We start from the raw sequence: 57174 nt of genomic DNA on the forward strand, positions 1-57174 counted from the left end.
CCTCGACGTGCAGCAGCAGCCGCGACCACTCCAGGCCGTGGCCGGGCGTGGAGCCGAACGGTTTGAACTGGTCGGCGGGCCGGTCGCGGTTGAGGTCGAGGTCGGGCTCCCAGTCGGGTCCGAAGTGCTCGGGCAGTCGGCCGTCGTGTTCGGCCGCGAGCGCGACGACGGTCCGGCACACGCGAGCGGCGCGTTGCCGCCACGCCTCGGCTTCGGGGGCCGCGACCGCGTCGGCGACCGCCAGCATCGCCTCGACCGAGTGCATGGTGGCGTTGAGGCTCCGGTAGTCGCGGGCCTCGGTGAAATCGGCGTCCCATTCGTCGACGGGCATTCCGGCCTCGTCGTCCCAGAACCGCTCGAGGTAGACCGCCTCGGCGTCGGCGAGCAGTTCTGCGGCGCCCGGCCGTCCGGCGATCGAGGCGGAGGACGCGGCCAGCAGCACGAACGCATGGTCGTAGCAGGACTTGCCGGCCCCGCGCACCGGTACGCCCTCGGCGTCGAGGGCGTGGAACCAGCCGCCGCGTTCGGTATCGCGCAGCCTGCCGGCGAGCCCTGCCAGGGCCGCATCGGCGATCGGTGCGCTGCCGGGCGTGCCGAGCAGTGCGCCGAGGGAGTACACGTGGGCCATGCGGGCGGTGATCCAGGTGTGCACCCCCTGCGCCGCATCGGGTCCGCCGTCGGCGTCGAGGTAGGCGGCGCCGCCGGCCGGCAGGCCGGTCCGCGCGCCGAACGCGAGCAGCCGCGCGCATTCGCGGGCGAGCCAGTCCTGATGGGACTTCATTCTGGGCCAAGGGGTCACGGTCGCTCCTTCGGCGCGTCGGGGCGCGAGTCCCGCGGAGTCGGAGGACTCTATTATTGACGCACTAAATTTAATCTATCAAGGATGGGTTCTCCGGGTGTCGGACCGGTCGACCGACGCTGGACACTGTACTGGGAGCACGTGGCCGCCGGACCGGGTAGGAACGCTTCGCCGCCCAGGCGCCCGACCTCGCCGCCGACCCGACCCGTGAAGGAGCATCGTGAACACCGACACCTGGACGCACCTGCGCCGCGACGGGGTCTCCCTGATCCTGGCATCGCCCCGGAGCGGCCTTCCGGCAGTGATCCATTGGGGACGTGACCTCGGTCCGCTCAGCGAGGGCGACCTCGCCGCGCTCGACCGGGCGACCAGCCGCCAGACCCGCCCCGGGACACTGGACGCCGCCTGGCGGCTCCCGGTCGTGCCGCAGGAGTCCGACGGCTGGTCCGGCAGGCCCGGCCTGCTCGCCACGCGCGGCGAACGGCCGATCCACCCCCGTTGGACCTCGACGGTCGAGCACGTCGACGAGGCCACGGTCCGCTTCGCGGCCGTCGACGGCGACGCGGGCCTGAGCCTGCGCACCCGCATCGCGATCGGCGCGGGCGGTCTCGTCCTGGTCGACCACGAGGTGACCAACACCGGCGACGAACCGGTCGACCTCGCATGGCTGGAAGCGACCCTCCCCGTCCCCAAGTCCGCCGATCGTCTCACCGGGTTCGGCGGCCGCTGGAGCCGCGAGAAGTCGCCGGTCACGGGCCCGATGCCGCCGGGGTCGACCACCCGCGAGTCGCGCCGGGGCCGCGGCGGCCACGACTCGCCGTGGGTCACCATCGCCTCGGCCGGTGTCCCCAGCGGCCGCGTCGGCGAGGCCTGGGCCGTCCACCTCGGCTGGAGCGCCGACGTGCGCCACCGCACCGACCGGGTCACCGAGCACGTCACCGTGCTCGGCGCCGGCGAACTGCTGCGGCCCGGGGAGATCCGGCTCGCCCGCGGCGAGTCCTACCGCGCCCCGGTGGCGTACTTCTCCTGGTCGGCGGCCGGACTCGACGGCGTCGCCGACCGGTTCCACACCTGGATGCGGGCCCGCCCGCAGCACCCGAGTTCGCCGCGGCCGCTCGTGCTCAACACCTGGGAGGCGGTCTACTTCGACCACGACCCGTCCCGCCTCGAACGCCTCGCCCGCCGCGCGGCGGAGGTCGGCGTCGAGCGGTTCGTGCTCGACGACGGATGGTTCCTCGGCCGGCGCGACGACACGGCGGGCCTCGGCGACTGGGAGGTCGACCCCGCGGTCTGGCCCGACGGCCTCGAACCGCTAGCCGACCTCGTCCACGCCCTCGGCATGCAGTTCGGGCTCTGGTTCGAGCCGGAGATGGTCAACCTCGACTCCGAGCTCGCCCGTTCCCACCCGGACTGGCTGCTCGCGAACCCCGCTTCGGTGCCCTCGCCCGAAGGCCTCTCCTTCCGCTCCCAGTACGTGCTGGACCTCGTCGATCCCGAGGCGTTCGACCACCTCCGCGAGCGGATGTCGGCCCTGATCGGACGGCTCGGCATCGACTTCATCAAGTGGGACCACAACCGCGACCTCGTCGAGCCGGTCCACGACGGCGCACCGGGCACGCACGAGCAGACCCTCGCGGCCTACCGGCTCATCGAGCGGCTCAAGTCCGACCACCCCGGCCTGGAGATCGAGTCGTGCTCCTCGGGCGGCGCGCGCACCGACCTCGGCATCCTCGAGCGCACCGACCGCGTGTGGGCCTCGGACTCCAACGATCCGGTCGAACGGCAGGACATCCAGCGCTGGACCGAGCTGCTGCTCCCGCCCGAGCTCATCGGCGCGCACGTCGGCCCCTCCCCCGCCCACTCGTCCGGGCGCGCCACCGCGCTCTCCTACCGGATCGCGACCTCGCTGCAGGGATCGTCCGGGTTCGAATGGGACCTCCTCGACTGCACCGACGAGGAGCTCCAGCAGGTCAAGGCGTTCGCCTCGCTGTACAAGGAGCTGCGCGGACTGCTGCACACCGGCACGGTCGTCCATCCCGACGTCGCCGACCCGGCGCTGCGCGTCCGCGGCGTCGTGGCGCCCGACCGGTCCGAGGCGGTGTTCACCGCAGCCACGGTCGCCTCGCTCGAAGACGCGCTCACCGAGCGGATCCGACTCGAGGGCCTAGATCCCGAGCGGCGCTACACCGTGCGGGTGCGCGACGAGATCGGCAAGGCGCAGTGGGGATGGGTCACCCCGGCGTGGCTCGCCGAGGATCCGGTGTCGGTTCCCGGACGCGTGCTGTCGGAGGTCGGCCTCCAGCTGCCGACGCTGTCGCCGGTCCAAGCGCTGGTCCTGCACCTGGCCACCGAGTAGATTCAGCGCCTGAAGTATGGTGGGCCGCGTCCGGCGAGGAGGCTGCATTGCGATCGTTCGGTTCCGGCACCCGCGTTCCGACGCTTGCCGCGGTGCTCGACGTCATTCGGGAGCGGACGACGGTCAGCCGCGTGGAGCTGGCCGAGGCGACCGGCCTCACGCAGGCCACCATGACCCACGCCGTCCGCAAGCTGATGGCGCTCGGCTTCGTGCACGAGGTCGGCACGGTGCGCTCGGGCCGGGGCACGCCGCGCCGCCTCCTGGAGCTCCAGCCCGAGGCCAGTTACCAGGTCGGCATCCACTTCGACCGGTTCTCGGCGATGGGCGTGGTCCTCGACCTGGCCGGTGAGGTGGTGGTGCGGCGCCGGATGCCGGGAGCCGGGGACCGGTCGCCGAGCGAAGTGGTCGCCGAGTTCGCCGCGTCGGTGGAGGCGATGCTGGAGTCGGCGTCGATTCCGCGCTCCAATGTGCTCGGTGTCGGCCTGGCCACGTACGGGCCGCAGGATCGCCGCGAAGGCGTGCTGCTGACGCCGCAGCCGACCTCCGCATGGCGCGAATACCCGCTCGCCGCGACGCTGGCGGAGGCGACGGGGCTGCCGGTGACCCTGGAGAACGACGCCACCGCCGCCGGCCTGGGCGTGCGGACGCCGCGGGAGGCGTCGTCGAGCTTCGCGGTCGTGTTCATGTCCGGCGGCATCGGCGCCGGGGTCATCATCGACGGCCACCCCTACCGCGGGTCGACCTCGAACGGCCTGGAGCTCGGGCACATCTCCGTCGACGCGCTCGGGCCGAGGTGCGGCTGCGGCAACCGTGGCTGTCTCGACGCCGTCGCCGGGCCGATCGCGCTCAGCGAGCGGGCGCGAAAGGACCCGGAGCTGGCCTCGCGGCTCGGCCTCGGCCGGGGCCCGCTCACCGACTTCATCCGCATCGGCCGCGCCGCGGTCGGCGGCGACGCCGATGCGGCCGCGCTCATCGAGGTCTCGACGCACCGGCTGTCGATCGCGACCACGACTCTGGTGAACCTGTTCGACCTCGGCCGGGTGGTCTTGGCCGGGAACGCCTTCGACGACTTCGGCACCGTCTACCGGACCGCCCTGCAGGAGGCGCTGGACGAGTCGGTGTTCATGCGCCACGTACACAGTGTGCAGGTGGAGCTGGCCGAGAACGCGGCCCAGGCCGCGGCGGTCGGCGGCGCCCTGGTGGTGCTGCGGAACCTGCTCGAGTCGCCGGGCCTCGGCGAACGCTCGCCCTCCTGATCGGACCTCGTCACTCGCCCGGGTGCCGCGATCCTCGTCTTGCAAGATCGACATATCGATGTTTAACTATTTCTTGGTTGGGTTAAGCAAACAAACTCCGATCGCCTCCGACGCACGGCCCGGTCAGGGCCTCCGGCGGCGATCGACACGAGAAAGGCAACGACATGACAGTGACACCCGCGCCATCGAGGCGGCGTACGCTTCGGCGCGCGCTCCTCACGGTGCTCACCACGGCCGTGGCGGCCGCCGCGGCCGCTTTCTTCCTGCCCTCGGCGCAGGCCCAGACCAACGGCTTCCACGTGGTCGGATCGGACCTGGTCGACGCCAACGGCAACACCTTCATCATGCGCGGCTCGACCCATCCCCACGAGTGGTTCCAGCACCGGACCGAGGCCATCTCGGACATGAGCGAGCTGGGCGCCAACACCATCCGCGTCGTCCTCGGATCCGGGCAGCAGTGGGGGCCGACCCCCGCCGCCGACGTCGCCGCGATCATCGACGACTGCAAGGCCAACCGGGTCATCTGCATGCTCGAGGTCCACGACACCACCGGGTACGCCGACGGCTCCGCACCGGACGCCGCCAGCCTCGACCAGGCCGTCGACTACTGGGAGTCCATCAAAGACGTCCTGGTCGGCGAGGAGGAGTACATCCTCATCAACATCGGCAACGAGGCCTGGGGCAACGACAACGTCGAAGGCTGGGAGCCGGCGTGGACCGACGCCATCCAGCGGATGAGGGACATCGGTTTCGAGCACACGCTCGTGGTCGACGCCCCGAACTGGGGCCAAGACTGGACCAACACCATGCGCGACAGCGATGCCGCCGAGCGCATCTTCGACGCCGACGCGCTGTCCAACACCATCTTCTCGGTCCACATGTATTCGGTCTACGAGAACCCGCAGACCGTCGTCGACTACTTCGACGCCTGGGAGCAGAAGAACCTGCCGCTCATCGTCGGCGAGTTCGGCGAGGACACCCCGGACGCGATCGAGGCCGAGGCCCAGGCCCGCGGCATCGGCTGGATCTCGTGGTCCTGGTCGGGCAACAACGGCGCCACCCACGACCAGACCGTCGACTTCGACCCGAACCAGCTCACCGCGTGGGGCGAGCGGGTCTTCCACGGCACCTACGGCATCGGGGCGACCGCCGAGCGCGCCAGCGTCTTCGGCGACGAGCCCGACGACCCGACCACGCCGGACGACCCCACCACCCCCGACGACCCAACGAGCCCTGACGACCCGACCACGCCTCCCGACGCGGACTGCACGGCCCAGATCGAGGTCGTCAACGACTGGGGCTCGGGATGGCAGGGCAACGTCCACATCACCGCCGGGGCCTCCGACGTCGACGGCTGGACGCTGACGTGGACCTGGCCGGGAGGTCAGTCGATCACCTCGCACTGGAACGCCGACCTGTCGCAGTCGGGCTCCACGGTGACCGCCTCGGACGTCGGCTGGAACGCCACCGTCGCCAGCGGACAGACCCGGAACGTCTTCGGATTCATCGGCTCCGGTCCCGGCACCGAAGCCGAAGTGATCTGCGAGGCCGCCTGACCCGATCAAGTGGCGCCCGGGCCGTCGGCCCGGGCGCACCCCCGGTGGGAAGCCGAGATGCGGTCGAGGAGCGGCGGCCGGGCGAGGGAGTCCGGCGAATCGGGCATCGAGCTCCCCAAGCGGGTCGGAATCCGACATCAGGCAGCGGTGCGGCGGCCGGTATGGAATCCAATGCGGACGGGTACGCCCCCGGATACGAACCATTCGGAAGGGAGCCTGGAATGTCTGAGACCAACCGTCCCGTTCAGGCGGAGCGGACGCCCGTCCAAACCGTCACCATGGTCGTTTCGGCGATATTCCTACTGGTGGGCATACTCGGGTTCATCCCGGGCATCACCACCGACTACGGCGAGATGACCTTCGCGGGCCACGAGTCCTCGGCCATGCTGCTGGGCGTCTTCGCGGTCTCCGTGCTGCACAATATCGTCCACCTGCTGTTCGGAGTCGTCGGTTTCGTTCTTGCCCGCACCGCGTCCGGATCGATCGCCTATCTTCTCGTGGGCGGCGCCGTCTACCTGGTGCTGTGGATCTACGGGATCGTGATCGACCTCGATTCGCCCGCGAACTTCGTGCCCGTCAACACCGCCGACAACTGGCTGCACCTGGGCCTGGCGGTCGGGATGATCGGCCTCGGAGCGGCGTTCAGCCTGCGCCCGAGGAGGTGACCGACGTTCCGGGCCGGGCGCGTTCGCGCCCGGCCCGGAACGCGAAGCGCGGAGGCGCCCCGCTCTCAGGCGCCGGCTTTGTAGGCGGTTCGGCCGCCGATCTCGGTGAACCACTGCGTGGCGGCCAGCTGCACCCCGTACGACCACGTCGGGTACGCGGTGGTGGCCTGCGCGAGCCGCCCGGCGAACAGGTTGCCGACCATCGCCAGCGCCGGCAGGTGGATCATCTCTCCGGCGCGCGTGGCGACGATGGTGGCCCCCAGGACCCTGCCGCCCCCGCGGTGCCCGATCACCTTCCGCGGCCCGGCGATGAGCTTGACGAATCCCTCGGTCTCTCCGGCGGTGAGGGCGCGGTCCATCTCGTCCATCGGCAGGTAGGCCACACGCCCGTCGAGCTCGGCCGCGGCCTCTTCGCTGATGCCGACGCTGGCGACCTCCGGGTCGGTGAACGTCACCCGCGGCGTGGCCTCGCGGTGGTACGGGCGCCGCCTGCCCAGGGCGTTGTCCGCGGCGATGCGGCCCTGCTCGAACGCGGCATGGGTGAACGGCATGAGCCCGGTGACGTCCCCGGCCGCCCATATGCCCTTGGCGGTGGTCGCGAGGTAGTCGTCGACGACGATCGAGCCGTCCTTGTCGGTTTCGACGTCGACGCGGTCCAGGTCGAGCGCTTCGGTGACCGGGTGGCGCTCGAGGGCCACCAGGACGCATTCGGCCTCGACGGCGGTCTCGTCGGACAGGTGGAGGCGGGATCCGGCGCCGCCGGGCTCGACTTCGTCGACGCCGAGGCCGGTGCGCAGGTCGATGCCTTCGCGTTCGAAGACCGTCTCGATCACGGCCGAGGCCTCGGGTTCTTCGTCGGGAAGCAGCCGGTCGGCCGCTTCGATGAGGGTGAGGTCGACGTCGAGTCGGGCGAAGGCCTGCGCGAGTTCGCAGCCGACCGCGCGGCCGCCGATCACGGCCAGGGAGCGGGGCCGGCTTGTGAGGTCGAAGACGGTCTCGTTGGTGAGGACGCGGGCGTCGTCGAGCCCGGGGATCGTCGGCATCACCGGTGCCGAGCCGGTGGCGACCACGACGGCGCCGGCGGTGACCGTCTCGCCGTCGACGGCGATGCGGCCGGGCTCCTTGAAGACGGCCCGGCCCTGCCTGGTCTCGATGCCCTCGGCGTCCAGGGCGTCGGCGTCCTCGGTCGCGGCGATGGCCTCGACCGAGTCCTTGACGTGGCCCATCGACTCGGCGAAGTCGTAGCCGTCGGCCGCGGACTGGATGAGGGTCTTGGACGGTACGCACCCGGTCCAGGTGCGGTCGCCGCCGAGCGGGCCGTCGGCGACCATGAGCACGCTCGCGCCGCGCCTGCGGGCCGCGCGGGCGGCTCCGAGCCCGGCCGCGCCGCCGCCGATGACGATCAGGTCGAAGTCCATGGGAGCCTCACTCTCGGGTTCGATGCGTTCGGCCACGATGAGCCCGTAGCCGAGTATCCCGCTGTCGGGGCCGCCGCGTGCGCGCTTGCGCACCTCCGGTGCCGCATCGGAGTCGAGCGGGGCGCGCGGTGTCAGTGTTTCGGCGGCGCCGACGCGCGGGCCGCCATGCGGGCGGCGCCGAGTTCTCCCGGTCCGCCGAGGCGCACTTCGACGCCGGGCAGCGCGTCGCCGAGGCGGATCAGGACTCCTTCTCTGACCGGGCGGCACTCGCGCAGGATGCTGCCGGAGAGGACGATCGGTTCGGTCGGATCGTCGCCGGTCCGGACCGACAGCGCGGTGCTGGCGAGGTGCTCGGCGGCGCGGTCGAGGATCGAGAGCGCCGTCGGGTCGCCGGATTCGGCCGCCCGGTCGACCAGGGGCGCCAGTTCGGCGAGGCCGCGGGGCGGGCGGCGGTGGACGGCCGCGGCGAACTCGTCGGCGGTCGCGGTGGCGCCGACGTCGACCGCGTCGACGACCGCGTTCACGAGGGCGCCGGGCTCGGTGCCGGCTTGGAGTGCTCGGGCGCAGGCCGCCGCGGCGGTGCGGCCGATCCAGAAGCCGGATCCGCGGTCGCCGAGGAGCCAGCCGAGCCCGTCGCCGACCCTGGTGATCCGGTCGGCTTCGATGCGGGCGGCCACCGCGCCGGTCCCGGCGACGAGAACGGTCCCGCGCGGCCGGTCGGTGCCGGCCGCGAAGGCGACGACGACGTCGCCGACCGGCCGCACGGCGCAGCGAAGGCCGATCGCGTCCCACATGCGCTGGAAGGCCGCGCCGGTCTCGGCGCGGTCGAAGTCACTTGTCCCGGCGATGCCCATGACGGCGGCGCGGATTCGCGCCGGGTCCAGGCTCGCGAGGGCCTCGCGGGCCGCGGCCGCCGCTTGCGAGGCGGCCTCGACCGGCCCGGCGGTGATCGGGTTGCCGCCTCCGGCCCTGCCGCGGCCCCGCACGTCGCCGTCGAGGGTGGTGACGACCGCTCGGGAGGCGGTCCCTCCGACGTCGAGGCCCAGCACCAGCGGTTCCATGGTTTCCTTTCGGGACCGCGGGTGCGCCCGGGTCGGCGCACCCGCGGGTCACTGCGGGTCGGTCAGCAGGGGCCGAGGTCGGTCCACTGCGGGGTCCAGCCGGGCTCGGAGCCTTGGGTCCACCATCCGGCCCGCCACAGGTGCGGTCCGTCGCCGGACTTGGGGCCGAACGGGTCGCCGTAGGCGCTGCGCTCGTGCACCACGACGTCGCCTCCGGTGTACACCGTGTCGAAGTCCCAGTCGGCGGCGGTGTCGCATTCCTCGCCGCCGGTGGGCGGGTCGGTCGGTTCGTCGGTCGTCGGCGGGTCGGTCGGGGTCGGGCAGTCGCCGCCTCCGGCGCCGACGGTGTCGGTGTGCGTGACGCCGTCGACCCGGTAGCCGGCGACGAGGCTGCTCACTTCAGCGGGGGTGAGCACTTCGTCGGCGCTGTGGAACAGGTAGTCGACCTGCTGGTGGTAGACGCTCATGCCGGTCGTGTGCCCGGCGGTGTCGATGAACCACAGGTTGAAGTTGATCGACATGGGCGTCTCGGGGTAGTACTTGCCGCTGTGGTCGGCGACCAGTTGCCCGTCGATGTAGTACTTGACGTGCCCGTCGGCGACGGTGAACATCAGGTCGTGCCAGCCGGCGAAGCTCTCGCGCTGGGAGGTGTGAACGTTGTCGGCGACCCAGGGGTTCTCCTGGTAGGTCTCCCAGGTCGTCTGGTAGAAGATCGGACCCTGTTCGCCCCAACCGCCGTTGGGCAGGTACTCGAAGTCGATCTCCCCGTAGTCGGGGTCCATCGGCGCGTCGAGCGGTGTGATCGTGAAGAACGTCTCGACGATGTGGTCGCCGTCGGTGCCGCTGTCGGGTGCGTCGGGGAACTTGACGCGGGCGACGTAGGTGCCTTCGTAGAACTTGCGTTCGTGGAAGAACTCGGCGTGACTGGTGCCGCCGGCGGTGCCGTCGGTGGCGGCGCGCAGCTGGAGGGTGCTGGCGCCGTCGACGGTGGGGAAGGCGATGTTGGAGGCGGGCCAGGCCGCTCCGGGCACGCCGGGGCCGCCGGTGTTGGTGCGGACGGTCCAGCCGCGCGTGTCGATGTCCGGGTCGCTGGGCGAGGTGTAGGTGAAGTCGTCGAAGAGGGTCTGGTCGCAGACGGGGTCGGCGGCGGCCCCGGTCAGGTTGGTCATGCCGATGGCGGTGACGGCGGTGGCCGCCGCCGCGGCGGCCGTGACGGTGGCGATGCGGCGTCTGGTTGTCGGATTCGTGGACATGTCGAGCTCCCTTTCCGCTAGAACTCGTTACCGGACCGCTCCGGCGGTGAGGCCGGAGCGGATCTGTCGTTGGAACAGGACGTAGGCGATGGCCACCGGGAGGATCGCGATGATCAGCCCGGCGAACAGGCCTGAGAAGTCGCTGCGGTAGCCCTGGCTGACCGCGAGCGCGGCCAGCCCCTGTGCCAGGACGTATTTGTCGGGGTCGGGGTTGAGCACGAGTGGCAGCAGGTACTGGTTCCACAGGCCGAGGAAGTTGAAGATGCCGACGCTGACCATGCCGGGGCGGGCCATCGGCAGCATCACCTTGAAGAACGCGCCGGTGTGGGAGCAGCCGTCGAGGAAGGCCGCTTCGGTGACGGCGGTGGGCAGTCCTCGGAAGAATGCGTGGAGGAAGAAGACGGTGAACGGCAGCGCGTAGGCGGTGTACACGAGGACGAGTCCGTGGTAGGTGCCGAGGAGTCCTAGCTGGTCGACGACGAAGAACAGCGGGACGAGGGCCAGGAACACCGGGAAGAGCATGCCGGCGACGAGCGCGTAGTAGATGACGCGGTTGCCGGGGAAGTCGTAGCGGGCGAGGCAGTAGGCGGTGAGGGCTCCCAGGAGCATGACGAGCAACAGGGCGCCGCCGACGACGATGAGGGTGTTGAGCAGGTAGCGGCCGATGGAGGCCTCCTGCCAGGCGCGGGCCCAGTTCTCCCATTGCGGCCGGGCGGGCACCGACCAGGGGCTGGCGAAGATCTCGGCGTCGGTCTTGAGCGAGGACAGCAGCGCCCAGACCAGCGGCAGGGTGACCAGCGCGGCCCAGGCGAGGAGCGCCAGGTGCAGGAGCGGTTCGGTCAGTCGGGTCCTCATACGGCCTCGACCCGCTCTCTGCGGGTGGCGCGCAGCGCGACCGCGGTCAGGGTGAGGGTGAGGAAGAACAGGGTGACGCCCATGGCCGAGGCGTAGCCGAACTTCCCGTAGGAGAACGCGGCCCGGTAGAGGGTGAGGCCGATGACTTCGGTGGCGTTGTCGGGGCCGCCGGGGCCGACGGTCATGATCTGGACGAGCGCTAATCCGTCGAGGGCGAGGATGCCGAGGTAGACGTAGGCGACTTGGACGGTGTCCCATACGTACGGGACGGTGATGCGCCTGAAGGTGGTGAGGCGTCCGGCGCCGTCGAGGCGGGCCGCTTCGAGCACGTCGCGCGGGATGGATTCCATGGCGGCGGCGAACAGCACCACGTAGAACCCGACGGCGGCCCAGATCATGACGGCCATGACCGCGGGGAGCGCCCAGGCGGGTTCGGCGAGCCAGGAGCGGCTGAGCGCTCCGAGCCCGACCGCTTCGAGCAGGCCGTTGAGCAGGCCGTTGTTGGGGGTGTAGACGAACTGGAAGAGGATGGCGAGGATCGCGACCGACAGCAGTTGCGGGAAGAAGTAGACGATGCGGTACACGCCGGAGCCTTGGACGCCGGCGACGCCGCCGTGCCGGTCGGAGCGTCCCATGGTGAGCATGGCGGCGAAGAACAGGGCCAGCGCGATGACGGCCGGCGGCACGATCAGGAGCATCAGGCCGTTGTTGCGCAGGGCCGCGAGGAACAGCGGGTCGCTCCACAGCGCGGTGAAGTTCGACGCTCCGACCCAGACCGCTTGGCCGGACAGGCCGTTCCAGTCGGTGAAGGCGAGGTAGAACGCCTGGGCGTAGGGCGATACGACGAACACCGCGTAGAGCAGCAGCGGCGCGGTCAGCGCGCCGACCAGGAAGCGGTTCTTGCCGTGCCGCATGGTTCTCCTTCCTCTCGCCCGGGCCGGTCAGCGCTCGTATTTGGTGACCGAGTCGTCGTCGGCGACTTGGTCGGCGGCCTCCTGGATGCGGTCGGCCCACTGCTCGGGTTCGATTCGCCCGGTCAGCAGCTCGCCGGTGGCGTCGTCGACGGCTTTGGCCAGGGGCGCGTACCAGATGCGGTATTTGAACCCGAAGACGTGGTCGCCTGCGGCTTCGACGGCGGCGGCGACCGAGGCGAGGCCGGAGGTCATGTCGACGCCGTCGGTCGCCCCGCGCACGACCGGGAGCGCTTTGGCGGTCTCGGCGAAGCCGCGGGCGACTTCGGTCGAGAACAGGCAGCGCAGGTAGTCGAGTCCACCGCGGGGGTTGGCGGCCTGCGCGGGGACGAGGAAGGATTCGCTGCTGGAGCCTTGGAGCGCACCGAAGGGCATGGCGTCGGCGGCGGTGAGGGCGGGGACGGGCGCCATGGCCATGTCGAAGCCGTCGGGGGTGATCTCCTGCTGTTCGCCTTCGAGCCAGGATCCGCACGGGATGAAGGCGGCTTCGCCGCGGTTCCAGGCGTTCTGGGCTTCGGTGTGGGAGAGCGCCTCGGAGCCGGCCATGATGTGGCCGCCGGTGACGAGGCCGTGGATCGCGTCGGCGGCGGCGAGCATGGCGTCCTGCCGCCAGGCGTCGGGTTCGAGGTTGTCGACCGCTTCGATCAGTTCGATGCCGCCGGCCTTGGCGGCGAGGGACTGGAGCGGGTCCATCATGTACTCGGGGTATTTGCCCTGCCAGGTCCAGGGGGCGACGCCCGAGCCCTTGATCTCTTCGCAGAGGGCGATCATGTCGTCCCAGGTCTCGGGGTAGGTCCAGCCGTGGGATTCGAACCGGGAGGTGGAGTACCAGATGCCCCAGAGCACTGAGGAGTAGTTGAGGAACCGGACCGTGCCGTCGAGGGTGCCGTCGTCGATGACGCCGGGCATGAGGGTGTCGCGGACGGGGACGGCGGGGTCGTCGAGGCTGGGGGCGTCGAGCAGTTCGGCGAGGTCGTGGAGTTGGCCGGAGGCGGCCAGTTGCGCGATGTCGAGTCGGCCGGCGCCGGTGTTGTCGACGACGTCGGGGGGGTCGCCGGCGACGAATCGCGGCTGGAGGGTCTCGCCGACCCGCTGGATGCCCTGGTGGTCGACGGTGGCGCCGGGGTGGCGTTCTTCGTAGAGGTCGGCGGCGTGGAGCGTGTAGGCCTCGCCGTAGCCGCCGTTGAACATGACGACTTCGAGGTCGGTGTCTTCGGGGACGCCGAGGGGGTTGTCGTCGGTGACGGCTCCTGCCGCCGTTTCGGGATCGTCGCCGTCTCCGGCGGTGACGCAGCCGGAGAGGAGTCCGGCCGCTCCCGCGGCGGTGGCGCCGCGCAGGACGGTGCGGCGGGTGGGGTTGGAGTGGTCGCTTCGCGTTCTCATGAGGGGGCCTCTTCTTCCGGGGTCTCAGGCGGTGCGCCGGATGCGTCCGGCGTATCTCGCTTCCAGGGCCTGGTTGTGTTCGTCGCCGCCGGCGATGTTGGCCGACAGGTAGACCGGCGGGGTCTGTCCTTTGTCGATGAGCTGCTGCACGACCTCGGCGACGACCATCTGGGCGAGGACGGCGGCGGTGACCGACGAGACCGCGCCGACCGCGCCGCCGCCGGGCAGCGGCAGAGCGGCGTCGCCGTAGGGCCCGCCGTTGTCGAGGACGACGTCGGCGAGATCGGAGAGCCGGCTTCCGGACGGGTGCCGGGGTTCGGAGCGCGCGCTGTGTTCGGCGGAGGTGAAGGCGATGAGCCGGTGGCCGCGTTCCTTCACCTGCCGGGCGAGTTCGACGACGACGCCGTTGATGCCGGAGTTCGAGGCGATGACGAAGACGTCGGCCGGATGCGGCGGTGTGGCCTCCAGGAGCCGGTGGGCGATCTCGGGCCTGCGCTCGAGGAACGGATCGTCGAGGACGGGGCGGGGCTGGTCGCCGTGGATGACGATGTCGCGCAGGGCGATCCGGTTGGAGGGCACCAGTCCCCCGGCGCGCCCGGCGAGTTCCATGGCCAGCGCTTCGGAGTGGCCGGGTCCGAAGGCCTGAAGGATGCCGCCTTCGTCCAGGCTCGCGGTGATGAGCTCGGCGGCCCGCTTGACGGCGGGAAGCTGGTCGCCGCCGACCCGCCGCACGGCGTCGGTGATGTGTTCCAGATACGCCTCGGCGGTGATGCGCGGCGTTGCGTCGGTCATTCTTTCTCCTCGGTTCGGTGGCGTCGTGGGCGTTCGAGCTCGTCGGCGAGCCGGTGCGCGTGCACGGCCCTGGCGGTGACCTCGAACGCCTCGGTGGTGCGCTCGAAGGTGCGCTGGGCGACGGCGACGTAGACCAGGTCGAGCACGAGCAGTTGGGAGTGGAGCGCCGAGAGGGCCGCGAGCCGGAAGGTGGTCTCGTGCACCGCGGTCGTGAGGACCACGTCGGCGGCCTCGGCCATGGGTGAGCGCGCGAACGAGGTGACCGCGACGGTCAGGGCGCCTTGGTCGCCGGCTTCGGCGAGGACTTCGACGCCTTCGCGGGTGCGGCCCGAGTGCGACAGTCCGATCGCGACGTCGCCTTCGCGGAGCAGGGCGGCGTTGGTGAGCGCGGAGTGGGCGTCGGAGCGGAACCAGCAGGGGACGCGGATGCGCTCGAGGCGGAATGCCATTTCACGGGCGGCGGTGCCGCTGCTGCCGAGGCCGAACAGCTCGACGCGGTCGGCCCCGGCGACGGCGTCGGCGACTCGGGCGACCTGCGCCAGGTCGATCTGGGACGCGGTCTCCTGGATGGCGCGGGAGTCGGCCCCGGCCACGACGCTGAGGACCTGGTCGAGCGAATCGCCCGGTTCGATCTCCTTGTCGATGTCGGTCTCCCACCGGGCCTGGGCGGCGCGTCCGCTCTCGGCGGCCAGGGCGACGCGGAGCGCGGCGTAGCCGGGGAAGCCGAGCGTCCGGCAGAAGCGGGTGACGGTGGCGGTGGAGGTCCGGGAGCGTTCGGCGAGGTCGACGATGGACGCCTGGGCGGCGGCGTCGGGGTCCTCGAGGATCTTGGCGGCGACGCGTTGCAGAGCATCGGGAAGCGTGGGCTGCTCCATCCTGAGCCGGCCGATCACGCCTTGATTCCGCGTCGTGGTGTCCACCGAAATTCCTTTCATTTAAGAATCTATATGAAGAACATTACGATCACCGACGGCCCTAGTCAACACAGGCCGAAAATAATTTTCGAAGCAGCGGCGGGCCCGCTACCGACCTCTCTTGACGTATCTATCGATTATCGATATATTCTTATCGCATATCGATTGAAGGAGTCTTCATGGGAAAGCTGACCGTCCTGGCGCTGCGCATCGTGCTCGCGATGGTGCTCGCCGGCTCGCTGTGGGTCCAGACCGTACTGGTGCCGCTGCTGGCCATCGACATGAAAGAGGCCGGCGCCGACTTCGCCACCGTGCGCCTGCCCATAGTCGTCATCATCGTCCTGGGGGTAGTGACCGTCCAGGTCACGGTGGTGTGCGTGTGGCGCCTGCTGACGATGGTGCGCCGCGGCACGGTGTTCACCCACGCCGCCTTCCGGTACGTGGACGTCGTGATCGGCGCCCTCGGGGCCGCCTCGCTGCTCACGCTCGCCTTCGCCGTCGTCCTCGCGCCGACGCAGGTCCCGCCGGGACTGGTGCTGCTGGTCTGCGTGGTGGCCGTGATGGTCGCCGGGACGGCGCTGATCGTCCTGGTGCTGCGGATGCTGCTGGCCCAGGCGGTCGCCCGCGACGCCGAGGCGAACCACCTGCGGTCCGAACTGGACGAGGTGATCTGATGCCGATCATCGTCGACATCGACGTCATGCTCGCCAAGCGCAAGATGTCCGTGGGCACGCTCGCCGAGCGAGTCGGGATCACCCCGGCCAACCTGGCCGTCCTCAAGAACGGCCGGGCCAAGGCGGTCCGCTTCACCACGCTCGAGGCCCTGTGCGAGGTCCTCGAATGCCAGCCGGGCGACCTGCTGCGCTGGGAGCCGGAAGGGTTCTCGGACGACGAGCCCGAGGGAGACCTCCGGTGAGCGCCCGATGCGTGCCGTTTCAGACGTCCGAGGGCTCAGAAGGCGAGGATGAGGACGGCCGCGGCGTAGATCGCGGCGATCACCACGCCGTCGAATCCGAGCCGCAGCCAGCCGCGGCGCTGGCGGACCAGGAGCCCGCCGAGGAGGATCGCGGTCATCAGCAGCGAAGCGGTGGTCAGGAACAGCTGGTCGGTGTCGGCGCGGTGGTAGAGCGAACCGCCGCGGAATACGAGGTCGCCGACGACGAGGTTGAGCGCGTCGAGGGCGTTGCCGCCGATGACGGCCGCGATCGCCAGCGTCAGCGCGCCCCTGCGGACCGCGGCGATCGCCGCCACCGCTTCTGGCAGGGCGTTGACCACGCCCATGAGCACGCCGCCGACGAACCCGGCCTGGAGTCCGGCGACCACGACCAGGCTCTCGGCGGCGCGGGCGACCGCCCAGCCGCTGACCACCACACCGGAGGCGATCAGCGCGAACCGGGTCCACAGCCACGCCGACGACCGCTGCGGGTACGCGTCCTCCTCAGCCGGTCGGTCGAGGCGGGTCTCGCCGGTCGCGACCGCTGTCCACATCGGCTGGTGGTGGCTGCGGATGAGCTGGAGCCCGCCCGCGTACAGCGCCACCATGACGACCGAGGCCGGGTGGACGCCGGCGACCGTTGCCTCGGGGCTGAACGAGCCGAGCAGCGCGGTGGACAGCAGCACGATCAGCAGGCAGCCGAAGAGCATGTTCTGCTCGGAAGCGGCCGCGTGTTCGAGGTTGACGTTCCGGTAGGCCGCGTCGGCGATGACGATGGCCAGGGTCTGGGCGGCGATGCCGCCGACGGCGTTGCTGTAGGCCAGCTCGGGTTGATCGACCGCGGCGGACACGGCCGTCATCACGATGCCCGACAGCGAGGTGATCAGGCCGAAGAACACCGCGCCGAAGAACGCCTCGCCCCATCCGGTGCGGTCGGCGAGCGTGTCGCCGAGGCCGACCAGGCGGACTCCGCCCAGAGCCGTGGCCACTCCGGCGATCGCGAATACCGCCGCCGCGACTCCCGGCTCCCAGACCCCGAACAGCACTTCGCCCACTCGGCCAGCCTGGACCACATCGGCTGGTAGCGCAGCGATTCGTGCAAGAGGGAGCAGCGGACGGAACGGGCCGACTCCTCCGGCCCCGGTTCCCGGGCGGAGCTCCGCCCGGGAACCGGGGCCGCGCGCTGTCAGCTCGCCGTGCAGGTCACCTGCGGGGCGGCGGCGGGCCCGGCGGCGATGAAGCCGAAGACCTCGCGGGTCCGGCCGGCGGCGACCGAACCGTTCCATCCCACGTCCGAGGCGGTCACGGTCGAACCGGACTGCGACCAGTCGGCGTTCCAGGCCGAGCCGATCGACTGGGTCCCGGCCAGTTCCACGTCAGGTCCCAACCGTCGAGCCCGCTCGCGCCCGCGCTGACCGAGACGTTGCCCTGCCAGCCCGAGCCCCAGTCGTCGGCGGTCGGGCGGTCCTGCCGCAGCCGGCGGTTTCGGAGCGCGTCGTCGATGCCCCCGGCGATCTTGCCGCCGACCCATTTGGAGATGAGCGACTGTGCGACCGCAGACTCGATGGTGACGATCGGCTCGACCAAGCGGCACACCTCCGTCACGGTCCGGGATGCCTTGCACTCTACCGAACCTCGACGGACGCGTCGTGCTCCATCATGGGCGTATCCGGGTGTGAACGGATCCGCCGCAGGAGCGCGGGATCACTCGGTGGGCAGGTCCGTCAGCTCCGACCGGAGGTCCTCGATGCATTCTCCGATGTCGCCGGAGTAGCCCTCTTCGGCGCATTTGTCGCCGACGGCGTCGAAGACCAGCACGTACATGACGATGCCGATGATGAGCGCGATGATGCCGAGGATCAGGCCGGTGATCGACATGCCTTTGCCGGAGAGCCGCTTGCGGGCGGCGATGATGCCGACGATCCCGAAGATGATCGCCAGCGGGGCGAGCACGAAGGAGACGAGGTTGATGACGGGGATGAACGCCAGGACCAGGGCGATGATGCCGAGGACCAGGGCGGTGACAGCGAGGCCGTTGCCGCGCTTCGGTGCCGGCTCGGCGGCCGGGTCGGTCGAGTAAGTCACGTGGGCTCCCTGACTCGTATCGCTGCCGTATGCATCGGACTCGCGTGAGTTTAGGCGACCCGGTGGCCCCGATGGCCACTTTTGCGAAACCAGTGCCACGGCGATCGGCCGCCACATTGTCCACCGCAGCCCAATTCCGCCACAATGGACTCGGTATAGTCGCAGGCCCGAGGCCCGATCAAGATATCTACGGATCAGTAACAACTAGTGGTGCACAGTGATCGGTGATACGCTCCCACTAGCTATATCGGTACTTATCGATCTATTTGGCCTTCCTCCGACACGGGGCAAGGCGGTGATGACCTTGCAGATTCCCCCGCACGCACTCAGACGGCCGGCGGGAAGACCACCCGCTCAGGCCCGCTCAGGCCCGCCACGGGCCCCACCGGCGAACGCCGGCCGCCCCGCGGCACCGCATCCACGCCGAAAAATGCACGCCGAGCTGGCACTCGACGTGCACCAGGCACCTCACCTCGAGAACGAATCCACGCGATCATCATCCTTCAGGAGGCACCATGCCCATTTTTTCACAGTCCGGACCGACGCGCGTTCGGCACCGGCGACGCACCTTCCTCGCGGCCGCGTCCGCGCTCGTGATCCCCGCCGGTCTCCAAGCCGGGTCCTCGACCGCGCAAGCGGCCCCGGCCGACGGCGGCTACGAGTACGAGAAGACCGGTTACGGCAACCTCGCCGAACCCACCGTCCCCATCACCCCGAGCGTGGAGACCGACTTCGGCACGCTCGAGAACGGCGTCCGCACCTACCGCATCACCGCGGAGGTCTTCGAGCAGCGGATCGCGAACTTCCCGATCACCACCGCCACCGTGTGGGGCTACAACGGCTCCACCCCGGGGCCGACGCTCATCGCCTACGAAGGCGAACGGGTCCGCTTCGTGGTCACCAACGAGCTGCCGGAGCCGACGACCGTCCACTTCCACGGCATGCACGCCGACTACGCCAACGACGGCGTCGCGGGGATCAGCCAGGTCCCGGTCGATCCGGGCGAGACCTACACCTACGAGTTCACGCCCGGCCACGTCGGCACGTTCGCCTACCACTCGCACACGCACAGCGCCGTCCAGGAGCTGCGCGGCCTGGCCGGAGCGTTCATCGTCCTGCCGAATCGGCAGTACGAGTCGATCCGCGCCGACGTGGACGTGATGATGACCCTCCAGGGCTTCGCGTTCACCGCCGAAGGGGAGCTGGTCGAGCCGTTCCCCGAAGGCGGCGAGTTCCCCTTCCGCACCATCAACGGCAAGACCGGCGACGCCTCAGGCGGCACCATCGAGATCCAGGAGGGCGACCTGGTGCGGATCCGGGTCTACAACGCCTCGAACAACCTGCACTCGATGCACATGCACGGCCACGACATCGTGCTGGTCGCCAAGAACGGCCACGCGGTCCCGCAGGTGCGCGAGACGACCCAGAACGTCGGTCCCGGCGACTTCACGATGCTCGAATTCCGGGCGAACAACCCCGGGAACTGGCCGTTCCACTGCCACTTCCCGCACCACACCACCAACATGCAGCAGTCCGGGTACCTGGGAGCACCGGTGGGCATGACCCGCATCTTCCACTACGCGGGCGAGCCCGAAGTGCCGCAGGAGTACTTCAGCGACCAATCGTTCGCACCCGAGAACTGAGCTCATAGGCCGGTCCCCGCCCCGGCGGGGACCGGTCACTCACACTTGCGGCCCCACGCCTGGAACAGCACCGCCGTCGTCGACACCGGCACCATGCGGACACTCGACCTGCGGCGCAGGAGCCAGGCGAACAGGTCCCGGATCGACGGCCGGATGCCCCGCAGCTCCAGATCCACGCCGTGCCCGGCGCACTCGCGCACGAGCACCTCGCGGTCCACCAGGAGCGCCGGGTCGTGCACCCCGCGCGGCGCCAGCCCCGGGACGCGTTCGGCCAGACCGATCGCCAACCACCGGCACACGGCCGTGTCCGCCAACGTGTCGATCACCAGCAGACCGCCCGGCCGCAGCAGACGGCACGCCTCGGCGACCACTCCCGGCAGGTCAGGGACGTGCTCGAGGATCTCACCGGCCACGACCACGTCGGCGCACCCGTCGGCCAGCGGCACGGCCGCCACATCGCCGAGCACCGACTCGACCCCGTGATCGGCGGCCTGACGCAGCGACACCGCCGACACGTCCACCCCGATGTGCCGGTACCCCTTGCCGTCCACATGCGGCGCCAGCAGCCCTGCGCCGCAACCCAGGTCCACCAGGACCGCGCCCCGGCGGGACGCCGCCGGAATCATCTCCGCGCGGGCCGCGGCGAGCCAATGCAGCATCGCGAAGCGGCCGCGCGGCTTCCACCACTGGTCGGCGAGCCGGTCGTACAGAGCCGGATCGTTGCGCACCAGTCGTCCGCCTGAGCGTGCCGTGGTCCCGCGCATGCGACCAGAGTGGCACACTGGCGGCCGTGAGGCGGTTCCCCTCGGTGATTCGAGCGCTGGCGCTGGCATGCCATCCGGCGCCCGCGCTGGCGGTCACGGCCGTCGCCGCGGGACTCGCCGCGAGCACCGACCGGCCGGCCGTGGCGGTCCTGACCGTCACCGCGGCCGTGTTCGCCGGCCAGCTGTCCGTCGGCTGGCTCAACGACCTCATCGACGCCCCGCGCGACGCACGGGTGGGGCGGCTCGGCAAACCGGTGGCCTCCGGCGAGGTCGGTCCCGCGACCGTGCGCGGCGCCGTCGCGGTCGCGGCCGCGAGCGCCGTGCTCCTGTCGCTGCCCTCCGGCCCGGCCGCGACCGGCGCGCACGTGGCGGCCCTGGCCTCGGCCTGGTCCTACGACCTCGGCGTCAAGGCCACCGCCGCCTCGGCGCTGCCGTACGCGGTGTCGTTCGCTCTCCTGCCGGCGTTCGTGTCACTCGGCCTGCCCGGCGCTCCCCTGCCGCCGCTCTGGCTGATGGCGGCGGCCGCGGCACTCGGCTGCGCCGCCCACTTCGTCAACGTGCTCCCCGACCTCGACGACGACGCGGCCACCGGAGTGCGAGGCCTGCCGCACCGGCTCGGACCGGCCTCGAGCCGACTCGCCGCCGCGGCCCTGGTGCTGACCGCCTCCGCTCTGCTGGTGTTTGGCCCTCCCGGCACGCCCGCTCCGTTGACGCTGGTCGCCGTCCCGGTCGCGGTCGTCGTGGTCGCCGTCGGCCTCACGCTGGGCCGCCGCCCGCGTTCACGGGCCGCGTTCCAGGCCGTGCTGCTGGTCGCCCTCATCGATGTGGCGCTATTGCTCCAAAACGGAGTTTCGACCGCATAGTGTCGAATGGCGGGGTTTGGAGAACCGCATGCGGGGCACTAGTGACAGGAGCCGGCGACGCCTGGCCGGCGCCCGATTCGAGGAGTGAGCGCTTGTGACAACGATGGAGACCCTCACCGACGCGCGGCCCGACAGCGCCGGAGCGCTCGCCCTGGCCCAAGAGCTGGCGCCGCACCTGGCCGCCAGAGCGGCCGCACACGACCGGGAGGGCACGTTCCCCTCCGAGGACTTCGCGGACCTGCGGGAGGCGGGACTGCTCGGGCTGATGACGCCCACCAGGCTCGGCGGTTTCGGCGCCACCTTCGCCGAATACTCCAAAGTAGCCTCCGAGCTGGCGCGCGGCGCGGGCTCCACGGCCTTGATCTTCAACATGCACGCCTCCGTGACCGGCGCGCTGGCGCAGACGCCCGACGAGCTCGTCCGGCAGATGGGGGCGAGTGAGGAATACTTCGAGGCGCGCGACCGGGCACTGGCAGCAGCCGCCGAAGGAGCCCTGTACGGGGTCGCCATGAGCGAGCGCGGCAGCGGCTCGCGGCTCTCGCGCACCGCCACGACGTACCGCCGGACCGAGAGCGGCTACCGCATCACCGGCAGCAAGGCGTTCGTCTCCGGAGCCGGCCACGTCGACGCCTACCTGGTCACCGCGCGCGACCCCGAGGCCGAGGAGCCGCGGGTCTCCTACTTCCTCGTCCCGGCCGGAGCCGGCATCGACGTCGAGCAGACCTGGGACTCCCTGGGCATGCGCGCCACCGGCAGCCAGGACGTCCACTTCGATGTCGAAGTCGGCCCCGAGGCGCTGCTCGGCGGCCTCGAAGGACTGACGCTCCTGCTGGCCGAGGCGATGCCGCAATGGCTGGTGGCCTCGTACGCCGCCGTGTACGTCGGCGTGGCGCGGGCCGTGGTGGACGCCGCGGCCGAGCACGTCCGCGAACGCGGACTCGGCGGGCTCGCGGCCGTGCGATCGCGCCTGGGCCGCGCCGAGGCGGCGGTGACCGCCGCTGAACTGGTCGTCGCCAAGACCGCCGAGCGCATCGACGACGAACCCGGCGACGCCGAGACGAACCGGTGGGTGTGGCGCGCCAAGCTCGTCGCCGGCGACACCGCCTCGCAGGTGGCCTCGTCGCTGCTGGAAGCGGCCGGAGCCTCGGCCACGCGGCGGGGGCACCCGCTGGAGCGGCTGTACCGGGACGCCCGGTGCGGCGCGCTGCAGCCGGCCACCTCGGACGTGTGCGCCGACTGGCTCGGCGTGGCCGCCGTCGGCGACGACCCCGACCACGACACCGAGGTCGCCCGGTGGTGAACGCGCGGATCGCCGGTCTCGGCGCGGCGCTGCCTCCCGTCTACGGCCAGCGGGAGCTGTGGAACGACTTCTTCGCCGACCACTTCGCCGACAGCCGCGCCGCCGAGCGGGTCTTCAACGGCGCCGAAGTGCGCCGCCGCCACTCGATCACCGATCCGGCCGACTTCAAGGCCGCCTCGACGTGGACCACCGCCGAACGCATGCGCCGCTACGGCACCGAAGCGCCGCCGCTGGGCCACCGGGCGATCGAGACCGCATTGACCGACGCCGGCATCGACGCCGACGAGCTCGGCCTGCTCGCCGTCGCCTCGTGCACCGGCTACGCCACGCCGGGACTCGACATCCAACTGGCCGGGTCGCTGCCGCTGCGACCGGACGCGCAACGGCTCCTGGTCGGTCACATGGGCTGCCACGCCGCGATACCGGGACTCGGCGCGGTCGCCGACTTCACCGCCGCGCGCGGACGCCCGGCGGCACTGCTCTGCCTGGAACTCACCTCACTCCACGTCCAACCGGCCTCGGCCGAGGTGGAGCAGGTGGTGACCCACTCCCTGTTCGGGGACGCCGCCGCGGCCGTCGTGCTGCTCCCGGACGAACCGCGACCGCCCGGCCTGCGGGTCGTCGACATCGCCGCCCGCACCGACACCGACCGCAGCGGCCACATGACCTGGGACGTCACCGACCTCGGTTTCCGCATGGGCCTGTCCCCCGAAGTGCCCGACGCCCTCGCCGAGCAGATCGGCCCACTGGTCAAGGACCTGCTGTCCCGCCACGGGCTCGACCTGCCCGACGTCCGCGCCTGGGCCGCGCACCCGGGCGGCCCCCGCATCCTCGACGCCATCGAGGACGGACTCGGACTGCCGCCTGAGGCGCTGGCGGTCTCGCGCTCGGTCCTGTCCGAACACGGCAACTGCTCCTCGGCGACGGTCCTGCTGGTGCTGCGGGAACTCCTGGACCGGGCCGGACCCGACGGCCCGATCGTGGCCCTCGCGTTCGGCCCGGGCCTGTCCCTCTACGCCGCGCTCCTCGACCCCGCCTGAGGGGCGCCCCGAAGAGCGCCCGATGCGACCGATGAATTGAGCGCCTCCGCGTCGTCTTATCTGAGACGGCCGGGCCGACCTGTTCGGCCCGCACCTAGAGACGACAGGAGTCCTCGATGAGCAACCCGCAGCCGCTCGACCACACGTTCACCGCACCGATCGAGAAGGACGGCGCATTCCCGACCTTTCTGACCGTGCCCGGCTCGGCCGAACTGCTCGGGACCAGGAGGGCCGTGAAGGTGACCGGAACGATGGACGGCCACGAGTTCGCGGCGACGCTCATGCCCTCGGGCCAGGGCCCGCACTGGCTGCCGGTGAGGGCCGCCTTGTGCAAGGCCATCGGGAAGGACCGGGCCGGGGAGGCCGTGACCGTCCACTTGGAGCAGCGCCTCAGCTGAACATGTCACTGTGGAGCGACGGTGCGGGTCTGCGACAATGCGGTCATGTCCAACCCCCCTGAACTGATCGAATCCGGCCTCGAGGTCCTCATCGACTACGCGAAGCGCGGCGAGACCCTCACCTACGGCGCCTTGAACCGCGAACTCGACAGACCCTTCAGCCCGGCGAACCTGCGCGGTCGGATCGGACCGCTCTGCGACGACATCAACGACCTCCACGACGCCAAGACCGGACTCCCCTTCATGATCTCTGCGCTCGTCCACAACGAGCGCACCCGCCAACCGAGCGAAGGATTCTTCAAACTCGCCGCCGAACGGCAGTTCCTGCCGCTCACCGACGACCCGGACACGAGGCGGGCGTTCGTCGCCGCCCAACTCACGGCGATCCACGCCCACTACCAGCCCCGGTGACAGCGCCGTGCCCGCTCGCCGGGCCGTGGCTCAGTGGATCGATACCCAATAGGATATTTCCTATAGGATATAGGATCGGCTCCCTCTCGGAGCGCTCCTCGACCCGGGTCCGAGGCAATGGCGAGCAGAGACGGTTGGTCGGGTGCGGCGGTGCTGTGGAGGGCCCTTCCTGGGGACTCTGACAACAACGGCGGCCCCGCCGCCGCACCCGAGCTTTCAATCGGGGTGCTTCACGACCCGGCGGGCCTCGGACTCGATCCAGTCGCACCACTCGTCACCCCGCCAGGCGCCGTGCCATTGAATGTCGGCATTGCGACTGTCGAAGAAGTAGCAGACAGGGGAAGGGCCGTTGCCGTCGTTGCACTCGACCCGGTACCGAGCCGGATCCTCGGCGATCCGGTGCACCGTGAACAGCGCCGGGCCGCGTCGGAACTCCCCGAGGTACCCGTCAATCGTCACAGACACGGATCCTCCCGATCGCGGACCGGTCGCCGTTGTGGAAGACCATGAAGGCGCTGACTTCGGCCCACTCCCGCCATCCTTCGGAAGCCGACCGCCAGTTCCTCCCCCACGTGGCCTTCAGATCGCCGGAGTTCAAGCCGGAGACGATCAGGACGATGTCCTCGCAGTTCCCGTCGGTGTAGACCTGAAACGAGTCCGGAGCCTCGGCGCTCGACGCGCGGACTTCGAAGGTCCGGAGGCCGTCGGTGAAGCGGCCGCGCTCGACGGTGCCCGCGCTCGGCGATCGCAATCGGCTCGTGTCGCCCATGTGTCTTCTCCTCCCGTAGTGGAATGTGCCCGGCCAGCTGATCACAAGATATGGCCTGGTCAGGGCACGTGGAAACGGAAAGTTTCGCGCTAGCCGAACGGTGGATCGGAAGCGGTGTCCCGCTGAGAGCCGCTGAAATCGGGACAGCAAAACGGGACACCGAAAGTGGACTACTCACCGAGAGTGCTGCCTTGTGATCATGGAGGGGTGAGCACACCATCACTGGCACAATGGCGCATCGGCGTGATCCTCCGGGGGCTTCGGGAGGAACGCGGCATGTCGATCCGCGAGGCGGCGAATATGCTGGGCACCAATAGAAGCCGTCTCGAGCGGGTCGAGAAAGCCGGCAATCAGAAGGTCGATCCGGGCACTGTGACCGGCTGGGCGTTCAAGTACGGTGCCTCCGAACAGGTCATCCATGAGCTCGACACTCTCGCTATGCGCACCCGCGACATCGATTCCAACGGTTGGGAGAGCATCTACACCACGATGCCGAAGTGGTTCACCGCCTTCCTCACACTGGAGTGCGAGGCGGCGACGATCGACTCTTACGAATCGGAGTACATCCCCGGCCTCCTTCAGATTGAGGAATACATGGATGCCGCTGCGGCGGCCACTCCGTTCATGACCACCAGCGCGACCGAGGAGGCGCGACGTCTCAAGGTTCACCGTCAGAAGCTCGTGTTCGACCGTCCACCCGGAAAACTCGCGCGAATGCGATTCATCATCAGCGAAGCCTGCCTCATGCGGATCAGGCGCGCGAGTTTCTACGAGGCCCAGGTGGCGCGGATCTTGAAGATCGCGGGTCTGGAGAGCGTTGAGGTATACATCCTGCCAATGGATTACGGCCTCCATGCTTCGATGACCGGCTCGTTCAAGCTCATGGCATTCAATGGCCCGTACACGCCTGAGCTTCTCTACCTGGAGACGGTCCATGGAGCACGCTATATCGATGAGCGCCATTCCGTTTCCCGTGCTCGCGAGGTATTCTCGGACACCCTGACTCATGTCACGCGTGCCGAGGAGTACCTGAGCAATGCTGAGCAGTAATTGGCAGAAGTCCAGCCGCAGCCAGCCCCAAGGCGACTGCGTCGAGCTTCGCCAGCGCGGAGGCGCTGTCCAGGTCCGCGACTCCAAACTCGGCAACACCTCGCCGATCCTCGACCTGGACCGGTCGGCCTACGCCTCCCTGATCGAGGACCTCAAGCGCCGCTAGGCAACCACCAGGCGGCGGCCGGTGCTTCGGCCCGCCTAAGGAACCACTGACAAAGCGAAGGCGCGGCGGCCGATGGCCGCCGCGCCGGAGTCCCGGAGCTGGGAGCGTTCAGGTCCTGCGTCAGCTGCAGGTGACCGACGGCCAGGTCCAGTTGCCGTTGTGCTTGATGGTCAGGCCGAAGTTGTTGCCGCTGCCGTTGGGCGTGCAGACCATCCGCTGGGCGGTCGGCCATTCGGCGTTGCAGCTCCAGTACGCGATGACTTCGGCCGGGCTCGGGGTGTCGAGCACCACGCGCCAGTCGCTGGAACCGGAAACCGAGACGTTCAGGTTGTAGCGGTCGCTCCACTGGCTGCCGGCCGACAGCGTCGCGGTGCAGGCGCCGCCGCCACCGCCGTCGCCGCCGTCGCCGCCATCGCCCCCGTTGCCTCCATCGCCGCCGCCGGAGCTGCCGACGGTGATGTTGGAGCTGCCGCTGCTCTGGTAGCCCTCGGTGGCCATGATCATGTAGTAGCTGAAGGAGCCGAGGTTGAGCCCGTGGCTGGCCCAGGCGTCGAAGTGGGTGCCGGTGTTGATGGTGCCGCTGCTGCGGTGGCTCTGCCGGACGCTCCAGTACTGATCGAACGTCGCGGTGCCCTCCACCGACGGCTTGTCGTACCGCGTCGACTTCAGAATGGTGTACTCGCCGCCGTCGTCGTAGACCGTGCCGAGCCGGTCGGCGCCGCTGCTGGGGTTGTACGGTCCGTGGGATTCGACGATGTAATACTCCACCAGCGGGTTCGACGTCCAGCCGTAGAGGGCCAGGTAGCCGTTGCTGCCGTGGTTGACCCAGCCGTCGTACTGGACCGACCGGCGGCCGCCGTTCGCCCAGCCCTTGCCGCAGACGAAGTTGCCGGTGTTGCTCCACTCGGTGCTGTAGTTGCCGCCCGAGCCCATCGTCATGGACACACTGCCTTGAGTGTCGGTCCAGAACGAGTAGTAGTAGCCGTCGTGCGTGCCCTCCTGGTTGGACGTGATCGTCTGCTGCGCATTCGCGGTGCCGGGCACCAGGAGTCCTGCGGAGCCGAGCGCCAGCGCACCGCCTCCGAGCATGAGGCCCCTGCGGCTGAGGAGCGGTTGCTGGCCGGATTCGTTCTCCATATGGCCGTGTTTCCTCTCTGTCAGGGCTGGCGGGGGCGCCAGCCGGGCGCAGGTCGATCTCGCGGCGGCCGCGGTGGCGGTCGTCGCGTGCGGGAGTCGCCCTACGCGGGGAGATCTGACCGGTCAACATGACGCAGACCGGGATGATTCGGGCTGGAGGACCCGAACTTGCACTTATCGATTACCATCGATGCCACTAGCATGCCTAGAAGCGGACCGCTTGTCAATAAGTTCCGGAAATTTTCCGATAATGTTGCCCCGTACGTCAACAATGGAAGCAGCCGTTTTCCCAGCTAACATGGGGTGCGATGGTACCAAAAAATCGATAGAGCTCAATCCAGTTCATGGACGTCGATACATACCCGCCATGGTTGCGTCGTAACTTTCAGTTTGATTCCGGAAGTATCGGTGCGGTCGCCGGCACCAGCCAGTTCCTACTCCGCGAGGTCCCGCAAGAGCCTACGAGCGGCCACCAGCAGCGCCCCCTCGATCTCGATCGAGATGCCGTCCGCGGCACGACCCATCTCGACGTCGTACTCAAGCGTCTCGTACACCTCCGACGGGATGTCCACAGGAGCGTCGCTCTCCGGCGGGGTCCCGCACCCGAGCCGGCCCAGCCGCTCCTCGAGCTTCGAGGCCGCCACGTCGAGCACGTGCGCATACGGACGTCGGAAGCCCACGGGAAGCGCGGCATAGGGCGCATCCTCCTTCCCGATCTCACCGAGCGAACCGGCTATCGACTCCACCGAGGCCCCGACCCGGCTGACGAGATCAGCGGCGGCGCGGTAGTCCTCCACGGCCTCCAGGTTCCGCTCCCGCGGCGGGCGGGGATTGAGCAGGAGGCTCTCGTGGCCTCTGCGCAGCTCTTGGACCGACTCGGAGACGCGGCCGTCCAGCCGCTCGGCCCGGTGCGCCCAGTCGCGAGTGTCGGCCGGGTCCAACTCGCCGGAGAGCCCCTCGGCCACATCGCGCAGCAACCTCACCGCCTCCTGGCCGCTCCTGCTGCAGGTCTCCCTCACGGAGCGGACCCGCAGGGGCGGGAAGACCAGGAGGTTGACCGCGGTGCCCACCACGACGCCGATGCCGGTCTCCATCAGGCGCGAGACGATGTCGGCGTCGTCGATCTCGCCGAGCGTGACCAGGAACAGCGCCGTGAACGTGACATAGAGCCCCTGGTCGCCCAAGCGGGGCCACTGGCCGAGCAGCACCGCGATCGGAACCACGATCACCAGCGCGAGCTCCGTGCCGGGGAGTGTGACGCCGCCCAGGTACGCGAGGCCGAGGCCGATGCACACCGCCGTCACCTGCCGCACGCCCGACAGGACCGACCAGTAGACCGTGTTCCTGACCATGACCAGGGCGACCCAGGGCGCCAGGTACGGCAGCGGCAGCGAGAACAGATGGGCGGCGACCAGCCATGCCGCCACGGCCGCCAGCCCGGACTTCACCGCCTGAGAGGCGGTCTCCCGCGCCAGGCTGTCGGGGCGGGGTATCGAGCGGAAGAACCGGGCGCCCTCCTTGGCATCCGAGGCGACGGCGTCACGAAGCGATCGAAGCGGCATGAAGAGAGGACTACCCTGTCAGCGCCGCGATACCCCGTCCCGGCGGTCCGCGCGAGCGGCGCACTTCACCTGACTTTGTGGAATCACCTCCTTGTTCGGGTTTATCGGCCGCGCCACGGGGCACATGCCGAATAGTGAGTGCCTCCCGGCGGCGGGCCCCGGCCCCGATCGCCGCTCCTCATCCGCAGTACTGCGGGACTTCGCCGCCACCGGCGCCGAGTTCCGTACATGAACCACAACTCCTGCGCACCGCCTCCACGGTGCACAGAGGGCGAGCCCGTCCGCTCCTCACCGGACGGTCCGCGCCCGCCTGCCGCCGGAACGCCGAACCGACCCCCGAAGGGAACCCCCGTCATGAACGCAGCCGAGTGGCTGATCTCCGCCGTGTGGGCCGCACTCACCGTCTACACACTGTTCAGCGGCTTCGACTTCGGCCGGGCGTTCTGGGACCTGCAGGCCGGCTCTGCCTCCCGTGGGCGGGAACGCCGACGACTCATCGACGGGACGGCCGCTCCATTGCGGGAAGCCAGTCACTTGTGGCTGATCTTCGCGGTCATGCTGTGCTGGCTCGGCTTCCCGGACGCCTTCGCGGCGGTGACGTCCACGTTGTACCTGCCGCTCAGCGCCGCCGCGCTGGGCATCCTCGTCAAGGGAGCCATGGTGACGTACCGCAGAGCCTCACCCGACCACGGCCGGAGGAGAGGTCTCGAACAGGCTCCCGCGATCGTGTCGCTGGTGACGCTCTTCCTCCTCGGCTCGGCCGCAGGAGCCATCGCCTCGGGCCAGGTGCCGCCAGGCATCGGCGAAGGCGACCCGATCGGCAGCTGGCTCAGCCCGACAGCGACCGTCGCCGGGCTCCTCACGGTCTCCGTCGCGGTGTACCTGGCCGCGGTGTCCCTGTGCGGGGACGCCCGGCAGACCGGCCACGACGACCTCGCCGACGAGTTCCGCTCCAAGGCCATGGCCGCCGCCGCCGTCACCGGCTCAGTGGCGATGCTCGGACTCCTCATGAGCCGCTGGGACGCGCCGTGGCTTTACCACGGGCTCGCGACCGACGGTTTGCCGTACGCGCTGACGGCCGTCGCCGCCGGAACCATCTCGATTCCGATGCTGGTCGAGCGCCGCTATACGACCGCTAAGGTGACCGCCTGCATCGCCACCGCCACGCTCCTGTGGGCCTTCGCCGCCGCTTTGCACCCGTGGATCCTGCCGCCGCACACCACCATCAACGACGCCACCGCAAACGCCGGAGCCCTACGGGAGCCCCCGGTCGTGGCGACCATGGTGATCCTGGCAGCCGTATGCGCCCGCTCCCCACTCCTACGAGGCCCGATCCTCCACAGCCTGACCCGCACCCACTGAGCCTGTTTCATCAGTGGTGAGTTGAGTTGCAGGGCAAGAAAAAGCTCCGGGTAGAACAGCAGTCGCCAAACAGACAGTCCCCCAGGAGCTTCTTGTGCTGTTCTACCAAGCCGCGCTGCCGTTATCCACCACGACCCTCCGCCGCACCTCGGCCCTGATCCGGGCCACCGGCGCAGTATCGGCTCGCACTGGCGGCTGCTCGACCCCTGACAACAGGCCCTGCTCACCCTCGCGCACCCGCACAAAGGCGAGCGGCTGGCCGACCTCGCGGCCGGCTTCGGCATCTCGACCGCGACCGTGTGGCGGCGCACCCGCGAGACCATCCGCCTGCCCGCCCGCGCTCCAGGCATCCGCGATGCGCTGCGGCACGGAAAGCGGACCGGGGGCGCCTTCGTGATCTTCGACGGCACCGGCATCGACCGCAACCAGATCGACCGGCCTTTCTATTCCGGCAAACATAAACGTCGCGGCATGAACCTCTCGAACAGCAGTACTAGGCCACCGTCGCCCAGCAGCAGCTCCACAGGTCACCACGAAACCAACCCTGTATCTCAGCCGGTGCGATTCAGATATCATCCAATTGGCCCGTGCCACTCGGGAGCAAGCTCGGCGCGCGACCACAGCTTTTCGAACTGCTGCTTCGCAATCCTACGCGCTTGAAACTCCGGCTCGAGATTCCACACTTCCGGGGGATCCGTTGGCACCTCTGCCACACCCACCTCATCGTTCTCATGAGCTTCATCGGCAGCAAGCAACCTACCGTCGCGAAATCTCACAACTTTGCGGACCTCGTAGCCATCAGCTCCAACTTCACTATAGAAAGCAATCGGGTCGCCCGGATCGTCGTGGAGCCAATTAAGCTCCATGTACCAGACGTCGGATTGCCTGTTTTCCTGCATCATCACTTCCCCATGCACCAGCCAGCACTGGATTCAGAAACTTAGGCTCTATACCGGCATATTCCTCCCGTGCCTGGCTATTCTACCTCTGATATTCAATGAACCCGAATTCGGTACGACATACACGCCTGTCCGACCCTTGGTTACATTGAGCCCTCTTGTGTATATGCCTACATAGTGCGTGTACTTGTACTTGTTCGGAACTCGTATGAATCGCGAGGCCAACTGAGCAGCTCTGAATGTTCCAGGCTTAATGTCGGTGAGATATTGGCCATCCCCGTATCGGGCGTCTCGAGGATTGTTCTCCCTCAGCGAGGCACGTAGCTCACCACTCTCAAGGATGCCGTTCATCCCCCGCTCATTCGTGTAGTGGTACAGAACCTCTGGTATATCGTCGTCGTCATCGCTTTCACATTGCTTGACTCCATTGTTATGGGCAAGGAGGTCGGCCGGACCTGCCGCGACTCTGTAGGTGTGGACTCGCTCTACCGTGAGGTTGTGGGTGTCGGTGACCGCTTCGCGGTGCTCAACCGCAGTCACCTGCACCCATGTGCCCGCGCTGGTGTGGAGCCACGAACCGGCTTCGAGGTTGCGGGCAGGCTCCCAGTCCGCGGCCGTCCAGCTCTCCGGACGCTCCTCGGTGTCCGTGGTCCAGAACGGGTGTCCGGCGGTCGCCGTGACCTCGCCATCCCCTTCGCCGTCACCATCGGTGTCGACAGTGACCTCCACCAGCTCACGTTCTTGCGCCGGCGTGTGATGTGTTGCCAGAACCTCTGCGGCTATCGGTTCGCCCGTCACCGCGTCGGTGGCCAGCACTTCGTCGCCGACTTCAAGGTCCTTGATCGGGACCGCGGTGCCGTCGGCGAGGACGACCTCGGTGCCCGGCACGAACGACTTGCGTCCGCAGCTCGAACCACTGCTGTTGGAGTTCGCCCCTCCGCCGTCGGTGGCGCTGGGGCCCTTTCGGCCGCCGGGTCCGATCGCTTCGGAGGCGCAGTCCATCATCGTCCCGGTCGCACACGTATATGTAGTCGAGGCGACATCGACGACCGTGCCCACCGGGCCCGGGATCATCGAGGCCACACCGACCGCACAGTCCACGGCCGCACCCGAAGCACAGGTCTGCGCCGTGTCAATGGCACCGGCCCCGATGGCCACCGCCCCCGCGGCGAGCGCGACCACCTGTCCGCCCGGCACGAACGCGGCCACCGTAGCCACCGTCCCGGCGACCGTCGCGATTGTGCCCGCGTTGTCCTTGACCCAGTCCGTGGCGCTGCCGGCCACGTCGGAGACCGTGTTCGCCATCGCCTCGGCGCCGGACTTCGCCTTGTCAACCAGACCGCCGAGGAACAACCCCGTCGGGTCCGCGAAGGTGACCGGATTGTGGTTGGCGTAGGCGTAGCCGTTGATCTGCTGGTCGTCGCCTACATCGATCACCGGGTCGATCGACATGAACCGCCCGAACAGGGCGTCATACGATCTCGCGCCGAGCTCGAGCAGCCCGGTCGGATCCTCCACGCCGCCGACCCAGCCCTGCTGGCCGAACCATTCGCCGGACCGCTCGCCGCGCACCATCCCGTACGGGTCGAAGTACCGGACGTTCACGTTCGAGTGGCTGACCGCGTTGATCGAATGCGTCGCCGTGCCCTGCGGGTTCACACCCGTGTAGCGCCAGTTGCTTCGCGCCACGCCCGTGGCGACGGCCACGGTGTGTCCGGCGTGCTGGAAGTAGCGGCTGGTGTCGAGCGTGTCGGCGACCTTGTCCCACACGATCTCCGTGTCCGGCAGGAACAGCGTCGCGCTGTCGCCGTCGTCGCGGATCAGCCGCTGACCATCCGGGTCGTACACCATCCGGGTCTGGTCGTCGCCTTCGTTGACGATCGTGTTGTTTCCTTCGGCGTCCCATTCGAAGATCTGGACGTCGCCGTCGACTTCGCGGCTGGTGGTGTTGCCGGCCTCGTCGTAGCCGAACACCGCGCGGGAGCCGTCCTGTGCGACGACCTCGATCGGCGCATGCGGTCGAGCCCCGCCCGCAGCCGGGTACGAGAACGTCCGCTGGTCATTGTGGCCGGTCAATTGGAGCGTGTCCGAGACGCGGTTACCGGCGGCGTCGTAGGTGTAGGTGTTCCAGTAGGCCGCCGGTCCCCCGACGATCGCTGAGCTGCCCGTGGCGGCGCAAGCCGTCTCGCCTGCCTGCGACCACGCTTCGGCCAGGCGCTGCTGCGCGTCGTAGTTGAAGCACTGGGTCTCCCAGCGCGGTTCGTTGCCGAGCGGCTTGTCGACCACCGACTGGATGTTCCCGGCGTCGTCATAGGTGTAGTTCACGTCCGCCACGTGCGGGTTGGTCGTCTCGTGGCCGAACACGAACCGCTCCAGGCGCCTCGTGGTCTCGTCGTATTGGAAGCCCTGATAGGCGTGCTTCTCTGCCGACGAACCGAGTCGACGCGTCTGGATCTCGCCGAACGGCGTATACGTGGCGTCGTCGACCAGTACGTAGTCGTTGCTGCCCACCGAGGTCAGGACGTAAGTGGGGTTGCCGACGGAGTCGTAGCCGAACTGCATCCCCTGGTTGGTGGCGATCGATCCGGCCGGAGAGTATCCGCGGGTCTTCATCTGGCCGTTGTCGAAGAACGACTGCGTCGTGTAGTAGGTGCCGGCGAGGTCCCCTTCCGAGGCGGGGATCGTCATGGTGGTGGCCTGCGCTCGTCCAGCGCTGTCGTACATCAGGATCGACTCGGTGTAGGCGTTGCCGTCGGCCCAGCGGGTAGAGCTCGCCGGGAGACCCTTGCCGCCGCTGACGGTGTCGAACGTCCACGACGTCAGCAGCGTGCCGTCGCCGTCGCGCCGCTCGGTCATGCGACCGAGCGAGTCGTAGGTGTACCGGAGCGTGTCCCCTCGAGCGTCGGTGGTCGATTCGGTCTGACCGGCCGCGTCGTAGACGGTAGTGGTCGTCCCCGCGTCAGGGTCGGTGGTCGAGACCTGACGGCCGCGCAGGTCGTACTCCCACTCCCACCGGTTGCCGGCGGGGTCGGTCATCGACGCCATCTCGCCCGAAGGCGTGTAGGTGTACGTCAGCGCGTCGTACGCGCCGGTCGGCTCGTTGGAGTGGAACGTGCGGACCTCGACGGCCTGCCCGAGCGCGTCCTCGATCGTGGCCTCGGCCGGAGCGCCGTCGGGCGGGGAGACGGTCACCTGATAGCCGTCGGCGGAGCCGCCGTACGCGGTCGTGGTGCGCCACAGCTCGTCGTGGCGGTTGAACTGGATCTCGTCGGTGACGCGCCCGGCGGCGTCGAAGTCGAACTCGACGCGGTTGGCCGAGTCGCCGCGAGCGACCGTGGCGAGGGACGTCGCCGGCGGACTGGTGTTGAAGTTCGGGCCGCGTTTCTCCTCGACCCGCCCGTGGGTGTCGTACCGCTCCTCGGTGATGACCCGGCCGCCGCCGGTGGTGTCGGTCTGCGTCTGCCGCAGTCGCAGCATCGAGTCGTACAACTCGATGGAGGTGATGTAGGAGCCCTGGGTGTTGAGCTCCTTCGTCGTGATCGCCGAAGGCCCGGAATCGCGCAGGTTGTATGCGAAGGTCATCGACGCGGACTCGCCGCCCGACCGGCTGCGCCCCGGCAGCCACACCGAAGTGGTGCGGCCGAACGAGTCGTAGGTGATCTTGGTGATGCGCCCGTTGGCGTCGACGATCTTGGTGGCCTGCCCCCAGGCCGGGTCCAGGTGGACGGTTTCGACGTGCCCGGCGGGGTTGGTCTTGACGGTCTTGGTCACCGGTCCGGCGCCCGACGGGGTGAACGCCGTGGTGGTGGTCCTGCCGAGGGCGTCCTCGACGGCCGTGGCGCGTCCGACCGCGTCGTAGGTGGTCCGCTCGGAGGTCACATAGGTCGCCGTCCCGCCCTCCGGCCACGAGTCGAGCACGGTGGTACGGGTGAGCAGGCCCTTGGTCGGCTCGTCGTTGATCGAACCGTGGCCGTCGTAGTAGTAGCGGTTCGCCGCCAGCACATCGCCGGGTCGGCTCGGATCGGTCGAGCACGGTACGGCGACGGTCTCGTCCCTGCGGGGCAGGCTGTAGAGGTTGGCGGTGGCCGAATCGGCGTACCAAGTGCGCTTGCAGGTCTCGTCTCCGGAGGCCGCCAGGTCGCCGTGGTCGGTGACCGCTGTGGGACGCCCCAGTCCGTCGTACTCGGTCGACGTCCGCGAACGCTGCCACGTGGAGCCGGTGAGCAGGCGCCGCGAGTCCTCGCGGGACGGCGCGGTCAGCCAGGCTTCATAGGCACCGCCGTCGTGTGACTGGGAGGCGCGCTTGGAAGTCCAGTAGCGGGTGGTCGAGCCTTCGATGACTTGGGATCCGTTGTAGCTCAGTTCCTCGAAGACGCTGCCCGACAGCGCTTCATGGTCGGTGACGCTGTTGCCCTCGGCATCGGTGACCGAGACGCTGCGGGTGCCGCCGCTCGGCAGCGGCTGCCCGTTCATGCCGCGGTAGTAGCGGGTCCGGGTCGTCTCCTGCGGTCCGTCATAAGGGTCGCCGACCCGAGTGGTCACCTGCGCGTAGCCGCGCCATTGGCTGTAGGTCCGTTCGGGCTTGCGGGTGTGGGCGGAGTCGTCCCAAGCCCACAGCACGCTCGTGCCACCGCCGGAGGTCGAGTAGTCGTAGAACGTCATGACCGCCGGCGATTCGGTGACCGGGTCGGTCTGGGTGACCTCGGTGACGACGTACTTGTGGAACCAGTCCTCGACCGTCTCGGACTGTCCGCGGGGCTTCGACAGCCTCGGGTAGCACCGCTTGGAGTTCGCCGACTTCGTCGGCAGCGTGTCGCACTCCGGTTCGGAGTAGCCGATGTTGATGACCGATCCGGTCTCGGTCTTGATCGACGACATCCGCCAGCGCCACAGCGGGATGCGGCCGGCGGCGTCGACGCGGTTCGCCAGGGCGTAGCCGCCGAATTCCAGTTTGGGTAGTGACAGCGTATCGCCGGAGGCACGGCCGGTCTGCTGGATCGACTTGAGCCACAGAACGACCTGGTTCTCAGAACCATAAGACTTGAACTCGTGGGTCAACTTCCACTCGTCGACCGTGCGCCAGGAACCGCCGTCTCGGACCTGTGTGCTTATCTGCGTGAGTTTCTTGGTCTCGAAGAACACCGGAGCGAACTGGGTCGCGCACGGCGCTTCGGAGCAGTGGAGGTCCCACGGCACTTCCGGCCACGAGTCCTCTTTGGGGTCGCCGGAGGCGTCGTAGCAGTCGGAGTCGCACCGGTCGGCGGTGGTGAACACGATCCGGCCGGTGGCCTCAACCGTGGAGTCCCCTTCTCGGAGGCCGTACTCGATGCTGGAGAGATACGCCTCGCGGGTGTACGAGGTCCGGTTGTCCTCGTCCCCGGCGGCGCCGTAGTAGCCGCTCTTGGTCGTGTACTCGTAGCGGACCATGTTGCCGAGCGGGTCGACGGCCTTGTCGAGCATCCACCGGTAGGCCTGCTTGCAGGAGGAGTCTTTGAACGCCGTGGCGTTGCACGGTTCGGAGGAGTCGTTGCCGAAGACCGGCACGGTGAGCCGCGAGGACGACTCGACGCCGAAGTGGTACTCCGCGCCGTCCTCGGTCGTGATGCGCCAGCGCTCCGTGGTCGAAGCGGACGAGGTCGCGGCGGAGCCGAGCTTCTCGATCTTCCAGGCCGCGCCGTTCTCCGCGTACCACTTGCCGGTGTCGTCGTCCTTGAGCAGCGTTGCACTGACGCCGTTGAGCGAGACGGTGATGTGGTTCGACGCGCCGTCCCAGCACTGGTCGGCGGTGAAGTCGTCCTTGTCGTTGTTGGAGTTGGAGTCGGCGTCTTCGGAGCACGCCGCGTAGGTGCGCTCGATGAAGCCGGGCTCGTAGGACCAGCCGTCGCCGACCCACGACGCCTGGTTGTTGCGCCCCGAGGTGCGGCCGTCGTGCACCGCGGAGGAGTACGACAGCGACAGTTCCGGCACCGGGCCGTCGGCGGGCGGCACCGCGATCGGAATGTCGTAGGTGAAAGCGCCGGTGTTGCTGCCGGCCTCCCAGGTACCGATGGGGTTGATCTTCGTCGCCGAGTAGTCGCCTGCCTCGCCGCTGCCGCCGTCGGCGGTGGCCGCGACCGCCAGCAGCATCGGCTCGGACCGGGTCGACTGCTCGATCTGGGCGTTCTTGACCGAGTCGCTCTCGAGGTCGACGGTGAGAGTGTCGGCGTCGGTGTCGTTGCTCGATTCGACCGGAGTAGCACCGTCGCACTGCGGAGCCTTCGCGGCCTCGACCGCACATGCGGGCAGCGAGAAGACCTCGAGGCGGTCGGGCCATTCGGCCCCGTAGGCCGCTTCGATCGCCGAGTAGTCGATCTCGAGTTCGCCGGACGGTGCGTCGCCGCCCGGTTCGACCTCGAGCACGACACCGTTGATTCCCAGCTCGGAGGCGGTCCCATCGTCCAGTACTGCGACCTCAGTGCTGGTCCCGTCCTCCGAGGTGAGGGCGACCTCGACGGCCTCGGCCACCGATTCGATCGGCGCCGGCGGCTCCCAGACCTGGTGCGCCGAAGGGTCGACCCCGTCGACGTCGACGAGTGGGAGCTCGTCGACCTCGACGGCCTCGTCGGTCTCGATGTCGTCGGCCGACTGCGCCCAGGCGGGCAGTGGGGTCGCGACCATCAATGTCGCGCCGAGCAGCGAAATCGCGGCGAGCGTCGTGGCCTTGCGCAGGAATGCCATGGGTCTGAACGGCTTCCAGGAGGGCGCGTCGGGCTGAGGACTTGAGTTCATGACGGGGTCTTCACTTCCGTTGCGTCGAGGGGCGGGAGCTAGTTGCCTGTGGTGGATCGCGCCATGTCGGTGATGCGTTCGGGGTCGAGCGTGGACTGCCAGAGCTGGACGCGGTCGACCGCGCCGTTCATGTGCTGGAGGAGGTCGCCGTTCTGGCGCCCGTAGACCCCCAGGTAGAGGTCACCGGTCGCGTTCCACGGCGTGGACGTGGCCTCGGCGCTGGCCGCCTTCTCGCCGTTGACGTACATGGTCATCTCCCCGCCGGGGATGTCGACGATCACGGCGACGTGGTACCAGTCGTCGCCGCCGATGTCGATGGGATGCTCGGCGGTCATGCTGTGCCAGGTCACCGAGTCGGTGCTGTCGGCCGAAGGCATCGCGAAGTGGAATCTGCCGCCGTCGGCGTCGGACTTGTAGTTGAGGTTGAAGCCGACGCGGTTCTGACCGCCCTGAGAGAGAATCGTCTGGTAGGGACCGTCAGTGCTGTCGATTCTGACCCAGGTCGCAATGGTGAAGGACTCGTCGGTGCGAACGACCGGGCCGTTCGACTGCGCCCAGCCGTTGCCGTGGAACTCGAGGGCGCTGAAGGGCAGCGGGAACTGGTCCCATCCCCAAGTGCAGTCGCCGTGCTGAGCCAGGTCGTGGGCGCCCTCGGCGTCGGTCAGGCTCGACCAGTCGAGGCTCCAGTGGCCCTTGCGCTCGACGGCCTTGTTGCCGCCGTAGACGTCGGCGACGCGCTCGGTAGTCAACGCGCCGCGCCACAGTCGGACGTCGGAGATCGTCCCGGTGAATTTGCCACCGCCTTCATTGCCGGAACCCGAACCGCGGCAGCCGATGTTGACCTTGCCGTATCCGAGGTGCGGCTCGAAGTCGGCGGCGTTGGTGCCCGCGAGCTGACCGTCCACGTAGAGGCGGACGTCGCCGGACGCGACGTCGTACACGCCGGTCAAGTGGGTCCACGCTCCTGCGGTAGCCGGGCTCGTGTCCCGAGCGGTGTCCCACAAGGATTCGCCGGCGTCGTTCACACCGACGACAGAGAAGGCCCATTTGCCTTCGTCGGTGAGGTAGAGCTTGAACTTGCTGCCGAGTTGGAAGGTCTCGCCCGCGACGGTGTGCTCGGCGCCGGTGTCGACCGCGTCGACGCGGGCCCATGCGCTCAGTGAGAACGAGCCGTCGGAGCGGTTCGGCTGCGTGTCACCTGCGGTGACGCAGCTGGAGCCGTCGAGGTCGATCGCCGACTTCTCCCGGCCCCACTGGTCCTGGACCCACTGCGAACCGCTCGCAGGCACGGTGAGATCGTTGGCGTGCAGCGAGGAGTCGGCGGCGTCGCCGCGCAGCAGCCATTCACCTGCGATTCCGGCGGGCAGGTCGCCTGCCATGACTTTCTGCACCTGCGCGTCGGTCAACAGACCCTGCCAGATGCCGACGTGCTGGACGGCGCCCTTGAAGTAGTGCGACTGCCGGTGGTTGTCGGTGGTGCCGCTGCATCCGATGTTGACCGGTCCGTCCGCATGCCAGGCTTCGTGCGCGAACGTCTCGGTGTCCTCGAGCGTGCCGTCGACCCACAGTTGGATCACCTTGGAGCCTGGGTCGACGGTTGCCGCCAGGTGCGTCCACTGCCCCTGCGCGGGGGTGCTCGTGGATCCCGCCCTCGAATAGACGCTCGGATCACTTGAGTCCTCGCCGATCAGACGCATGTCCCACTCGCCGGACATGCCGCGGTATCGCAGTGCGAACCCGGTACCGTTCCGGCCGGACTGGGAGAGTACCGTGCGGACGCCGGTGTCGGTGACGTCGCTGCGGACCCAAGCCGACACGGTGTAGGGCACGTCGGTCCGGATGACCGGGCTCTGGGTCGTGACGCAGTCGGTCCCGCCGAACAGCATCGCCTCGCCGACGGGAGTTTCGGGGCCCGAGTCGGTCCACCCGGAGGTGCGGCCCATGGTGAGGTCGTACGAGGCTTGCTCGTCGTCATCGGCGTCGCCGATTCCGGCGGCGTCGTCGAGTCCGTCGCCGTCGAGCCTCCAGGCCGCCGCCGGAACGGGCTCGACGATGCGGGGAGCGAAGAAGTCGGCTTGCATTCGCTTCGAACTGTTGCCGGCCTTGTCGGCGGCCCATACGTAGAGCCACGTGTAGCCGCCTGACGAAGGGGCGGTCACGGTGATCGTCGTCGTGCCGCTGGAGGAGACTTTGTGGCGCTGCGCCTCCTCGTTGACGCCGTAGTAGAAGGCGTTCATGCCCGAATGCGCGTCAGTGGAGGTGAAACGGAAGGTCACTTCGTCCCCGGCCTGAGGGTTCGCAGGGCTGACGAGTTCGACCTTCGGCGGGGTCGGCGCCGTCGCGTCGACGCGGAAGTAGCACCAGCTGTCGAACCAGTTGTCGGTACCGTTCTTGTAGTCGTCGAGTGATCGCATCCTCCATCGGTACTCGCCGCTGGGCAGCTTCTTGCTCGACGGGATCGTCCAGCTCTGGCGGGAGTTCGACTTCTGGTTGCGGGAGGTCGACCAGGTGCGGACGTTGCTGGAGGAGCCCTTCTGCCGCACTTGGATGTAGGCGCCGACCTTGCCATCGGGGTCGCGGGGGACACCCGACAGCGTCGGTTGGACTTCGGAAGTCCACGGCGAGCTCGAATAGCCGGAGGTCACGCAGGACTTGCCGTTGGTGCGCAGCGAAGTCGGGTTCAAGGCCGGAGAGTTGTAGGTGACGATGAGCTCCACCGATTTGATGTCGATGCGGCGCCACGCGTGCGGATCGGACTCGTTCGAGGAGCGGACCATGAACGTCATCCACGACCGGTCCGAGCTCAACCTCGAGTTCAGTTTCGACTTCACGGCGGAACCGGTGAAGTTGACGTCCCGGTCCGGATAATTCGTTCCGCAGCCGCCGGAGTTCGACGAGGCCACCGACTTGGTCTGCAGGTGGTCGAGGGTCGCGGACGTGATCGAGTTCCAGGTGGTGCCGTTGCCCATCTTGCGGTTTACCTCCCAGAGTGCAAGGTCGGTAGATCCGCAGCCGCCCGAGTGGGTCTGGGTCATGGAGACGCGGGCGCTCAGCACGTCCTTGTTCTTGAGACCGCCGATGCCGAATCGGACCGCCGACCGCCACAGCCCGCAAGCGTCCGGTGAGCAGCCGTACCAGCTGTTGTAGCCGACCCGCATGCCGCCCTTGCGGGGCCAGTCCTTGTCGTTGGTCCAGGAACTGCCGGGCCGGTTCTGGAAGATGTTGGCCCAAGCGAGGCGCTTGCCGACGAACGGGGGGTCGATGGTGATCGGGAATTCGGCTGCCGGGTCGGAGAGGAGCTCGGCGTCGGGGGTGACCGTCAGCGTCGTTCCCTCCAGGTCCACGCCCACTTCGGCGTAGCGGCCGGGCATCGGATCGTCCTCGCCGAGGTCGCTGACCGGCTCCTCTTCGGTGGTGCTGAAGGTGGAGGGCTCCGACTCGGTGCTGGTTTCACTGCCGGGTTCGGGGTTGAGCGAGGAGTCCCACATATAGGCGGCAGGAGCCGCGAACACGGTCTCGCCGGCCGAGTCGACGGCGGTGACGGCGCCAGTCGCATCTTGCGTGACGGTCAGCCCGTCGGCGTTGATCCCGATGTCGATCGCCGTGAGCTGGGGATCGGCCGCCGCCTCGGGCGTCTTGACGACCAGCGCGTAGCTGAATCCGTCGAGATCAGACTGGACCTGGAGGTCCAACCCAGGACGCACCTCGGGGTAGATGACGGTGTCTTCAGTGACAACGGGAGCGGGGAGCGCTTCGGGCCAGGTCAACGAGACCGACGCGCCCTCGGGGGACGTCGCGGTCACGAACGGGCCGGCGCCGCCGCCGGACACGGTGATGTCCGAGACCGCGGCGTTCGTGGTGATGGTCCCATCGGCCGCCACGGCGAATCCGGTGTCGACCTCCACCCACTCACCGGAGGCGTCGGGCGCCCATGTGGGCACGGCCTCGACTTTCGCGGTCAGCAGACCGTCGGGGTCTGCGGTCACGCGAGTGTGGAAGTCCTGCAGACCGGCGACCTCAACGCCGATATCGCAGGCCTCGGCCAGCAGGAGCGCTCCGCCCTCGGTAGGGGATTCCAGGGTGTCTACCGCCGGGTCGAGACCAGTGGTGTCGTAGGGGCAGGTGAGCGCCACGGAGGAGACCTCGGCGACGGCGTCGAGAGTGGAGTCCACTTCGAAGGTGCACCACGTGGTATATCTGGCGGTGACGCCGTCGGCGGTGTTGGCGCGGGACCGGAACTCATAGGTGCCGTCGGGCAGCGGCGAGTCGATCTGCCAGGCGTACTCCTCGTCGGAGGGCACCGTGTCGGCGCTGATGTGCTCGGCGACCGAGGCCCCGGACGCGTCGCTGACCCAGAAGCTGACACGAGCCTCGCCGTCGGAGGAGTGCGGGACGGCCGAGAGAGTAGGCTGCGTTCCCGCGACGCGCGCGCCTTCCGGAGCCAGGCAGCTGACGCCATCGACGGTGAGATTCGACGGAAGGCTCATGGCCGGCTGGTAGACGACCGTCATCCGGGCGGTCTCGGCATCGGCCCTGAACCAGTGCTCACGGTGGTCCTCGACCGCGGCCTTCAGTCCGAGCGTGATCGTCATGTGGGGGGCATTCGCGTGGCGGTCGACGTGATGGGCCAGATCCGCGGACGAGAAGTCCACCTGCCTGGTCGGATATGCCACAGGACAGCCGCTGGCCGAGTTGGCGCTCTCCACGGTCTGAGTGTCGAGCGGCGCTCCGTGCAGCCAGTTCCCCGCCGTGGAGTTCCACGAGGTCGGCACCGCACCGGCGGAGATCACATTCGTCTGCCACAGCTCGAGCGGGTAGGACAGGCAGCCGCCGGTGTGGCGGATGTCGACCGACATGGTCGCCGAGCTGACCGACGCGTGTGCGAGCTTCCCGATGTCGAACCGGATCATCGAACGCCACGTCCCGTAGCCCTCCTCACCGGGGGCGACCCAACCGTTGTAGCCCATGCGCAGTCCACCTGAACGCGGCCAAGCGGCGTCGTCCCACCAGGTGGAGTCGGCGTACTGGCCGTCTCCGACGGTCGTCCACGCCCACTGCGGAGTCTCAAAGGACGGATCGATGACGACCGGGAACTCCGTATCCGGGTCGGCGAGCATGCCCGCGTCGGGAACGACCGACAATTTCGTGCCCTTCAGGGAGACGTCCATGGATTCGACCCGTCCCGGGTCGCCGGGCCGCTCACCGGAGCCGGAAACCGAACGCTGCTGCTCGGCGAGGAACTGGGTCGGTCCTGGAAGTTCGAACGGTGATGCCGGCTCGGAGGCGTCCCACATCAGTGCCTGATTCGCCGCCAGGACGGTCTCGCCGGTGGTGGGGTCGAGTGCGGTCACCGCTCTGGTGTCCTGATCCTGCTCGACTTCGAGCGTCCCGCCCAGTTCGACCGCGATCTCGGCCAGCCCGGGGTCGGCCGCCGCCTCGGCGGTGAGGACTTCGAGCCGATACGAGAATCCGGTCCGGCCGGCCTCCACGATGAGGTCCACTCCATCGAGGACGCCGCGGTAGCGCGCCTCGGCTCCGTCGAGTTCGGGCTCGGGAAGCTCGGTCGGCCACCACAGGTCGAGCGTCTCGCCGGATTCGGTGGTCACGCTTGTCAGGGGCTGAGCGGAGCCTCCGCCGGAGACCATGACCTCACCGGGGACCGCCACCGCCGTGATCAGGTCGTTCTCGTCGATCGTCAACGTGGGGTCGATGTCGACCCAGGCTCCGGTCTCATCTGTGGTCCATTGCGGGGTGGCGAACAGCTCGGCGGTGATCGATCCGTCGACCTCGGCGGTGAAGCGGGCCGCATCCTCGCGCATCGCGTCGATCTCGACAGGCCTGCCGCAGTCCTCGGCCAGTGCCAGCGCCGTCGCCTCTGAGTCGACGGCATGATCGGTGTCGGACAGGGCCACGCAGTCGTTGCCGGCAGTGGCGTCCTCTTCGGTCTGCCCGGGCTCGGCCAGGAGGATCGAGGTCGCGAGAACCGCTGAGAGCGAGAGGGCCGTACCCCGTTTGACGCGGACGACGGTCGGGCTGGCGAACGGGCGGAACTCCGGCGAGCGGGAGGCATATTCCATGGGGCGCATCGCATTCAGTTGGAAATCGGGGCAGTCATGACCATTGCGGAATCATGACCGGGAGTGACTGTATTGAATCGGATCCATACCGTCAAGAGTGCGCTTCCATCGAGAACTCGCAATATATGGACACTTCGGACTATTTAGTCCGAAATAGATTCCCCGCATGACCCTTGAGCAGCACCGTGCGCACCGCCCGGTCAATATGAGACGGCAGGTCAGCAAGTGTCAGGGCTTGTCCCGTTCGGGCAGTATCCCTATGCAACACAAATTGATAGTGACTCTAGTCACATTCGCGGCGTTCGCGGTATCGGGCAGAATCGGGGGCGTTGGTTCGGGTGCCGGCGAAGTGAATCTGCCGGTGCGGTGTTCGAGGTCGAGTGGAGGGCTGGTGCCGATCAGAGTCCGTCCTGTGGCCGGTCGCCGGGGGTGTGGCCGATGCGCGCGGCGCTGACCCCCGAAGAGTCCAAGGCGCTGGCCGCCGTAGACGAGGAGGCGATCGCCCACCTGCTGCTGGAGCTGCTCGCCGTTCCCTCCATCACCGGCTCGGCCGCCGAATCGGAGCTGCAGCACCTGCTCGCGCGGCGCGTCGAGGCACTCGGGCTCGAAGTCGACCTGTGGTCGATGGACCTGCCCGCCCTCCGGGCCGCCCCCGGCTTCCCCGGCACCGAAGTGCCGCGCGAGGAGGCGTGGGGACTCGTGGGAACCGCCGCGGGCCGCGGTGACGGCCCGACGGTGATCCTCCAGGGGCACGTCGACGTGGTCCCGCCCGGCGACCTGTCGCAGTGGGAGGGCGATCCGTTCGTGCCCAGAGTGACCGGCGACGTCGTTCACGCCAGGGGCGCCTGCGACATGAAGGCCGGGGTCGTCGCCAACCTCGCCGCGCTCGCGGCCATCCGGGCCGCCGGTGTCCGGCCGCGCGGGACCGTGGCGGCCCATTTCGTGGTCGGCGAGGAGGACGGCGGCATCGGCGCCTTCGGCACGCTCCAGCGCGGCCACACCGGCCGGGCCTGCGTCATCACCGAGCCGACCTCGGGAACGCTGGTCACCGCCAACGCCGGTTCGCTTACGTTCCGGATCGAGGTGACCGGCAAGGCGACCCATGCGAGCACGCGGGACGCCGGGGTCAGCGCCATCGACGCCTACGCGCCGATCGCGGCGGCACTGTCGCGATTGGAGGCCGAGCGCAACGCCGACCCCGATCCGCTGCTGTCCGAGTACTCGATCCCGTACGCCCTCTCGGTCGGCACTTTGCGCGCCGGCGACTGGGCCAGCAGCGTACCCGACCGGCTCGTGGCCGACGGCCGCCTCGGCGTCCGGCTCGGGGAGGACCTCGATGCGGCACGGGCGGCGTTCGAGTCGTGCGTGGCCGAGGCCTGCGCGCGGGACCCGTGGCTGCGCGAGCACCCGGCCGTCGTGACCTGGCCCGGCGGCGTTTTCGCCAGCGGCGCCCTCGCGGCCGGGCATCCGCTCCGGGACGTGGTCGCCGACGCCCGAGTCGACGCGACCGGCACTGCCCGCCCGCGCGAGCGCGGCGCGCCCTACGGCAGCGACCTGCGCCTGTACGCCGCCGCCGGCATCCCGACGCTCCAGTTCGGGCCCGGTGACGTCCGGCTGGCGCACGGGCCCCGCGAACGCGTCTCGGTCGCCGAGACCGCGGCCGTCGCCCGCACACTGGTGCTCACCGTGCTGCGGGCGACCGGCGAGGACGCCGCGCTGGCGGGCTGAGCCTCGGAAGTTCCGGAAGTAATGGGCGTTCAACTTTCCAATGCCGGATGTTTTGCCGACAAAGTGCGAGGTCGAGACGATAGCGCCCGCAATTGGACTACCGGAATATTTCCGGAAACAGTTGACACTCCGGTTAAAACGGACGATACTGGCGTCGGCAGCAGCCATCGACTTTTGTCGATCCGACTCGCTCGGCGATCCATGATCATGGCCGCCGAGGGCTGCCAGGCAGCGGCGGCTCCGACATCACCGTGAGCTGACCGCCGAGCCGCCCTCCGAGATGATCGGCTCGGCGGCCCGGACATCGATGCCGACCGAGGGTTCGGGCTTCCCTCACGAGCGGCTCCGGGCGGCGAGTCGGTGCCCGCCGGAGGGCATCAGGAAGGGGCGGCCCCGGCCGGGTCGACCGCGCTGTGGCGCGGTCCATCAGCCGGGGCCCCTCGTCGTCCCCGATGATCCAGGCGGTGGCACGCCGGGGTGGTGCAACATACCGGATGGTCGGTATGATGAGTGGAGCCCCGCCCGGAGCAGGATGACGAGGAGGTCCCCATGCAGATCACCGGTGCCGTGCTGGAGCGCTGCGGCGCCCCGGCGCCGTACGCCCAGTCCCAGCCCATCACCATCGGCACACTCGAACTCGACCCGCCGGGCCCCGGCGAGATCCTCGTCCGCATCGAGGCCGCCGGCCTGTGCCACTCCGACCTGTCCGTAGTCGACGGCAACCGCGTCCGCCCCACCCCCATGCTCCTCGGCCACGAAGCCTCCGGCATCGTCGAGCAGACCGGACCCGGCGCCCGACTCACCCCCGGCAGACGCGTCGTCATGACCTTCCTCCCCCGCTGCGGCGAATGCGAGTCCTGCCAGACCGACGGCCGACTCCCCTGCACCGTCGGCAGCGCCGCCAACGCCGCCGGCACCCTCGTCGGCGACGCCACCCGCCTGCGCCGAGACGGCGCCCCCGTCAGCCACCACCTCGGCGTCAGCGCCTTCGCCACCCACGCCGTCGTCTCAGAGACCTCGGTCGTCCCCGTCGACGACGACGTGCCGCCCGACATCGCCGCCCTCCTCGGCTGCGCCGTCCTCACCGGAGGCGGCGCCGTCGTCAACGCCGGACGACCCGAACCCGACCAGGCCGTCGCCGTCGTCGGACTCGGCGGCGTCGGCATGGCCGCGCTCATGGTCGCCGCCGCCCTCGGCCACCAGGTCATCGGCGTCGACGCCGTCCACTCCAAACTCGACCTCGCCCGCGAACTCGGCGCCTCCGCCGTCTACACCCCCGCCGGCGCCGCCGACGCCGAGCTGCGCGCCCCCGTCGTGATCGAAGCCGCCGGCTCGGCCCGCGCCTTCGAGACCGCCTACGCCGTCACCGCACCCGGCGGCACCACCGTCACCGTCGGACTCCCACACCCCGACGCCCGCGCCAGCATCGCGCCGCTCAGCCTCACCGCCGAGGCCCGCACCGTCATCGGCTCCTACCTCGGCTCGGCCGTCCCCGGCCGCGACATCCCCCGCTACGTCGAACTCTGGCGATCCGGCCGCCTCCCGCTCGACCGGCTCGTCTCCGACCGCATCGCCCTCACCGACCTGCCCACCGCGCTCGACCGCCTCGCCTCCGGCGAAGCGCTGCGCCAGCTCATCACCTTCACACCCACCGAAAGGACCGCTACATGACCTCCCGCACCGCCATCGTCACCGGCGCCGCACGCGGCATCGGCGCCGCCACGGCCCGCCGACTCGCCGCCGACGGCAACGCCGTCGCCGTACTCGACCTCCTCGAGGACCAGGCGCGGGCCACCGCCGAGGCCATCACCGCCGACGGCGGCAAAGCCGTCGCGATCGGCGTCGACGTCGCCGACGAGGAAGCGGTGTCCACCGCCGTCGAACGCGTCGCCGCCGAACTCGGCGCCCCCACCATCCTGGTCAACAACGCCGGCATCCTCCGCGACAACCTCCTGTTCAAGATGACCGCCCAGGACTGGGACGCCGTCCTCGGCGTGCACCTGCGCGGCGCCTTCCTCATGTCCCGGGCCGTGCAGTCCCACATGGTCGAAGCCAAATGGGGCCGAATCGTCAACCTCTCCAGCACCTCGGCGCTCGGCAACCGCGGCCAGGCCAACTACGCCGCCGCGAAAGCCGGAATGCAGGGCTTCACCAAGACCCTCGCGTTCGAACTCGGCAAGTTCGGCGTCACCGCCAACGCCGTCGCCCCCGGCTTCATCCAGACCGAGATGACCAAGGCCACCGCCGAGCGCATCGGCGTGCCCTTCGGCGACTTCCTCTCCGCCGCGGCCGGAGAAGCGGCCGTCGGCCGCGTCGGCCAGCCCGAGGACATCGCCGCCGCCGTCTCCTTCTTCTGCTCAGAAGAGGCCGGCTTCGTCTCCGGCCAGGTCCTTTACGTGGCGGGAGGACCGAAGGCATGAGCGACGCCATCGAAGTGCCCTCCCCGAGCGCACTGGCCGACGCCGTCGGGCGCCGGGCGACCGGCGAGTGGTTCACCGTCGACCAGGACCGCATCGACGCGTTCGCCGCCGCGACCGAGGACCACCAGTGGATCCACCTCGACGCCGAACGGGCCGCCAAGGGGCCCTTCGGCACCACCATCGCGCACGGCTACCTGACGCTGTCGCTGCTGCCGCGCCTGGCGTCGTCGCTGATCAGGGTGGACGGCGCGGCCATGACCGTCAACTACGGCATGGACAAGGTGCGGTTCCTGACTCCGGTCGCGGCCGGCTCGCGAGTCCGCGCGGCCACCGAGATCACCGGCGCCGAGACCACCGGCATGGGGGTCCGGCTCGCTTCGACGGTGACCGTCGAGATCGAAGGCGCCGACAAGCCCGCCCTGGTCGCCGAGACGATCACCCTCTACGTGCCCGAGCCCTGAGCCAGAACCAAGACGGCCCGGACGACGCGAGTCGTCCGGGCCGTGGGTGTTCGCAGCAGGTCCGATTCAGAGCCGTTCGATCACCATCGCCATGCCCTGGCCGCCACCCACGCACATCGTCTCGAGCCCGTAGCGGCCGCCGGTGTCCTCCAGGGCGTTGATGAGCGTGGACGTGATGCGCGCACCGGTCATCCCGAACGGGTGCCCGACGGCGATCGCGCCGCCCTTGACGTTCAACCGGTCCTGGTCGATCCCCAGCTCCCGAGCCGAGGCGATCACCTGCGCCGCGAAGGCCTCGTTGATCTCGACCAGGTCCATGTCCTCGATCGTCAGACCCGCGCGACGCAGCGCCTGCCGGCTGGCCTCGACCGGGCCCAGGCCCATGATCTCCGGCGAGAGCCCGCTGACGCCGGTCGACACGATGCGCGCCAAAGGCGACACGCCCAGCTCGTCGAGAACGCGCGCCGACACCACGACCACGGCCGCGGCCCCATCGTTGAGCGGGCAGGCGTTGCCGGCGGTGACCGTCCCGTCGGGACGGAACACCGGGTCGAGCGTCGCGAGCTTCTCCACCGTCGTGCCCGGCCGCGGGCCGTCGTCGGCCGACACCACGGTGCCGTCGGCCAAGGTCACCGGCGTGATGTCACCGGCCCAAAACCCGTTCGCGATCGCCTTCTCTGCCCGCTGCTGACTGCGGGCGGCGAACTCGTCCTGGTCCTCGCGCGTGACCCCGCGCAGCGCCGCGACGTTCTCGGCGGTCTGACCCATCGCGATGTAAGGGTCCGGCAGCCGCTCCTCCTCGCACGGGTCCGTCCACACCGGAGCACCGCCCTTGGCGCGCCGCTCAGTGCGCTCCAGCGCGTCGGCGAAGACCGGATTTTTCAAATCGGCGCCGGGAATGTAGTCGCTCGAGCCGATCACCATGCGGCTGACCGACTCGGCCCCGGCCGACACGAACACGTCGCCTTCTCCGGCCTTGATGGCGTGGAAGGCCATACGGGTCGTCTGCAGGCTCGACGAGCAGTAGCGCGTGACGGTGGTGCCGGGGACCGAGTCCCAGCCGAGCATGACCGCGACGACGCGGCCCATGTTCATGCCCTGCTCGCCGCCGGGCAGGCCGCAGCCCAGCAGCAGGTCGTCGATCCGGTCGGGCTCCAGGCCCGGGACCTTCTCGACGGCCGCGCGCACCATCTGGGCGGCCAGGTCGTCGGCGCGCGTGTCCTTGAGCGATCCCTTGTGCGCGCGCCCGATCGGTGAGCGCGCGGTCGCGACGATGTATGCCTCTGTCATGCCGTCTCCTCCTTGAGATGTGGCGTGGTGGTCAGACAAACGCCTGGCGGCCGGTGATCGCCCGCCCGACGATGAGCGTGTTCATGTCGCGGGTGCCTTCGTAGGAGTAGACGGCCTCGGCGTCGGCGAAGTAGCGGGCGACGCCGTGGTCGAGCTGGATGCCGTTGCCGCCGAGGATCTCGCGGCACCAGGCGACGGTCTCTCTCATGCGCGTGGTGGCGAAGGCCTTGGCCATGGCGGCGTGCTCGTCGCCTTGGGCGCCCTCGTCGTGCATCTGTGACACGCGCGCGCACATGGCGATGCTCGCGGTGATGTTCGCCAGGGAGCCGGCGAGTTTGTCCTGCACGAGCTGGTAGGAGGCGATGGGGTTGCCGAACTGCTCGCGTTCGCCGGCGTACTTGACCGCGGCCTCGTAGGCGCCGACGGCGACGCCGACGGACTGCCAGGCGACTTCGGCGCGAGTGGCGCGCAGGACTTTGGCGACGTCGCGGAAGGAGTCGACGCGCTGGAGCCGGTCGGCTTCGTCTACGACGACGTCGGTGAGGGTGATGTCGGCGTTCTGGACCCCGCGCAGGGCCTGTTTGCGTTCGATCTTGTCGGCCTTGAATCCCGGGGTGTCCTTGCGGACGAGGAAGCCTTTGACCTGGTCGTCGGCGGTGTCCTTGGCCCAGATGACGGTGACGTCGGCGAAGGTGGCGTTGCCGATCCAGCGTTTGGCGCCGTTGAGGATCCACTGGTCGCCGTCGCGGGTGGCGGTGGTGCGCAGGCCCCGGGCGGTGTCGGATCCGGCGAGCGGTTCGGTCAGGCCGAAGGCGCCGATGACGGCGCCGCGGCCCATCGGCGGCAGCCATTCGGCGCGCTGCTGCTCGGAGCCGCCGAAGCCGATCGCGCCCATGGCGAGGCCGCTGGCCACGCCGACGAAGGTCGCGAAGGACGGGTCGACGCGCGCGAGTTCGACGGCGGCCCAGCCGCGGAAGAGGGCGCTGTTGTCGAACCGGGCGGTCTCGGGCCACATCGCGCCGAGGATGCCGGTGTCGGCGATGCCGGGGACGAGGTGGTACGGGAACTCGGCGCGGTCCCAGTAGTCGTCCGCGATGGGGCGCACCTCGCGTTCCATGAACTCGCGGATCCGCAGCGCCGCCTGGCGCTCGGCGGGGGTCAGCAGGTTCTGGAACGAGTAGAAGTCGGCGTCGAGCAGGTCGGTGCCCTGTGGCTGCGCCGAGGGGGCCTGCGTTGCGAGTGTCATCGGTCCTCCGATCGTCAACGATCCGGGTCGGTGAAACCGACCGGTCGGTATGTGTCTAGTATGCATTACCATCGCCGTGGATCACAAGGACGCGACGTGCCAGAACCGGACCCCCGAGGAGCCGCCATGACCGGATACCGCCACCCGTTCCCCTTGCGGTGGAACGACAACGACCAGTACGGCCACATGAACAACGCCGTCTACTACGAGGCGATGGACACGGCGGTGAACGCCTGGATGATCGGCGCCGGCGCGCTCGACCCTGCCGGCGAGGTCATCGCGGTGGCGCGCGCGTCCTCCTGCGAGTTCCTCGAATCGGCCTCGTTCCCCGAGCGCCTCGAAGTCGACGTGGCCGTCGCCCGGCTCGGCTCGACGTCGGTCACCTGGGACCTGGCCATCGTGCGCGCCGGCTCGCCCGACCGAAGCGCGCCGCTGGCGCTCGGCAAGTTCACGCACGTGTTCGTGGACGAGGGCACCCGCCGGCCGGTGCCGATCCCCGAGAAGACCCGCTCGGCCGTGGTCGAACAGCTCGACGTGGCGTGAGGACCGCCCGGCGGCGCGCTCGGCGTCGCCGGGCGATCGCTCAAGAGCCGAACCGGTCGACCAGCTCCCGCTTGAGGACCTTCCCGCTCGGACCGAGCGGCAGGTCGTCCAGCACGTGCACCACGCGCGGGTACTTGTAGGCGGCGACCTTCTCCTTCATGTACGCCACCAGCTCGGCCGCGTCCACCCGCTGCCCGCCGGCCGGCACCACCGCGGCGTGGATCTCCTGCCCGTGGACCTCGTGCGGCACACCGAAGACCGCCGCGATCGACACCGCCGGGTGCCGGCTCAGCACCGCCTCGACCTCCGTGGGGTACACGTTGTAGCCGTTGCGGATGATCATGTCCTTCTTGCGGTCCACGATCGTGACGATCTCGTCGCCGTCGATCGTGCCGAGGTCGCCGGTGCGGAACCAGCCGTCCACGACCGCCGCCGCGTCGGCCTCCGGCCGCCCGAGGTAGCCCTTCATGAGGTTGTGGCCGCGCACCACGATCTCGCCCAGGCCGCTGGTCTCCCCCGGCCCGGGCTCGGGCAGCAGCTCGATCCGGTCCTCGACGTCCGGGTCGGCGATCGCCACGTCCACGCCCCACATGGGACGGCCGACCGTCCCGGGGCGGATCGGCTCGGACACGACGTTGAACGTGCACGACGGCGAGGTCTCGGTCAGCCCGTATCCCTCGTGGACCTGCGCGCCGAAGGCCGCCTCGAACGCCTCGAGCAGCGCCACCGGCAGCGCGGCACCGCCCGAGACGGCGTACCGCAGCGGCGGCCGGTCCGGTGAGCGCCGCGCCGCCTCGACCATACCGGCGAAGTTCGTCGGCACGGCCGTGAACACCGTCGCCCCGTGCCGCACCAGCAGCTCGAGCGCCTCGTCGGGCTCGAACTTCGGCAGCAGGATGATCGAGGCGGCCGACCGGAAGCCGATGTTCATCACCGCCATCTGGCCGAAGGAGTGGAAGAACGGCAGCCCGCCGTAGATCACGTCGTCCGAGCGCATGTCGAACGAGTCGATCAGCGAGCAGTGCACCTGCTCGATCATCGCCAGGTGCGAGCCGACCGCGCCCTTGGGCGTGCCGGTGGTGCCGGAGGTGTAGAGGATCGTCGCGGCCGCGAGCGGGTTCACCGAGACGTGCCGGACGATCGGCGTCGCCTCGGCCGCCTCGGCCTCCAGCCTCGCCACCGGCGCCCCGCCGACCTCCAAGCCCTCCGGCGCCAGGACGGTCACCAGCGGCACCGCGGCGCGCGCGGCGGCCGGGGCTGCCTCGGCGAGCATCGGCGCGGCCGCCACCACCAGGTCGGCGCCGGCGTCGCGCAGGACGAACTCGATCTCGTCGGCCTTGAACAGCAGGTGCACCGGGATCACGACCGCGCCCAGCGACAGGGCCGCGTAGTACACGCGCGGGAAGTCCGGCACGTTCGGCACGATCATCGCCACCCGCGAGCCGGGACCGATGCCGCGCGCGGCGAGCGCGCCCGCGTAGGCGCGGGTCTGGTCCCACAGGGTCCCGTAGTCGATGGTGTGCCCCATGAAGTGCAGCGCGGGCCGCTCGGGGAAGCGGCGCGCGGACTCGGCGAGGATGCTCGCGATCGAGAGCGTGCCGTGGCCGGGCCCGTCGACGGCGGGGTCAGGAAGATGCGTCATTGCAGGTCTCCTTCCAGAGGGTGGCGGTCAGGTTCGGCGCCGCAGCTCGGCTCTGCCGAGCGCGGCCAAGTGGACTTCGTCGGGGCCGTCGGCCAGACGCATCGCCCTGGCGGCGGCGAACATCCCGGCCAGCGGCTGATCGTATGACAGTCCGGCGGCGCCGAACAGCTGGATCGCCTGGTCGAGGATCCGCTGGACGGCCCGGGGCACGGCGATCTTGATCGCCTGGATCTCGGTCATCGCCTCCCGGTTGCCGACGGTGTCCATCAGCCAGGCGGTCTTGAGCACCAGCAGCCTGAGGGCCTCCAGTTCGATGCGGGACTCGGCGACCCAGGAGCGGACGGTGCCCTTCTCGGCGAGCGGGCCGCCGAAGGCCACGCGCTCGGCGGCGCGCTCGCGCACCAGGTCGAGTGCCCGTTCGGCCATGCCGAGGGCCCGCATGCAGTGGTGGATGCGGCCGGGGCCGAGACGGGCCTGCGCGATCGCGAAGCCCTCGCCTTCGCCGCCGAGCAGGTTCGATTCGCTGACGCGGACGTCGTCGAACACGATCTCGGCGTGGCCGCCGTGGTCGCGGTCGTCGTAGCCCAGGACCGTCAAGGGCCGCAACACGGTCACTCCGGGCGTCTCGCGCGGGACCAGCACCATCGACTGCTGCCGGTGGCGGGGCGCGTCGGGGTCGGTCTTGCCCATGACGATGAACAGCCGGCAGTCGGGATTCATCGCGCCGGTGGCGAACCATTTGCGGCCGTTGATGACCAGCTCGCCGTCCCGGCGTTCGATGCTGGTGCCGATCTGGGAGGCGTCCGAGGAGGCGACGCCCGGTTCGGTCATGCAGAACGCCGACCTGATCCTGGCCTCCAGCAGCGGCTCGAGCCACGTCTCGCGCTGGTCGGGAGTCCCGAAGTGGGCCAGCAGCTCCATGTTGCCGGTGTCGGGGGCCGCGCAGTTCATCGCGGCCGGCGCGAGCCGGTGGCTGCGCCCCGAGGCCTCGGCGACCGGGGCGTACTGCAGGTTCGTGAGGCCGCCGCCGTGTCCGTGCGGGCCCGGGGGTAGGAACAGGTTCCACAGTCCCAGCCCCCGGGCCTTCTCCTGCAGGCTCCGGGTCACGGGCCGCAGCGTCCAGTCGTCCGGGGTGGCCTCCACCTCGGCGTCGAGCACGGGTTCGCAGGGGAGCACGTGCTCGTCCACGAATGCCCGGACCTGCTCGGTCTTCTCTTCGGTCAGCGCGTCCGGCGCGAAGTCCATCAGGTTCCCTTCCCGGCCGACACCCGTGTCAGCCCTTCTTCGGCCAGCGGCGAGACGAGGTCGCCGATCGTGTCGAAGCCTTCGCCGACGGTCTGCCCGCCGGTGTACCGGTAGTGGATGCCCTCGAGGATCACGGCGAGCTTGTAGCAGGCGAACGCCCGGTACCAGGACAGGTCCGGGACGGCGATCCCGGCGCGGGCGGCGTAGGCGTCGACCACTTCGCCGAATTCGGGGTAGCCGGCGCCGGGGACGATCGCGCCGGCGGCGTCCTCTCCGCCGGGCAGTTCTCTGATGTGCCAGTACATGCCGAGCATGCCCAGGTCCACCAGCGGGTCGCCGAGCGTGGCCATCTCCCAGTCGAGGACCGCGGCGACGCGCGGCGCGTCCGCTTCGCCGGCGACGATGAGGTTGTCGAGCCGGTAGTCGCCGTGGACGACCCCGGAGCGGTCCTCGCCGCCGGGCACGGCGCGGCCGAGCCGCTCCTGCAGTTCGTCGAGCGCCGGCAGCGGCCGGGACCTGGAGGCGTCCAACTGGCGCCTCCAGGTCCGCATCTGCCGTGCGAGGTAGCCGCGGGGCCGTCCGAAGTCGGCCAGTCCCACCCCGTCCGGGTCCACTTCGTGCAGGTCGGCCAGGACCTCGGCCAGTTCGATGCCGAGCCGGTGCAGGCCCGAGGGGGTCCACGCGGCGTTCAGCTCCGGTTCGGACAGCACCTGCCCGTCGACGTGCTCCATGACGAAGAAGACCGTGCCGGTCACCTCGCCGTCGGCGGTGTCGTCGACGACGTCGACCGTCGGCGGCACGGGGACCGTGCCGCGCAGCGCCGAGATGACCCGGTGCTCGCGGCGCATGTCGTGCGCCGAGGTGAGCACGTGGCCCAACGGCGGTCGCCGCAGCACCAGCGGCGTCCGCGCGCCGTCGACCCGGTAGGTGAGGTTGCTGCGCCCGCCGTCGATCAGGGCCGCCTTCAGCGGTCCGTCGCCGGCGAGGCCGGGGTGCTCGCGGCGCAGCCACCGGCTCAGGCCGGCCACGTCGAGCCCGGGCACCTCGGTCGCCTCGTTCGCCTCGGTCATGTACTGCCTTTCCATTGCGCTCGACGAGCGCGGTCGTACTGCGTCAGTTGCCGGGGATGCCGTCGTCGTCCAGCGGCACCGGGTCGGGCTCGATGGCCGTCACCTGGCCGGTGCCCACGCTGTAGGTGGTGCCGATGTAGTCCTGGACGCCCTCGTTCACCATCGTGATGCCGACGCTGCGGTAGGCGGCGTGGTCGTCTTCGCTGAACGACAGCGGCACGATGCCGTTGCCGACCAGGTCGCCCGATTCCACGGCTTCGAGCAGCGACTCGCGGGTGGGGTCCTCGCCGGCGGCGGCGAGGGCCTCGGCGAACAGGTAGCCGACGCTCATGCCGAACACGGTGTTGCCGGTGAACGGCGCGCCGTCGTTGTAGTCCTCGTTGATCTGCCGGAACAGCTCGGTCCACTCGCTGTCGGGGCTGAACGGCAGGTAGTTGACGCTGACCATGCCTTGGAGGACCAGCGGCGCGGTCTCCTCGCCGAGGTAGCCGACCAGGGTGGGGTAGTCGCCGCCGGAGGAGGAGACGTACCACTGCGGGAACCACTCCATCTGCGCGGCCGTGCCGACCGCCAGCGCGGTGAAGCCGTTGATGGTGGCGAGGATGTTGACCTCGCACTCGGCGGCCATCATGGCGCCGATCTGGGCGGTGACGTCCTCGTTGGAGGTCGAGTAGGTCTGGATCTCGACGATCTCGTTGCCGCCGATGACGGTCTCGACGCCTTCGAGGATGCCTTCGCCGTAGTCGTCGTCCTGCCCGAGCACGCAGACCCTGGCGTCGGGGTTCTGGTCGACGGCGTACTGGGCCAGGGCCGCGCCTTCGGTGACGTAGTCGGCGTTGAAGGCGAACGTGTTCGGGTAGGCGCCCGGCTGGTTCCACGTCAGCGAGCCGGAGGAGACGAACAGGTCCGGGACGTCCTGCTGGTCGATGTAGTCGAGCACCGCCGAGTGGGTCGGGGTGCCCAGGCCGTTGACGATGGCGAAGACCTCGTCTTCGGTGACCAGTTCGCGCACCACCGTCTGG

46 protein-coding genes and 1 pseudogene (2 of these 47 only partly in view) are annotated in these 57174 nt (G+C 69.5%); 21 read left to right on the top strand and 26 right to left on the bottom strand.

The features are described 5' to 3' along the window. On the bottom strand, window positions 1–781 hold the 5' portion of the coding sequence (locus ACYVL2_RS13005; RefSeq protein ID WP_460544038.1) for an AGE family epimerase/isomerase. The gene continues 470 nt to the left of window position 1, outside the view; the window shows 781 of its 1251 coding nt (coding positions 1–781); its start codon is at window positions 779–781; its stop codon lies beyond the left edge, outside the window. A gap of 238 nt (window positions 782–1019) precedes the next feature. Between ACYVL2_RS13005 and ACYVL2_RS13010 the strand changes: the two genes are divergently transcribed. The 4 genes from ACYVL2_RS13010 to ACYVL2_RS13025 all read left to right on the top strand — a co-directional run bounded on the left by ACYVL2_RS13010 (window position 1020) and on the right by ACYVL2_RS13025 (window position 6632). Continuing rightward, complete coding sequence (locus ACYVL2_RS13010; RefSeq protein WP_460543931.1) at window positions 1020–3155, top strand: alpha-galactosidase; 2136 nt, start codon at window positions 1020–1022, stop codon at window positions 3153–3155. A 47-nt stretch (window positions 3156–3202) separates the two neighbouring features. Next, a complete protein-coding gene (locus ACYVL2_RS13015; protein ID WP_460543933.1) occupies window positions 3203–4411 on the top strand; it encodes an ROK family transcriptional regulator in 1209 nt (402 codons plus the stop codon). Between the two features lie 164 nt (window positions 4412–4575). Further along, on the top strand, window positions 4576–5967 hold the full coding sequence (locus tag ACYVL2_RS13020) for a cellulase family glycosylhydrolase (RefSeq protein WP_460543935.1): 1392 nt from the start codon (window positions 4576–4578) through the stop codon (window positions 5965–5967). A 221-nt stretch (window positions 5968–6188) separates the two neighbouring features. Then, the gene (locus tag ACYVL2_RS13025) at window positions 6189–6632 is read left to right on the top strand and encodes a DUF4383 domain-containing protein (RefSeq protein ID WP_460543937.1); all 444 of its coding nucleotides are present in this window, start codon (window positions 6189–6191) and stop codon (window positions 6630–6632) included. 65 nt (window positions 6633–6697) lie between these two features. Here the strand turns inward: ACYVL2_RS13025 and ACYVL2_RS13030 are convergent, their stop codons facing one another. The 8 genes from ACYVL2_RS13030 to ACYVL2_RS13065 all read right to left on the bottom strand — a co-directional run bounded on the left by ACYVL2_RS13030 (window position 6698) and on the right by ACYVL2_RS13065 (window position 15300). Then, on the bottom strand, window positions 6698–8143 hold the full coding sequence (locus ACYVL2_RS13030; protein WP_460543939.1) for a dihydrolipoyl dehydrogenase family protein: 1446 nt from the start codon (window positions 8141–8143) through the stop codon (window positions 6698–6700). A gap of 38 nt (window positions 8144–8181) precedes the next feature. Then, window positions 8182–9111, bottom strand: coding sequence for an N-acetylglucosamine kinase (locus tag ACYVL2_RS13035; RefSeq protein WP_460543941.1), 930 nt, complete (start codon window positions 9109–9111; stop codon window positions 8182–8184). A 62-nt stretch (window positions 9112–9173) separates the two neighbouring features. Next, the gene (locus ACYVL2_RS13040; protein ID WP_460543943.1) at window positions 9174–10364 is read right to left on the bottom strand and encodes a family 16 glycosylhydrolase; all 1191 of its coding nucleotides are present in this window, start codon (window positions 10362–10364) and stop codon (window positions 9174–9176) included. Between the two features lie 27 nt (window positions 10365–10391). After that, window positions 10392–11219 carry a carbohydrate ABC transporter permease gene (locus ACYVL2_RS13045; protein ID WP_460543945.1) on the bottom strand — a complete coding sequence of 276 codons (828 nt, stop codon included), beginning with the start codon at window positions 11217–11219 and terminating at the stop codon, window positions 10392–10394. Beyond that, a complete protein-coding gene (locus ACYVL2_RS13050) occupies window positions 11216–12133 on the bottom strand; it encodes a carbohydrate ABC transporter permease (protein WP_460543947.1) in 918 nt (305 codons plus the stop codon). Before ACYVL2_RS13050 ends, ACYVL2_RS13045 begins: the two co-directional genes overlap by 4 nt. Window positions 12134–12160: 27 nt before the next feature. Beyond that, window positions 12161–13573, bottom strand: coding sequence for a type 2 periplasmic-binding domain-containing protein (ngcE, locus tag ACYVL2_RS13055; RefSeq protein WP_460543949.1), 1413 nt, complete (start codon window positions 13571–13573; stop codon window positions 12161–12163). A gap of 24 nt (window positions 13574–13597) precedes the next feature. After that, a complete protein-coding gene (locus ACYVL2_RS13060; RefSeq protein WP_460543951.1) occupies window positions 13598–14365 on the bottom strand; it encodes a sugar isomerase domain-containing protein in 768 nt (255 codons plus the stop codon). After that, the gene (locus ACYVL2_RS13065) at window positions 14362–15300 is read right to left on the bottom strand and encodes a MurR/RpiR family transcriptional regulator (protein ID WP_460543953.1); all 939 of its coding nucleotides are present in this window, start codon (window positions 15298–15300) and stop codon (window positions 14362–14364) included. Before ACYVL2_RS13065 ends, ACYVL2_RS13060 begins: the two co-directional genes overlap by 4 nt. A gap of 158 nt (window positions 15301–15458) precedes the next feature. On the opposite strand from ACYVL2_RS13065, the gene ACYVL2_RS13070 reads away from it, so the two are divergent. Both ACYVL2_RS13070 and ACYVL2_RS13075 read left to right on the top strand, forming a co-directional pair. Next, the gene (locus ACYVL2_RS13070) at window positions 15459–15953 is read left to right on the top strand and encodes a DUF2975 domain-containing protein (RefSeq protein WP_460543955.1); all 495 of its coding nucleotides are present in this window, start codon (window positions 15459–15461) and stop codon (window positions 15951–15953) included. Beyond that, entirely contained in the window at window positions 15953–16195 is a 243-nt protein-coding gene (locus tag ACYVL2_RS13075) for a helix-turn-helix domain-containing protein (protein WP_460543957.1), read from the top strand. Before ACYVL2_RS13070 ends, ACYVL2_RS13075 begins: the two co-directional genes overlap by 1 nt. A 35-nt stretch (window positions 16196–16230) precedes the next feature. Here ACYVL2_RS13075 and ACYVL2_RS13080 read toward each other — a convergent pair whose 3' ends face one another. From ACYVL2_RS13080 to ACYVL2_RS13090, 3 genes are all read right to left on the bottom strand, one after another. Beyond that, window positions 16231–17259: a sodium:calcium antiporter gene (locus tag ACYVL2_RS13080; protein ID WP_460544040.1), complete on the bottom strand. Its 1029-nt coding sequence runs from the start codon at window positions 17257–17259 to the stop codon at window positions 16231–16233. A 140-nt stretch (window positions 17260–17399) separates the two neighbouring features. Further along, window positions 17400–17600, bottom strand: a complete 201-nt coding sequence (locus tag ACYVL2_RS13085) for a cellulose binding domain-containing protein (protein ID WP_460543959.1) — start codon at window positions 17598–17600, stop codon at window positions 17400–17402. 317 nt (window positions 17601–17917) lie between these two features. Beyond that, window positions 17918–18298 (bottom strand): DUF4190 domain-containing protein, encoded by a 381-nt coding sequence (locus ACYVL2_RS13090; protein WP_460543961.1) that lies wholly within the window; start codon window positions 18296–18298, stop codon window positions 17918–17920. Between the two features lie 515 nt (window positions 18299–18813). Here ACYVL2_RS13090 and ACYVL2_RS13095 point away from each other — a divergent pair. Then, entirely contained in the window at window positions 18814–19941 is a 1128-nt protein-coding gene (locus tag ACYVL2_RS13095) for a multicopper oxidase domain-containing protein (protein WP_460543963.1), read from the top strand. Window positions 19942–19976: 35 nt separating this feature from the next. On the opposite strand, the gene ACYVL2_RS13100 is transcribed toward ACYVL2_RS13095, so the two are convergent. Next, window positions 19977–20705 carry a methyltransferase domain-containing protein gene (locus tag ACYVL2_RS13100; protein ID WP_460543965.1) on the bottom strand — a complete coding sequence of 243 codons (729 nt, stop codon included), beginning with the start codon at window positions 20703–20705 and terminating at the stop codon, window positions 19977–19979. 26 nt (window positions 20706–20731) lie between these two features. On the opposite strand from ACYVL2_RS13100, the gene ACYVL2_RS13105 reads away from it, so the two are divergent. The 5 genes from ACYVL2_RS13105 to ACYVL2_RS13125 all read left to right on the top strand — a co-directional run bounded on the left by ACYVL2_RS13105 (window position 20732) and on the right by ACYVL2_RS13125 (window position 24717). Further along, window positions 20732–21568 (top strand): UbiA family prenyltransferase, encoded by an 837-nt coding sequence (locus tag ACYVL2_RS13105; RefSeq protein ID WP_460543967.1) that lies wholly within the window; start codon window positions 20732–20734, stop codon window positions 21566–21568. Between the two features lie 103 nt (window positions 21569–21671). Then, window positions 21672–22868 (top strand): acyl-CoA dehydrogenase family protein, encoded by a 1197-nt coding sequence (locus ACYVL2_RS13110; RefSeq protein ID WP_460544043.1) that lies wholly within the window; start codon window positions 21672–21674, stop codon window positions 22866–22868. Further along, complete coding sequence (locus tag ACYVL2_RS13115) at window positions 22862–23908, top strand: type III polyketide synthase (RefSeq protein ID WP_460543969.1); 1047 nt, start codon at window positions 22862–22864, stop codon at window positions 23906–23908. The genes ACYVL2_RS13110 and ACYVL2_RS13115 overlap by 7 nt, the downstream gene beginning before the upstream one ends. Window positions 23909–24024: 116 nt before the next feature. Then, window positions 24025–24306 carry a DUF1905 domain-containing protein gene (locus tag ACYVL2_RS13120; RefSeq protein WP_460543971.1) on the top strand — a complete coding sequence of 94 codons (282 nt, stop codon included), beginning with the start codon at window positions 24025–24027 and terminating at the stop codon, window positions 24304–24306. Between the two features lie 45 nt (window positions 24307–24351). After that, a complete protein-coding gene (locus ACYVL2_RS13125) occupies window positions 24352–24717 on the top strand; it encodes a hypothetical protein (RefSeq protein WP_460543973.1) in 366 nt (121 codons plus the stop codon). Window positions 24718–24933: 216 nt separating this feature from the next. Here the strand turns inward: ACYVL2_RS13125 and ACYVL2_RS13130 are convergent, their stop codons facing one another. Next, window positions 24934–25176: a hypothetical protein gene (locus ACYVL2_RS13130; RefSeq protein ID WP_460543975.1), complete on the bottom strand. Its 243-nt coding sequence runs from the start codon at window positions 25174–25176 to the stop codon at window positions 24934–24936. After that, the gene (locus ACYVL2_RS13135) at window positions 25166–25486 is read right to left on the bottom strand and encodes a hypothetical protein (RefSeq protein WP_460543977.1); all 321 of its coding nucleotides are present in this window, start codon (window positions 25484–25486) and stop codon (window positions 25166–25168) included. The genes ACYVL2_RS13130 and ACYVL2_RS13135 overlap by 11 nt, the downstream gene beginning before the upstream one ends. 207 nt (window positions 25487–25693) lie before the next feature. On the opposite strand from ACYVL2_RS13135, the gene ACYVL2_RS13140 reads away from it, so the two are divergent. Continuing rightward, on the top strand, window positions 25694–26536 hold the full coding sequence (locus ACYVL2_RS13140; RefSeq protein ID WP_460543979.1) for a Scr1 family TA system antitoxin-like transcriptional regulator: 843 nt from the start codon (window positions 25694–25696) through the stop codon (window positions 26534–26536). Continuing rightward, the gene (locus tag ACYVL2_RS13145) at window positions 26523–26702 is read left to right on the top strand and encodes a DUF397 domain-containing protein (protein ID WP_460543981.1); all 180 of its coding nucleotides are present in this window, start codon (window positions 26523–26525) and stop codon (window positions 26700–26702) included. The genes ACYVL2_RS13140 and ACYVL2_RS13145 overlap by 14 nt, the downstream gene beginning before the upstream one ends. Window positions 26703–26822: 120 nt before the next feature. On the opposite strand, the gene ACYVL2_RS13150 is transcribed toward ACYVL2_RS13145, so the two are convergent. Continuing rightward, window positions 26823–27839, bottom strand: coding sequence for a glycoside hydrolase family 11 protein (locus ACYVL2_RS13150; RefSeq protein ID WP_460543983.1), 1017 nt, complete (start codon window positions 27837–27839; stop codon window positions 26823–26825). Window positions 27840–28273: 434 nt separating this feature from the next. After that, complete coding sequence (locus ACYVL2_RS13155) at window positions 28274–29401, bottom strand: FUSC family protein (RefSeq protein WP_460543985.1); 1128 nt, start codon at window positions 29399–29401, stop codon at window positions 28274–28276. Window positions 29402–29755: 354 nt separating this feature from the next. On the opposite strand from ACYVL2_RS13155, the gene ACYVL2_RS13160 reads away from it, so the two are divergent. Continuing rightward, on the top strand, window positions 29756–30763 hold the full coding sequence (locus ACYVL2_RS13160; RefSeq protein WP_460543987.1) for a cytochrome d ubiquinol oxidase subunit II: 1008 nt from the start codon (window positions 29756–29758) through the stop codon (window positions 30761–30763). Window positions 30764–30857: 94 nt separating this feature from the next. Continuing rightward, window positions 30858–31243, top strand: a pseudogene (locus ACYVL2_RS13165) (helix-turn-helix domain-containing protein); the annotation flags it as partial. A gap of 92 nt (window positions 31244–31335) precedes the next feature. Here ACYVL2_RS13165 and ACYVL2_RS13170 read toward each other — a convergent pair. From ACYVL2_RS13170 to ACYVL2_RS13180, 3 genes are read right to left on the bottom strand one after another with little or no spacing between them, the layout of a single operon-like run. Then, on the bottom strand, window positions 31336–31680 hold the full coding sequence (locus ACYVL2_RS13170) for a DUF6881 domain-containing protein (RefSeq protein ID WP_460543989.1): 345 nt from the start codon (window positions 31678–31680) through the stop codon (window positions 31336–31338). Between the two features lie 30 nt (window positions 31681–31710). Beyond that, window positions 31711–38430, bottom strand: a complete 6720-nt coding sequence (locus ACYVL2_RS13175) for an HYD1 signature containing ADP-ribosyltransferase family protein (protein WP_460543991.1) — start codon at window positions 38428–38430, stop codon at window positions 31711–31713. Between the two features lie 38 nt (window positions 38431–38468). After that, complete coding sequence (locus ACYVL2_RS13180) at window positions 38469–44507, bottom strand: LamG domain-containing protein (protein WP_460543993.1); 6039 nt, start codon at window positions 44505–44507, stop codon at window positions 38469–38471. A gap of 438 nt (window positions 44508–44945) precedes the next feature. On the opposite strand from ACYVL2_RS13180, the gene ACYVL2_RS13185 reads away from it, so the two are divergent. The 4 genes from ACYVL2_RS13185 to ACYVL2_RS13200 all read left to right on the top strand — a co-directional run bounded on the left by ACYVL2_RS13185 (window position 44946) and on the right by ACYVL2_RS13200 (window position 49116). Beyond that, window positions 44946–46235: a zinc-binding metallopeptidase family protein gene (locus tag ACYVL2_RS13185; protein ID WP_460543995.1), complete on the top strand. Its 1290-nt coding sequence runs from the start codon at window positions 44946–44948 to the stop codon at window positions 46233–46235. A 549-nt stretch (window positions 46236–46784) separates the two neighbouring features. Next, entirely contained in the window at window positions 46785–47906 is a 1122-nt protein-coding gene (locus ACYVL2_RS13190) for an MDR/zinc-dependent alcohol dehydrogenase-like family protein (RefSeq protein WP_460543997.1), read from the top strand. After that, complete coding sequence (fabG, locus tag ACYVL2_RS13195; protein ID WP_460543999.1) at window positions 47903–48655, top strand: Rossmann-fold NAD(P)-binding domain-containing protein; 753 nt, start codon at window positions 47903–47905, stop codon at window positions 48653–48655. The genes ACYVL2_RS13190 and fabG overlap by 4 nt, the downstream gene beginning before the upstream one ends. Further along, window positions 48652–49116: a MaoC family dehydratase gene (locus ACYVL2_RS13200; protein WP_460544001.1), complete on the top strand. Its 465-nt coding sequence runs from the start codon at window positions 48652–48654 to the stop codon at window positions 49114–49116. Before fabG ends, ACYVL2_RS13200 begins: the two co-directional genes overlap by 4 nt. Before the next feature lie 66 nt (window positions 49117–49182). On the opposite strand, the gene ACYVL2_RS13205 is transcribed toward ACYVL2_RS13200, so the two are convergent. Further along, window positions 49183–50406 carry an acetyl-CoA C-acetyltransferase gene (locus tag ACYVL2_RS13205; RefSeq protein WP_460544003.1) on the bottom strand — a complete coding sequence of 408 codons (1224 nt, stop codon included), beginning with the start codon at window positions 50404–50406 and terminating at the stop codon, window positions 49183–49185. Window positions 50407–50437: 31 nt separating this feature from the next. Next, window positions 50438–51652 carry an acyl-CoA dehydrogenase family protein gene (locus ACYVL2_RS13210; protein WP_460544005.1) on the bottom strand — a complete coding sequence of 405 codons (1215 nt, stop codon included), beginning with the start codon at window positions 51650–51652 and terminating at the stop codon, window positions 50438–50440. A 126-nt stretch (window positions 51653–51778) separates the two neighbouring features. Here ACYVL2_RS13210 and ACYVL2_RS13215 point away from each other — a divergent pair, with 126 nt between their 5' ends. Beyond that, window positions 51779–52195, top strand: a complete 417-nt coding sequence (locus ACYVL2_RS13215; RefSeq protein ID WP_460544007.1) for an acyl-CoA thioesterase — start codon at window positions 51779–51781, stop codon at window positions 52193–52195. A gap of 40 nt (window positions 52196–52235) precedes the next feature. Here the strand turns inward: ACYVL2_RS13215 and ACYVL2_RS13220 are convergent, their stop codons facing one another. The 4 genes in view from ACYVL2_RS13220 to ACYVL2_RS13235 are tightly spaced (at most 43 nt apart) and all read right to left on the bottom strand, a layout consistent with a single transcriptional unit that may run on beyond the window. Beyond that, window positions 52236–53837: an acyl-CoA synthetase family protein gene (locus tag ACYVL2_RS13220; RefSeq protein WP_460544009.1), complete on the bottom strand. Its 1602-nt coding sequence runs from the start codon at window positions 53835–53837 to the stop codon at window positions 52236–52238. 27 nt (window positions 53838–53864) lie between these two features. Beyond that, window positions 53865–55082 (bottom strand): acyl-CoA dehydrogenase family protein, encoded by a 1218-nt coding sequence (locus tag ACYVL2_RS13225; RefSeq protein WP_460544011.1) that lies wholly within the window; start codon window positions 55080–55082, stop codon window positions 53865–53867. Next, entirely contained in the window at window positions 55082–56152 is a 1071-nt protein-coding gene (locus tag ACYVL2_RS13230; protein ID WP_460544013.1) for a phosphotransferase family protein, read from the bottom strand. Before ACYVL2_RS13230 ends, ACYVL2_RS13225 begins: the two co-directional genes overlap by 1 nt. Before the next feature lie 43 nt (window positions 56153–56195). Next, window positions 56196–57174 carry the 3' portion of an ABC transporter substrate-binding protein gene (locus ACYVL2_RS13235; RefSeq protein WP_460544015.1) on the bottom strand. The gene runs 272 nt beyond the window's last position, so only the last 979 of its 1251 coding nucleotides appear in the window; its start codon lies beyond the right edge, outside the window — the gene reads right to left on this strand; its stop codon occupies window positions 56196–56198.

The organism is Glycomyces halotolerans (genome assembly GCF_054779575.1).

Excerpts from the sequence above, each read along its gene's own strand:
- ACYVL2_RS13110 (WP_460544043.1), top strand. The coding sequence starts at position 21,672 with ATGGAGACCCTCACCGACGCGCGGCCCGACAGCGCCGGAGCGCTCGCC.
- ACYVL2_RS13065 (WP_460543953.1), bottom strand. The coding sequence starts at position 15,300 with ATGAAAGGAATTTCGGTGGACACCACGACGCGGAATCAAGGCGTGATC.
- ACYVL2_RS13190 (WP_460543997.1), top strand. The coding sequence starts at position 46,785 with ATGCAGATCACCGGTGCCGTGCTGGAGCGCTGCGGCGCCCCGGCGCCG.
- ACYVL2_RS13155 (WP_460543985.1), bottom strand. The coding sequence starts at position 29,401 with ATGCCGCTTCGATCGCTTCGTGACGCCGTCGCCTCGGATGCCAAGGAG.
- ACYVL2_RS13175 (WP_460543991.1), bottom strand. The coding sequence starts at position 38,430 with ATGAACTCAAGTCCTCAGCCCGACGCGCCCTCCTGGAAGCCGTTCAGA.
- ACYVL2_RS13045 (WP_460543945.1), bottom strand. The coding sequence starts at position 11,219 with ATGAGGACCCGACTGACCGAACCGCTCCTGCACCTGGCGCTCCTCGCC.
- ACYVL2_RS13095 (WP_460543963.1), top strand. The coding sequence starts at position 18,814 with ATGCCCATTTTTTCACAGTCCGGACCGACGCGCGTTCGGCACCGGCGA.
- ACYVL2_RS13145 (WP_460543981.1), top strand. The coding sequence starts at position 26,523 with ATGCTGAGCAGTAATTGGCAGAAGTCCAGCCGCAGCCAGCCCCAAGGC.
- ACYVL2_RS13220 (WP_460544009.1), bottom strand. The coding sequence starts at position 53,837 with ATGACGCATCTTCCTGACCCCGCCGTCGACGGGCCCGGCCACGGCACG.
- ACYVL2_RS13060 (WP_460543951.1), bottom strand. The coding sequence starts at position 14,365 with ATGACCGACGCAACGCCGCGCATCACCGCCGAGGCGTATCTGGAACAC.
- ACYVL2_RS13185 (WP_460543995.1), top strand. The coding sequence starts at position 44,946 with ATGCGCGCGGCGCTGACCCCCGAAGAGTCCAAGGCGCTGGCCGCCGTA.
- ACYVL2_RS13160 (WP_460543987.1), top strand. The coding sequence starts at position 29,756 with ATGAACGCAGCCGAGTGGCTGATCTCCGCCGTGTGGGCCGCACTCACC.
- ACYVL2_RS13075 (WP_460543957.1), top strand. The coding sequence starts at position 15,953 with ATGCCGATCATCGTCGACATCGACGTCATGCTCGCCAAGCGCAAGATG.
- ngcE (WP_460543949.1), bottom strand. The coding sequence starts at position 13,573 with ATGAGAACGCGAAGCGACCACTCCAACCCCACCCGCCGCACCGTCCTG.
- ACYVL2_RS13035 (WP_460543941.1), bottom strand. The coding sequence starts at position 9,111 with ATGGAACCGCTGGTGCTGGGCCTCGACGTCGGAGGGACCGCCTCCCGA.
- ACYVL2_RS13025 (WP_460543937.1), top strand. The coding sequence starts at position 6,189 with ATGTCTGAGACCAACCGTCCCGTTCAGGCGGAGCGGACGCCCGTCCAA.
- ACYVL2_RS13225 (WP_460544011.1), bottom strand. The coding sequence starts at position 55,082 with ATGGACTTCGCGCCGGACGCGCTGACCGAAGAGAAGACCGAGCAGGTC.
- ACYVL2_RS13070 (WP_460543955.1), top strand. The coding sequence starts at position 15,459 with ATGGGAAAGCTGACCGTCCTGGCGCTGCGCATCGTGCTCGCGATGGTG.
- ACYVL2_RS13120 (WP_460543971.1), top strand. The coding sequence starts at position 24,025 with ATGAGCAACCCGCAGCCGCTCGACCACACGTTCACCGCACCGATCGAG.
- ACYVL2_RS13205 (WP_460544003.1), bottom strand. The coding sequence starts at position 50,406 with ATGACAGAGGCATACATCGTCGCGACCGCGCGCTCACCGATCGGGCGC.
- ACYVL2_RS13040 (WP_460543943.1), bottom strand. The coding sequence starts at position 10,364 with ATGTCCACGAATCCGACAACCAGACGCCGCATCGCCACCGTCACGGCC.
- ACYVL2_RS13050 (WP_460543947.1), bottom strand. The coding sequence starts at position 12,133 with ATGCGGCACGGCAAGAACCGCTTCCTGGTCGGCGCGCTGACCGCGCCG.
- ACYVL2_RS13125 (WP_460543973.1), top strand. The coding sequence starts at position 24,352 with ATGTCCAACCCCCCTGAACTGATCGAATCCGGCCTCGAGGTCCTCATC.
- ACYVL2_RS13020 (WP_460543935.1), top strand. The coding sequence starts at position 4,576 with ATGACAGTGACACCCGCGCCATCGAGGCGGCGTACGCTTCGGCGCGCG.
- ACYVL2_RS13135 (WP_460543977.1), bottom strand. The coding sequence starts at position 25,486 with ATGGGCGACACGAGCCGATTGCGATCGCCGAGCGCGGGCACCGTCGAG.
- fabG (WP_460543999.1), top strand. The coding sequence starts at position 47,903 with ATGACCTCCCGCACCGCCATCGTCACCGGCGCCGCACGCGGCATCGGC.
- ACYVL2_RS13210 (WP_460544005.1), bottom strand. The coding sequence starts at position 51,652 with ATGACACTCGCAACGCAGGCCCCCTCGGCGCAGCCACAGGGCACCGAC.
- ACYVL2_RS13230 (WP_460544013.1), bottom strand. The coding sequence starts at position 56,152 with ATGACCGAGGCGAACGAGGCGACCGAGGTGCCCGGGCTCGACGTGGCC.
- ACYVL2_RS13215 (WP_460544007.1), top strand. The coding sequence starts at position 51,779 with ATGACCGGATACCGCCACCCGTTCCCCTTGCGGTGGAACGACAACGAC.
- ACYVL2_RS13150 (WP_460543983.1), bottom strand. The coding sequence starts at position 27,839 with ATGGAGAACGAATCCGGCCAGCAACCGCTCCTCAGCCGCAGGGGCCTC.
- ACYVL2_RS13100 (WP_460543965.1), bottom strand. The coding sequence starts at position 20,705 with ATGCGCGGGACCACGGCACGCTCAGGCGGACGACTGGTGCGCAACGAT.
- ACYVL2_RS13200 (WP_460544001.1), top strand. The coding sequence starts at position 48,652 with ATGAGCGACGCCATCGAAGTGCCCTCCCCGAGCGCACTGGCCGACGCC.
- ACYVL2_RS13180 (WP_460543993.1), bottom strand. The coding sequence starts at position 44,507 with ATGGAATATGCCTCCCGCTCGCCGGAGTTCCGCCCGTTCGCCAGCCCG.